This is a genomic window from Thalassobaculum sp. (genome assembly GCF_040219215.1).
GTDB lineage: Bacteria > Pseudomonadota > Alphaproteobacteria > Thalassobaculales > Thalassobaculaceae > Thalassobaculum_A.
This window is the reverse complement of record NZ_JAVJSX010000005.1, coordinates 1-55,142: the sequence shown is the minus strand read 5'-3', so window position 1 is coordinate 55,142 and position 55,142 is coordinate 1. Positions and strand designations below refer to the sequence as shown.

General features: G+C 67.7%; 57 protein-coding genes, 1 tRNA gene and 2 pseudogenes (1 of these 60 running past the window's edge). 32 read left to right on the top strand and 28 right to left on the bottom strand.

Annotated features, from left to right (window positions below; genetic code table 11):
- The 3 genes from RIC54_RS02785 to fabA form a co-directional block, all read right to left on the bottom strand.
- On the bottom strand, window positions 1–418 hold the 5' portion of the coding sequence (locus tag RIC54_RS02785) for an enoyl-ACP reductase FabI (RefSeq protein ID WP_502989710.1). 410 nt of this gene lie to the left of the window's left edge; only the first 418 of its 828 coding nucleotides appear in the window; the start codon lies at window positions 416–418; its stop codon lies beyond the left edge, outside the window.
- A gap of 79 nt (window positions 419–497) precedes the next feature.
- Window positions 498–1,721 carry a beta-ketoacyl-ACP synthase I gene (gene fabB / locus RIC54_RS02780; protein WP_350098133.1) on the bottom strand — a complete coding sequence of 408 codons (1,224 nt, stop codon included), beginning with the start codon at window positions 1,719–1,721 and terminating at the stop codon, window positions 498–500.
- 11 nt (window positions 1,722–1,732) lie between these two features.
- Window positions 1,733–2,269, bottom strand: coding sequence for a bifunctional 3-hydroxydecanoyl-ACP dehydratase/trans-2-decenoyl-ACP isomerase (gene fabA, locus RIC54_RS02775; protein WP_007677952.1), 537 nt, complete (start codon window positions 2,267–2,269; stop codon window positions 1,733–1,735).
- A gap of 256 nt (window positions 2,270–2,525) precedes the next feature.
- Between fabA and irrA the strand changes: the two genes are divergently transcribed.
- A complete protein-coding gene (gene irrA / locus RIC54_RS02770; RefSeq protein ID WP_350098134.1) occupies window positions 2,526–2,942 on the top strand; it encodes an iron response transcriptional regulator IrrA in 417 nt (138 codons plus the stop codon).
- A 21-nt stretch (window positions 2,943–2,963) separates the two neighbouring features.
- Here the strand turns inward: irrA and RIC54_RS02765 are convergent, their stop codons facing one another.
- Window positions 2,964–3,791 carry a sugar phosphate isomerase/epimerase family protein gene (locus RIC54_RS02765; protein ID WP_350098135.1) on the bottom strand — a complete coding sequence of 276 codons (828 nt, stop codon included), beginning with the start codon at window positions 3,789–3,791 and terminating at the stop codon, window positions 2,964–2,966.
- 303 nt (window positions 3,792–4,094) lie between these two features.
- Here RIC54_RS02765 and RIC54_RS02760 point away from each other — a divergent pair, with 303 nt between their 5' ends.
- From RIC54_RS02760 to RIC54_RS02735, 6 genes are all read left to right on the top strand, one after another.
- Window positions 4,095–4,718: a PH domain-containing protein gene (locus RIC54_RS02760; RefSeq protein WP_350098136.1), complete on the top strand. Its 624-nt coding sequence runs from the start codon at window positions 4,095–4,097 to the stop codon at window positions 4,716–4,718.
- Between the two features lie 209 nt (window positions 4,719–4,927).
- Window positions 4,928–5,350: a rubrerythrin family protein gene (locus RIC54_RS02755; RefSeq protein ID WP_007677941.1), complete on the top strand. Its 423-nt coding sequence runs from the start codon at window positions 4,928–4,930 to the stop codon at window positions 5,348–5,350.
- Between the two features lie 120 nt (window positions 5,351–5,470).
- Complete coding sequence (locus RIC54_RS02750; protein ID WP_350098137.1) at window positions 5,471–6,808, top strand: (Fe-S)-binding protein; 1,338 nt, start codon at window positions 5,471–5,473, stop codon at window positions 6,806–6,808.
- A gap of 62 nt (window positions 6,809–6,870) precedes the next feature.
- Window positions 6,871–7,464, top strand: coding sequence for a DUF3501 family protein (locus RIC54_RS02745; protein WP_350098138.1), 594 nt, complete (start codon window positions 6,871–6,873; stop codon window positions 7,462–7,464).
- Window positions 7,465–7,611: 147 nt separating this feature from the next.
- Complete coding sequence (locus RIC54_RS02740; protein ID WP_350098139.1) at window positions 7,612–8,082, top strand: cupin domain-containing protein; 471 nt, start codon at window positions 7,612–7,614, stop codon at window positions 8,080–8,082.
- 74 nt (window positions 8,083–8,156) lie between these two features.
- Complete coding sequence (locus tag RIC54_RS02735; RefSeq protein ID WP_350098140.1) at window positions 8,157–8,573, top strand: copper chaperone PCu(A)C; 417 nt, start codon at window positions 8,157–8,159, stop codon at window positions 8,571–8,573.
- Window positions 8,574–8,585: 12 nt separating this feature from the next.
- Here RIC54_RS02735 and RIC54_RS02730 read toward each other — a convergent pair whose 3' ends face one another.
- Window positions 8,586–9,164 carry a HupE/UreJ family protein gene (locus tag RIC54_RS02730; RefSeq protein WP_350150519.1) on the bottom strand — a complete coding sequence of 193 codons (579 nt, stop codon included), beginning with the start codon at window positions 9,162–9,164 and terminating at the stop codon, window positions 8,586–8,588.
- 94 nt (window positions 9,165–9,258) lie between these two features.
- Window positions 9,259–9,756: an SH3 domain-containing protein gene (locus RIC54_RS02725; protein WP_350150517.1), complete on the bottom strand. Its 498-nt coding sequence runs from the start codon at window positions 9,754–9,756 to the stop codon at window positions 9,259–9,261.
- Window positions 9,757–9,953: 197 nt separating this feature from the next.
- On the opposite strand from RIC54_RS02725, the gene RIC54_RS02720 reads away from it, so the two are divergent.
- Complete coding sequence (locus RIC54_RS02720) at window positions 9,954–10,940, top strand: 2-hydroxyacid dehydrogenase (protein ID WP_350098143.1); 987 nt, start codon at window positions 9,954–9,956, stop codon at window positions 10,938–10,940.
- A gap of 26 nt (window positions 10,941–10,966) precedes the next feature.
- On the top strand, window positions 10,967–11,515 hold the full coding sequence (locus RIC54_RS02715) for a PAS domain-containing protein (RefSeq protein WP_350098144.1): 549 nt from the start codon (window positions 10,967–10,969) through the stop codon (window positions 11,513–11,515).
- Here the strand turns inward: RIC54_RS02715 and ftsY are convergent.
- The 4 genes from ftsY to dapF form a co-directional block, all read right to left on the bottom strand.
- Window positions 11,512–12,462 (bottom strand): signal recognition particle-docking protein FtsY, encoded by a 951-nt coding sequence (ftsY, locus tag RIC54_RS02710; protein WP_350098145.1) that lies wholly within the window; start codon window positions 12,460–12,462, stop codon window positions 11,512–11,514. The genes RIC54_RS02715 and ftsY overlap by 4 nt on opposite strands.
- Before the next feature lie 10 nt (window positions 12,463–12,472).
- Window positions 12,473–13,765, bottom strand: a complete 1,293-nt coding sequence (gene mtaB, locus RIC54_RS02705; protein ID WP_350098146.1) for a tRNA (N(6)-L-threonylcarbamoyladenosine(37)-C(2))-methylthiotransferase MtaB — start codon at window positions 13,763–13,765, stop codon at window positions 12,473–12,475.
- Window positions 13,766–13,828: 63 nt separating this feature from the next.
- Window positions 13,829–14,416, bottom strand: a complete 588-nt coding sequence (locus tag RIC54_RS02700) for a 2'-5' RNA ligase family protein (RefSeq protein ID WP_350098147.1) — start codon at window positions 14,414–14,416, stop codon at window positions 13,829–13,831.
- Complete coding sequence (gene dapF / locus RIC54_RS02695; RefSeq protein WP_350098148.1) at window positions 14,394–15,230, bottom strand: diaminopimelate epimerase; 837 nt, start codon at window positions 15,228–15,230, stop codon at window positions 14,394–14,396. Before dapF ends, RIC54_RS02700 begins: the two co-directional genes overlap by 23 nt.
- An 89-nt stretch (window positions 15,231–15,319) precedes the next feature.
- Between dapF and RIC54_RS02690 the strand changes: the two genes are divergently transcribed.
- Entirely contained in the window at window positions 15,320–16,378 is a 1,059-nt protein-coding gene (locus RIC54_RS02690) for a malate/lactate/ureidoglycolate dehydrogenase (RefSeq protein WP_350150515.1), read from the top strand.
- A gap of 98 nt (window positions 16,379–16,476) precedes the next feature.
- Window positions 16,477–16,809 (top strand): TM2 domain-containing protein, encoded by a 333-nt coding sequence (locus RIC54_RS02685; protein ID WP_350098150.1) that lies wholly within the window; start codon window positions 16,477–16,479, stop codon window positions 16,807–16,809.
- A 10-nt stretch (window positions 16,810–16,819) separates the two neighbouring features.
- On the opposite strand, the gene RIC54_RS02680 is transcribed toward RIC54_RS02685, so the two are convergent.
- Window positions 16,820–17,320, bottom strand: a complete 501-nt coding sequence (locus tag RIC54_RS02680) for a GNAT family N-acetyltransferase (RefSeq protein WP_350098151.1) — start codon at window positions 17,318–17,320, stop codon at window positions 16,820–16,822.
- 188 nt (window positions 17,321–17,508) lie between these two features.
- On the opposite strand from RIC54_RS02680, the gene RIC54_RS02675 reads away from it, so the two are divergent.
- The 6 genes from RIC54_RS02675 (at window position 17,509) to rplS (ending at window position 21,601) form a co-directional block, all read left to right on the top strand.
- A complete protein-coding gene (locus RIC54_RS02675; protein WP_350098152.1) occupies window positions 17,509–17,742 on the top strand; it encodes a hypothetical protein in 234 nt (77 codons plus the stop codon).
- A 67-nt stretch (window positions 17,743–17,809) separates the two neighbouring features.
- Complete coding sequence (gene ffh / locus RIC54_RS02670) at window positions 17,810–19,300, top strand: signal recognition particle protein (protein ID WP_350098153.1); 1,491 nt, start codon at window positions 17,810–17,812, stop codon at window positions 19,298–19,300.
- A gap of 69 nt (window positions 19,301–19,369) precedes the next feature.
- The gene (gene rpsP / locus RIC54_RS02665; protein ID WP_350098154.1) at window positions 19,370–19,771 is read left to right on the top strand and encodes a 30S ribosomal protein S16; all 402 of its coding nucleotides are present in this window, start codon (window positions 19,370–19,372) and stop codon (window positions 19,769–19,771) included.
- 25 nt (window positions 19,772–19,796) lie between these two features.
- The gene (rimM, locus tag RIC54_RS02660; protein WP_350098155.1) at window positions 19,797–20,348 is read left to right on the top strand and encodes a ribosome maturation factor RimM; all 552 of its coding nucleotides are present in this window, start codon (window positions 19,797–19,799) and stop codon (window positions 20,346–20,348) included.
- 6 nt (window positions 20,349–20,354) lie between these two features.
- Window positions 20,355–21,119, top strand: a complete 765-nt coding sequence (gene trmD, locus RIC54_RS02655) for a tRNA (guanosine(37)-N1)-methyltransferase TrmD (protein WP_350098156.1) — start codon at window positions 20,355–20,357, stop codon at window positions 21,117–21,119.
- A complete protein-coding gene (rplS, locus tag RIC54_RS02650; protein ID WP_350098157.1) occupies window positions 21,116–21,601 on the top strand; it encodes a 50S ribosomal protein L19 in 486 nt (161 codons plus the stop codon). The genes trmD and rplS overlap by 4 nt, the downstream gene beginning before the upstream one ends.
- Before the next feature lie 93 nt (window positions 21,602–21,694).
- Here the strand turns inward: rplS and RIC54_RS02645 are convergent, their stop codons facing one another.
- Window positions 21,695–22,135 (bottom strand): GFA family protein, encoded by a 441-nt coding sequence (locus RIC54_RS02645; RefSeq protein WP_350098158.1) that lies wholly within the window; start codon window positions 22,133–22,135, stop codon window positions 21,695–21,697.
- Window positions 22,136–22,219: 84 nt separating this feature from the next.
- Between RIC54_RS02645 and RIC54_RS02640 the strand changes: the two genes are divergently transcribed.
- The 4 genes from RIC54_RS02640 to leuB all read left to right on the top strand — a co-directional run bounded on the left by RIC54_RS02640 (window position 22,220) and on the right by leuB (window position 26,053).
- On the top strand, window positions 22,220–22,591 hold the full coding sequence (locus RIC54_RS02640; RefSeq protein WP_350098159.1) for a winged helix-turn-helix transcriptional regulator: 372 nt from the start codon (window positions 22,220–22,222) through the stop codon (window positions 22,589–22,591).
- A 172-nt stretch (window positions 22,592–22,763) separates the two neighbouring features.
- Entirely contained in the window at window positions 22,764–24,173 is a 1,410-nt protein-coding gene (gene leuC, locus RIC54_RS02635; protein WP_350098160.1) for a 3-isopropylmalate dehydratase large subunit, read from the top strand.
- Window positions 24,174–24,196: 23 nt separating this feature from the next.
- Window positions 24,197–24,802: a 3-isopropylmalate dehydratase small subunit gene (leuD, locus tag RIC54_RS02630; RefSeq protein WP_350098161.1), complete on the top strand. Its 606-nt coding sequence runs from the start codon at window positions 24,197–24,199 to the stop codon at window positions 24,800–24,802.
- A gap of 132 nt (window positions 24,803–24,934) precedes the next feature.
- Complete coding sequence (gene leuB, locus RIC54_RS02625; protein WP_350150512.1) at window positions 24,935–26,053, top strand: 3-isopropylmalate dehydrogenase; 1,119 nt, start codon at window positions 24,935–24,937, stop codon at window positions 26,051–26,053.
- Between the two features lie 33 nt (window positions 26,054–26,086).
- On the opposite strand, the gene RIC54_RS02620 is transcribed toward leuB, so the two are convergent.
- Window positions 26,087–26,674, bottom strand: coding sequence for a PAS domain-containing protein (locus RIC54_RS02620; RefSeq protein ID WP_350098163.1), 588 nt, complete (start codon window positions 26,672–26,674; stop codon window positions 26,087–26,089).
- 108 nt (window positions 26,675–26,782) lie between these two features.
- Here RIC54_RS02620 and RIC54_RS02615 point away from each other — a divergent pair, with 108 nt between their 5' ends.
- Both RIC54_RS02615 and RIC54_RS02610 read left to right on the top strand, forming a co-directional pair.
- On the top strand, window positions 26,783–26,929 hold the full coding sequence (locus tag RIC54_RS02615; RefSeq protein WP_350098164.1) for a hypothetical protein: 147 nt from the start codon (window positions 26,783–26,785) through the stop codon (window positions 26,927–26,929).
- Between the two features lie 94 nt (window positions 26,930–27,023).
- Window positions 27,024–28,049 carry an aspartate-semialdehyde dehydrogenase gene (locus RIC54_RS02610; protein ID WP_350098165.1) on the top strand — a complete coding sequence of 342 codons (1,026 nt, stop codon included), beginning with the start codon at window positions 27,024–27,026 and terminating at the stop codon, window positions 28,047–28,049.
- A gap of 80 nt (window positions 28,050–28,129) precedes the next feature.
- On the opposite strand, the gene RIC54_RS02605 is transcribed toward RIC54_RS02610, so the two are convergent.
- From RIC54_RS02605 to pdxY, 3 genes are read right to left on the bottom strand one after another with little or no spacing between them, the layout of a single operon-like run.
- Entirely contained in the window at window positions 28,130–28,966 is an 837-nt protein-coding gene (locus tag RIC54_RS02605) for a tryptophan 2,3-dioxygenase (RefSeq protein WP_350098166.1), read from the bottom strand.
- Window positions 28,967–28,989: 23 nt separating this feature from the next.
- On the bottom strand, window positions 28,990–29,241 hold the full coding sequence (locus RIC54_RS02600; RefSeq protein ID WP_350150510.1) for a hypothetical protein: 252 nt from the start codon (window positions 29,239–29,241) through the stop codon (window positions 28,990–28,992).
- On the bottom strand, window positions 29,211–29,807 hold the full coding sequence (gene pdxY, locus RIC54_RS02595; protein WP_350150508.1) for a pyridoxal kinase: 597 nt from the start codon (window positions 29,805–29,807) through the stop codon (window positions 29,211–29,213). The genes RIC54_RS02600 and pdxY overlap by 31 nt, the downstream gene beginning before the upstream one ends.
- A 176-nt stretch (window positions 29,808–29,983) precedes the next feature.
- Between pdxY and RIC54_RS02590 the strand changes: the two genes are divergently transcribed.
- Window positions 29,984–30,868 (top strand): HpcH/HpaI aldolase/citrate lyase family protein, encoded by an 885-nt coding sequence (locus RIC54_RS02590; protein WP_350098168.1) that lies wholly within the window; start codon window positions 29,984–29,986, stop codon window positions 30,866–30,868.
- On the opposite strand, the gene RIC54_RS02585 is transcribed toward RIC54_RS02590, so the two are convergent.
- From RIC54_RS02585 to RIC54_RS02570, 4 genes are all read right to left on the bottom strand, one after another.
- The gene (locus RIC54_RS02585; RefSeq protein WP_350098169.1) at window positions 30,865–31,479 is read right to left on the bottom strand and encodes a GNAT family N-acetyltransferase; all 615 of its coding nucleotides are present in this window, start codon (window positions 31,477–31,479) and stop codon (window positions 30,865–30,867) included. The genes RIC54_RS02590 and RIC54_RS02585 overlap by 4 nt on opposite strands.
- Entirely contained in the window at window positions 31,476–31,895 is a 420-nt protein-coding gene (locus RIC54_RS02580; RefSeq protein ID WP_350098170.1) for a ketosteroid isomerase-related protein, read from the bottom strand. Before RIC54_RS02580 ends, RIC54_RS02585 begins: the two co-directional genes overlap by 4 nt.
- Window positions 31,896–31,932: 37 nt before the next feature.
- Complete coding sequence (locus RIC54_RS02575; RefSeq protein WP_350098171.1) at window positions 31,933–32,334, bottom strand: c-type cytochrome; 402 nt, start codon at window positions 32,332–32,334, stop codon at window positions 31,933–31,935.
- 97 nt (window positions 32,335–32,431) lie between these two features.
- A complete protein-coding gene (locus tag RIC54_RS02570) occupies window positions 32,432–32,671 on the bottom strand; it encodes a hypothetical protein (protein WP_350098172.1) in 240 nt (79 codons plus the stop codon).
- 125 nt (window positions 32,672–32,796) lie between these two features.
- Here RIC54_RS02570 and RIC54_RS02565 point away from each other — a divergent pair.
- Window positions 32,797–32,870: transfer RNA gene (locus tag RIC54_RS02565), tRNA-Gly, on the top strand.
- A gap of 23 nt (window positions 32,871–32,893) precedes the next feature.
- Here the strand turns inward: RIC54_RS02565 and RIC54_RS02560 are convergent.
- From RIC54_RS02560 to RIC54_RS02545, 4 genes are all read right to left on the bottom strand, one after another.
- On the bottom strand, window positions 32,894–33,922 hold the full coding sequence (locus RIC54_RS02560) for a nucleotidyltransferase family protein (RefSeq protein WP_350098173.1): 1,029 nt from the start codon (window positions 33,920–33,922) through the stop codon (window positions 32,894–32,896).
- Window positions 33,915–34,187 (bottom strand): PqqD family protein, encoded by a 273-nt coding sequence (locus RIC54_RS02555; protein ID WP_350098174.1) that lies wholly within the window; start codon window positions 34,185–34,187, stop codon window positions 33,915–33,917. Before RIC54_RS02555 ends, RIC54_RS02560 begins: the two co-directional genes overlap by 8 nt.
- Complete coding sequence (locus tag RIC54_RS02550; protein WP_350098175.1) at window positions 34,184–35,017, bottom strand: hypothetical protein; 834 nt, start codon at window positions 35,015–35,017, stop codon at window positions 34,184–34,186. Before RIC54_RS02550 ends, RIC54_RS02555 begins: the two co-directional genes overlap by 4 nt.
- Before the next feature lie 322 nt (window positions 35,018–35,339).
- A complete protein-coding gene (locus RIC54_RS02545) occupies window positions 35,340–35,513 on the bottom strand; it encodes a hypothetical protein (protein WP_350098176.1) in 174 nt (57 codons plus the stop codon).
- Window positions 35,514–35,618: 105 nt separating this feature from the next.
- On the opposite strand from RIC54_RS02545, the gene RIC54_RS02540 reads away from it, so the two are divergent.
- A complete protein-coding gene (locus tag RIC54_RS02540) occupies window positions 35,619–37,082 on the top strand; it encodes a fused MFS/spermidine synthase (protein WP_350098177.1) in 1,464 nt (487 codons plus the stop codon).
- Between the two features lie 22 nt (window positions 37,083–37,104).
- On the opposite strand, the gene RIC54_RS02535 is transcribed toward RIC54_RS02540, so the two are convergent.
- On the bottom strand, window positions 37,105–37,863 hold the full coding sequence (locus RIC54_RS02535) for a protein phosphatase CheZ (RefSeq protein ID WP_350098178.1): 759 nt from the start codon (window positions 37,861–37,863) through the stop codon (window positions 37,105–37,107).
- Between the two features lie 211 nt (window positions 37,864–38,074).
- Here RIC54_RS02535 and RIC54_RS02530 point away from each other — a divergent pair, with 211 nt between their 5' ends.
- The gene (locus tag RIC54_RS02530) at window positions 38,075–39,031 is read left to right on the top strand and encodes a hypothetical protein (RefSeq protein ID WP_350098179.1); all 957 of its coding nucleotides are present in this window, start codon (window positions 38,075–38,077) and stop codon (window positions 39,029–39,031) included.
- A gap of 7 nt (window positions 39,032–39,038) precedes the next feature.
- Here RIC54_RS02530 and RIC54_RS02525 read toward each other — a convergent pair whose 3' ends face one another.
- Window positions 39,039–39,818 carry a methyltransferase domain-containing protein gene (locus RIC54_RS02525; RefSeq protein ID WP_350098180.1) on the bottom strand — a complete coding sequence of 260 codons (780 nt, stop codon included), beginning with the start codon at window positions 39,816–39,818 and terminating at the stop codon, window positions 39,039–39,041.
- Between the two features lie 108 nt (window positions 39,819–39,926).
- Here RIC54_RS02525 and RIC54_RS02520 point away from each other — a divergent pair, with 108 nt between their 5' ends.
- Together RIC54_RS02520 and RIC54_RS02515 are read left to right on the top strand one after the other, a co-directional pair.
- Window positions 39,927–41,366, top strand: a complete 1,440-nt coding sequence (locus RIC54_RS02520; protein WP_350098181.1) for a pentapeptide repeat-containing protein — start codon at window positions 39,927–39,929, stop codon at window positions 41,364–41,366.
- Window positions 41,367–41,369: 3 nt separating this feature from the next.
- On the top strand, window positions 41,370–41,828 hold the full coding sequence (locus RIC54_RS02515; RefSeq protein WP_350098182.1) for an MmcB family DNA repair protein: 459 nt from the start codon (window positions 41,370–41,372) through the stop codon (window positions 41,826–41,828).
- A gap of 365 nt (window positions 41,829–42,193) precedes the next feature.
- Here the strand turns inward: RIC54_RS02515 and rfaE1 are convergent, their stop codons facing one another.
- The gene (gene rfaE1, locus RIC54_RS02510) at window positions 42,194–43,669 is read right to left on the bottom strand and encodes a D-glycero-beta-D-manno-heptose-7-phosphate kinase (protein WP_350150506.1); all 1,476 of its coding nucleotides are present in this window, start codon (window positions 43,667–43,669) and stop codon (window positions 42,194–42,196) included.
- Complete coding sequence (locus tag RIC54_RS02505) at window positions 43,666–44,253, bottom strand: SIS domain-containing protein (RefSeq protein WP_350098184.1); 588 nt, start codon at window positions 44,251–44,253, stop codon at window positions 43,666–43,668. The genes rfaE1 and RIC54_RS02505 overlap by 4 nt, the downstream gene beginning before the upstream one ends.
- A gap of 179 nt (window positions 44,254–44,432) precedes the next feature.
- On the opposite strand from RIC54_RS02505, the gene RIC54_RS02500 reads away from it, so the two are divergent.
- The 3 genes and pseudogenes from RIC54_RS02500 to RIC54_RS02490 all read left to right on the top strand — a co-directional run.
- A complete protein-coding gene (locus RIC54_RS02500; RefSeq protein WP_350150504.1) occupies window positions 44,433–49,145 on the top strand; it encodes a beta strand repeat-containing protein in 4,713 nt (1,570 codons plus the stop codon).
- Window positions 49,058–49,258, top strand: a pseudogene (locus RIC54_RS02495) (calcium-binding protein); the annotation flags it as partial. The gene RIC54_RS02500 and the pseudogene RIC54_RS02495, both read left to right, overlap by 88 nt.
- Before the next feature lie 69 nt (window positions 49,259–49,327).
- Window positions 49,328–55,142 (top strand): annotated as a pseudogene (locus RIC54_RS02490) (hypothetical protein); the annotation flags it as partial.

Sequence of the window (55,142 nt, the reverse complement as noted above, 5' to 3'; positions counted from 1 at the left end):
GCGGCACCACGCGCTGGGCCAGCGCCGTAAACGAGTAGCAGGAGACGTCCAGGGTGCTGCGGAAGTTGCTGCGGCTGGTGTCGCAGTAGCGGCCCTTCAGCTCGTTCTTGTCAGAATAGGCGACTGCGTGGACCGCGAAGTCGATCCGGCCCCAGCGTTCAGCCAGCGCCGCGGCCACCGCGTCCAGGCTGGCCGGGTCCGATACGTCACACTGCATCACCAGATCGGAGCCGACCGACTCGGCGAGCGGTTCCACCCGCCGCTTGATCGCGTCGTTCTGGTAGGTGAACGCCAGTTCGGCACCTTGACCGGCGACCGCGGAGGCGATTCCCCAGGCGATCGACTTCTCGTTGGCGACTCCCAGGATCAGGCCACGCTTGCCGGCCATGATCGGGCGGGGTTGGGCGGTCTCGCTCATTGTCGTCCTTCGTCGGTCGGCCGGGCCCGCCATGCCGCGGGCCCGAAGGGGATTGGCCCGCGCCAGGGCGGCAATCGGGTCAGGCGTCGAAGCGGCGCATGGCCAGGACCGCATTGGTGCCGCCGAAACCGAAGCTGTTCGACAGCGCCAAATTGATCTGCTGCTCGAGAGCCGCACCGCGAACGATCGGCAGATCACCCGCCTCCGGCTCAAGGTTGTCGATGTTGGCTGACGCGGCAATGAACCCATCGCGCATCATCAGCAGCGTGTAGATCGCTTCCTGGACGCCGGTCGCCCCGAGCGAATGCCCGGTCAGCGACTTGGTCGAGCTGATCGCCGGAACCTGATTGCGGCTGCCGAACACCTGGCGGATCGCCTCAAGCTCCTTGAGGTCGCCGACCGGCGTACTGGTGCCGTGGGTGTTGATGTAGTCAACCGGCTCGCTCAGACCCTCCAGCGCCATTTGCATGCAGCGCACGGCGCCTTCGCCCGATGGCTGAACCATGTCGACGCCGTCGGAGGTGGCGCCGTACCCAACGATCTCGCCGTAGATCTTGGCGCCGCGGGCCTGGGCGTGTTCGAGAGACTCGAGCACCACCACGCCGCCGCCGCCGGCGATCACGAAGCCGTCGCGATCGGTGTCATAGGCCCGCGAGGCGCGCTGCGGCGTATCGTTGTACTTGGACGACAACGCCCCCATCGCGTCGAACAGCACCGACATGGTCCAGTGCAGTTCCTCACCGCCGCCGGCGAATACCGTGTCCTGCTTGCCGAGCTGAATCAGCTCCATGGCGTTGCCGATGCAGTGTGCGCTGGTCGAGCACGCCGAGCTGATCGAGTAATTGTGGCCCTTGATTCCGAAGAAGGTCGACAGGCAGGCCGAGTTGGTCGACGACATGGTGCGCGGCACCATGTACGGCCCGACCCGCTTCGGACCCTTTTCGCGCGCCGTATCGAACGCCGTCATCATGTTGGAGGTCGACGGCCCGCCGGACCCCATGATCAGGCCGGTACGCGGGTTGCTGACCTCGCTGGTCTCCAGGCCGGCGTCGGCGATCGCCTCCTGCATGGCGAGGTAGTTGTAGGCCGCCCCGTCACCCATGAAGCGCAGCAACTTGCGATCGATGCGCTCGGCCAGGTCGATATCGACCGCGCCGTGCACATGGCTGCGGAAGCCCATCTCCTTGTATTCCTCGGCGAACACGATCCCGGACCGGCCGGTCTTGAGCGAGGCCGCAACCTGCTCCTTGTCGGTGCCGATGCTGGAGACAATGCCGATCCCGGTGACGACGACGCGACGCAAACCGACCTCCGTCATGCCGCGGCCGTTGCCGGATTGGCGAACAGACCGACGCGAATGTCCTTCGCTTCGAAAACCTTCTCGCCGTCGCATTCGACCCAGCCATCGGCGATGCCGAGATACAGCTTGCGGCTGATGATGCGCTTCAGGTCGAGATGAAACTTGAGCAGTTTGGCGGTCGGCAGAACCTGGCCCATGAACTTGACCTCGCCGACCGACAGCGCGCGCCCGGAACCGGGGCCGCCAAGCCAGCCGAGCGTAAAGCCCAGAAGCTGCCAGAGCGCATCCATGCCGAGGCAGCCCGGCATAACCGGATCATCCTCGAAATGGCACTGGAAGAACCAGAGATCCGGCTTGATGTCGAATTCCGCCTCGACCTCGCCCTTGCCGTTGGCGCCGCCCTCGTCGGAGATCCGGGTGATGCGGTCGAACATCAGCATCGGCGGCAGCGGAAGCCGCGCATTCCCCGGCCCGAACAGCCGGCCGTGCGCGCACTCAAGCAGATCCTTGTAAGAGAAGCTGTTGCTCTTCCGATCGGTCAAGTCGGCCATCCCCCTATTTAACCTCGGCGTCCCGCAAGGTTCCGCGTCGCGCCGCCTGTCGCCGTTTATTCGTGTCGCCCGCCGCCTGAGTCCCAAACCCAGCGGGGTCTCGCTTCCGAGGTAGCCGACCCGGCGGTCGACTTCAAGGGGTGCAGCAAACCATAAGCAGGGGTCCCTTGGAAAGATCCCTGCGTTGCCAGGGCGTTCGCTTCATGTTAGCGATCCAGTGGTTGCCGTACTGCGGCCTGCGACCGACGGGACTGACATGACCGCACGCCCCTACGCCGCCGCCATCGATCGTCTGCGCCGATCGGGGTTGCGCCCGACCCGCCAACGTCTGGCGCTGGCCCGGTTGCTGTTCGACGGCGCCGACCGGCACGTCACCGCCGAGCAGCTGCATTCCGAGGCCGAGGCCGCCGGCGTATCGGTATCGCTCGCCACGATCTACAACACGCTGCACCAGTTCACCGACGGTGGCCTGCTGCGCGAGGTGGTGGTCGAGGCAGGGCGCTCCTACTTCGACACCAACACCGGCGGGCATCACCATTTCTTTGACGCCGGGACCGGCCAGCTGACCGACATTCCCGATGACCGGATCGCCATCGGCGACCTGCCGCCGCCGCCGCCCGGCGCGGAGATCGAGCGCGTCGACCTCGTGATCCGCGTCCGCAGCCGCGGATAGCCCTCTACCGATCCCCGCCGGCTACCGAGCCAGGCCCAGATCGGTCAGGTGCTGTGCGCCGCGCAGGATCTGGCCGTGATCGCGCAGTTCCAGGATCAGCCGGGGTGCCGAGGACAGCTTGGCCACCGCGGCGAAGACCGACGGCCACAGCACGGTGCCGTCGCCCGGTGCCCAGTGCCGATCGGCGTAGCCATCGGCGTCCTGCAAGTGGATGTGGGCCAGCCGGTTGCCGGCGGCGGTGACGTAGCGATCAACCGGCGGCGCCCCGGTCGAGCCGTGGGCGTAGTGGGCATGGCCGGTGTCCAGCGACACCCGCACCGCCGGCGTGCCGAACGATTCGGCCAGGAACACCCGGTCGTGCGGGTCCTTGTCCTCGATGTTCTCGATCACCAGCTCGACACCGATGGTCTCGGCCCGTCGCACAGCGTCGTCCAGGGCGGCGTGGGTGCGGTCGATCACGTCCTGCCGGCCGGTGGGCGTGTTGTCGTAGTTGTTGTGGCCCCAGGTGGTGAACGGGCTGTGCACCACCATCTGGGTAGCACCGAGTTCCTCGCAGACCTCCAGCCCCTGGGCCATCCGTTTCTTCACCACCGCGCGCACATCGGCGTCTTCGGTGGCCAGGGAGAAGCCCCAGAACGGCCCGTGGATGCCGAGTCGCCCGGTGTGGCCGGACAACAGTTCCTTCGCCTCGCGCGCCAGCGGCTTCCAGTCACCGTTCAGGACGTCGACCTTGATGAAGTCCTGCAGTTCCAGGTCCCGCTGGCCGGCCACGATCCAATCACGCATGCCGCGCAGCACCCGGATCGGCATGGCGGCGCCCAGCACCGGCAGGAGAGCGGCCTCGGTCATCGTGGATACCTCTCGGCTGGGGGAATTGGCGCAGCGAGTCGCGGCCAGAATGGAGACGATCGAAGGCTAGCGCGTCCACCCGTCCACGTTCAATCAGGCAGAATGTCCGTTGAGCCGCGCAGGGCAATCTCGTCCAACAGACTATCCGAGATGCATGACGCCTATGTGACGCCGGTTCCGAGGCAGGAGTCAGGCCGAATCCTCAGACGATCGCTGTTGCTAAGATTGCATGCATCCCCGACAGTTGCAGCCATCGGAGGTTGCACTCGGGCCAGGCGGTCCATGTCTGCAGGGGGGACGCGCATGGGCAGATGGGATGGTGGGCAATATCGGACGACGACATCGTCCAGCTATCGATCGACGGTCGACGACGTGTCGTCAGGCGACGCCGCCTTTGACTACCTGAGCTCGATCCTGCAAACGGGCGAGCGGTTGGTGTGGACTGGTCGGCCAAGTGTCCTGGCGTTCGCCCGACGCGGGATCGGAGAGTTCTTTCTCGGAGCCGTCTTCTTTGGTTTTGCCTCGTTCTGGACCCTCGGAGCGAGCAGCGGCAGCTGGCTGTTCGCACTGTTCGGAATCCCGTTTCTTCTAGTCGGCTTTTGGACCTTGATTGCTCCGCTACGCTACACGGTCCGCGCGTGGCGAACCTACTACGCCATCACCGACCAGCGGATGATCATCCTACGAACGGGATTTCGACGGTCGGCCGAGGTGATCATGCCCTCCGATATCACCCGTCTCGAGCGATCCGACTACGGGTCCGACCGTGGGACGGTCACGGTGCGGACCATTCCGCGACTCAGCGGAAACTCGATGCAGACCGGTGCGACCAAGCTGGGCGATGGGTTCTTCGGCGTCTCGAACTTCAAGGCGGCAATGGACGCGATTCACCAGCTGGCTGCATCGCCGAAGGTGCAAGGCCGATGAACCGGCCGGTGATGCTGCCGATCCCGGGGTCCCGGCCCGTGGACCGATGTTCGCTCCCGTTCACCCCGTGTACATTTTAGAATTGTTCAAACCTGGTTGACCCGCCCGGTCTGCGGTTCCTATAAACCGCAAGTGCCTCGATCTCGCCTGTCGAACGGCTGAACGATGCGCGGCCCGTCCGATTTCACAATCATCGAGTGGAGAAAACCATGGCTCAGCTCAAGGGCTCGAAGACCGAAAACAACCTGAAGGACGCCTTCTCCGGAGAGTCGCAGGCCAACCGCCGTTACCTGTACTTCGCCCAGAAGGCCGACGTCGAAGGCTACAACGACGTGGCCGCGGTGTTCCGCTCGACCGCCGAGGGCGAGACCGGTCATGCCCACGGCCATCTGGAGTTCCTGGAAGCCGTCGGCGACCCGGCCACCGGCCTGCCGATCGGCGAGACCTCGGCCAATCTGGCCGCGGCGATCGCCGGCGAAACCCACGAGTACACCGACATGTACCCGGGAATGGCCCGCACCGCCCGCGACGAGGGCTTCGACGAGATCGCCGACTGGTTCGAAACCTTGGCGAAAGCCGAGAAGAGCCACGCCGGCCGGTTCCAGAAGGCCCTGACCTCGCTGGACGCCTGATCGACCGCTCACGGCCCGGCCCCGGCGTCACACGCCGGGGCCGTTTCCGCCGTCGATCCGTGAATGCCCGCCGTCGCCCGGCGGCGATCCCCGTTGCGCCGCACCTAAAGGAGCCGCCCGATGGCCGAAGGCAGCCTCGAAGCCCCGACCCGTCACCCGATCCCCTGGCAGGATCCGGATTTCTACGACGAGGCCAAGCTTGACGAGGAGATGCGGCGGATCTTCGACATCTGCCACGGCTGCCGGCGCTGCTTCAATCTGTGCGACAGCTTCCCGCGCCTGTTCGACCTGATCGACGCCTCGGAGAGCGAAGAGCTCGATACCGTCGACAGCGCTGATTTCAAGCCGGTGGTCGATGCGTGCACGCTGTGCGACCTGTGCTTCATGACCAAGTGCCCGTACGTGCCGCCGCACGAGTTCAACCTGGACTTCCCGCACCTGATGCTGCGCTACCGGGCGGTCGAGCTGAAGAAGGGCGAAGTTCCCTGGACCGCCCGCCAGCTGACCGAGACCGACCGCAACGGCAAACTGGCACGGCCGGTGGCCGGGCTGTGCAATTGGGCCTCAGACAACAACAACCGGCTGACCCGGCCGCTGATGGAGAAGGCGCTGGGCGTGCACCGCGACGCCAAGCTGCCGGCCTACCAGTCGCGCACCCTGACCGACCTAGCCGAGAGCGATGTGCCGGTGATCAACGGCGAAGCCCCGGCGTTCGGGCGCAAGGCGCTGCTGTACGCCACCTGCTTCTCCAACTTCAACAGCCCGTCGATCGGCATCGCCGCCCGCAAGGTGCTGGCCCACAACGGGGTCGAGACCGAGGTGGTCTACCCGTCATGCTGTGGCATGCCGCAGCTGGAGCACGGCGACGTCGCCCGGGTGGCCGAGACCGCGCGCAAGGTTGCGGCCGAGCTTCGACCGAAAATCGATGACGGCTGGACAGTGATCGGGCTTGTGCCGTCCTGCGTGCTGATGCTGAAGTTCGAATGGCCGCTGCTCGTACCCGACGACGACAACGTCAAGGCGTTGTCGGCCGCCACCCGCGACATCGACCAGTACGTCATCGACATCGCCCGCACCGAGGGCCTGGCCGATGGGTTGAAGCCGTTGGACGGCGGCGTGGTGCTGCACATCGCCTGCCACGCCAGGGCCCAGAACATCGGCCAGAAATCGACCGAGCTGTTGAAGCTGATCCCGGATGCCGACCTGAAGGTGATCGAGCGCTGTTCCGGGCACGGCGGCTCGTGGGGCGTGATGAAGGAAAACTTCGAGATCGCCCTGAAGATCGGCAAGCCGGTGGCACGGCAGGCCCGCGAGGCGGGGAAAACCTATCTGGCATCGGGTTGCCCACTCGCGGCCGACCACATCCGGCAGGGCATGGAGCGGGTCGACGGTGAAGCGCCGCTGCCCGAATCCAGCCACCATCCGATCGAGCTGTTCGCCCGGGCCTACGGCCTCTGAGCGGATCCGATCGGAATCACCAGGCGCCCGGCCGCGACGGCGGGGCGGAGGAGAACAGAGGAATGACCGTCATGGCGAAGGAGATCACCCGCGCCGACATCCTGGACATGGCCGAGTACGGCAAGGTCCGGGCGGAGAAGCGGCGCGCCTTGGTCCAGGTGAAGCGCAACCGGCGGGTGCCGCTGGGCCCGCACGCCACGTTCTATTTCGAGAACTACGAGACGATGTGGCAGCAGGTCCACGAGATGCTGTTCATCGAGCGCGGCGGCGAGGAGCAGATCCCCGACGAACTCTCGGCCTACAACCCGTTGATCCCCCAGGGCCGCGAACTGGTCGCCACCTTGATGTTCGAGATCGACAACCCGGTCGTGCGCAAGAACGTCCTGTCGACCCTGGGCGGGGTAGAGGAGACGGTGTTTCTGCGGCTGAGCGGCGAGGAGATCGTCGCGACCTCCGAGGAGGATGTCGATCGGACCACCGCCGACGGCAAGGCGTCGTCGGTCCAGTTCGTCCACTTCCACTTCACCGACGCTCAGGCCGCGAAGTTCGCCGATCCGAAGACCGAGGTCGTGCTCGGCATCAAGCATCCGAACTACAGCCACATGACGGTGCTGAGCGACGACGTCCAGACCGCCCTGGCGCAGGATTTCGACTGACTGAGCGTCCTGGCGGCAGGCATGCCGTTGCCGCCAATTCCTGCGCGCTATCGACACCATAGGTGAACGGCATTTCCGATCCCGGCGCGGTCGCCCGACATTGGCAGCCACGCTGGGAGGGCCCGGCCCTGAAAACGGAGATGAACCATGTCGAACCGCATCCTGGTCGCGCTGGCAGCGACCGCAATCCTCGTTGCCGGCGGCGGAACCGCCATCGCCGGTGAGTGCCCCGCCGGACAGACCCTGACCAAGGCCCGCGATCTGGCGGACGCGCCGGACATCGGCGTCGACCGGCCGATCCTCAGCACCGTCGACCTGACCGGCTGGCGCGGCATGGGCAATTTCATGCTGCGGCTTCGCAAGCTGACCATCGCGCCGCACGGCGTGGTGCCGACGCACGCGCACAACGACCGGCCGTCGATCGTGCACATCGTCGAAGGCGAGATCGTCGAGCACAACGCCTTCTGCGCCGTGCCGATCATCCACAAGCCCGGCGACACCACCCCGGAGTCCGGTGCCGGCCACATCCACTGGTGGGAGAACACCACCGACAAGCCGGTGGTCATCTTCTCGACCGACGTGGTTCCGTTCGAGAAGCAGAAAGAATCCATGATGTGAGGGTCCGTCGGCACCGCCCCGGATCATTCGGGGCGGTGCCGGTCACGCGCACAGCAACGCGACGGGAGGGCGGTATGACCGGTCTGCTGCGATGGACGCTGGTCCTGCTGATCATGCTGCCGACCCATGCCGCCGCGCACTCGGGACACGGTGCGTCGGCGTGGCTCAAATCGGTACGCTGGGACGGCGACAGGCTGGCGGTGGTGGTCGAGATCCTGAACGAAGGCGGCGCCACCCTGACGTTGCGGCACATTAACGGCGCCGGGACACGGACCGTCACCTTCACCCGGCAGCGCAGCCTGTTCGGGATCGCCACCGAGCAGCCGGTTGAGTTCCTGCGGCTCGACCCGAATGAACTGGTCCGGCTCGGCGATGGCCGCTACCGGCTGGCGCTTGGCGGCCTGGACGCCGCTGTCGCGCAGGTCGGGTTGACGCTCGACTTCGGTCCTGACGGAACCGTACCCGTAGCAGTGCCGGTTCCCCTGCGCTGAGCGGAGCGCCGTTCAGATGATCTCATAGGACAGCAGCAGCATGTGGAGCCCGATCCCGGCGCAGCCGGCACCGAGCAGCGCGCGCAGCTGCGGCCGGGCCGCCAGAACGCCGAGGCCCACACCGGCAAGGTGAAGCAGGGCCGACGCGAGCATGAAGCCGGCGACGAAGCCAAGGGGACCGGCCAGGTTCGGAATTTCCTCGCCGTGTGCATGCCCGTGAAAGACAGCGAACACCCCGACCACGGCAATCGCGACCAGGGCCGGCAGCTCAACCGATAGCGCAATGGCGAGGCCGAGCGCCAGGACCGACAGCGCAATCACCCCCTCGACCTGCGGCAACGGGACACCCGCCAGCCCCAGCCCGTTGCCGCCCTCGAGAAACACCACAAACGCGGCAGGCACCGTCCAGACCGCGCGGCCACCGATCTGCACCGACAGCAGGCCAACCGCGACCATTGCCAGCAGATGGTCAAACCCCAGGACAGGGTGCGCGAAGCCGGCGATCAGGCTGCCGAACCCACTGTCCTGTTGCGCGGAGGCGGGGAAAGCCACCAGCAGGACCAACGCAGCCAGGAGTGTCGGACGAACCATCGGTCGCCATCGATCATGCTCGGAGGACCGCGAATGATATCGGGTGCAGTGCCGCCGTCAATCGACCGGCACGCTAGGCGGGATGGCGGCAATCCTACTTGTTCAGCGCCTCGTCGGCGCGAACTCCCCAGATGTGGCTGCGCGGAATCCAGCCATCCATCCCCGCGACGTCGACCTCGCACCAGTCCTGTCGGCAGCCGTCAAGCCACCCGATGACACCGATCTCAAGGCGAGCCACCGTCGGCGCGTTCGGTTCCGGTGTCCGGCGCAGCAGGCGTTCGGCTCCGATCACCAGGACTGCGCGCCGGCCGGACAGCATTTGCTGGTGCACCCAGCCCTCGGTGCCGTCGGGATCACGGATCTTGCGCCAGGTGTCGAACTCGGCGATCACTTCGACCGGCAGGTTCGGACGCTGATAAACCCACTCGATCGGGTATCGCACCCCCGGCCCGGCGCGGACGTTGACCTCCTTTGCCCGCAGCGTCACGTAGCGCGGGATCGGCAGGCCGGTCTCGGTCCCGACCGTGGCCGCGATTGCCGGCCCGGCCATCGTCCAGAGGACGAGAAGGGCTAGAAGGGCTGCGCGCTGCATTGGTCCGGTCACTATCCTCATCGTCGTGTCCGTTATACCGCTATCGATAGCGTTCGTTAAGCAGCATGCCTACAATATGCGCCGAATTGCACGGGGTGCGTGACAGCCGGCTATGGCCCTGCTAACCGAAGGCCGGGGCCGACGCCGGTCATCGAGGCCTCCGTGGACGATGAGAACCGCGGGGCCGGGAGGAACTCATGCCGCAGACAAAGCCGCTGGTAATCGTCACGCGCAAGCTGCCGGACGCTGTCGAGACCCGGATGATGGAGCTGTTCCGGACCCGGTTGAATCTCAGCGACCAGCCGATGACCCGCGACGAACTGGCGGCGGCGATGCGCGAGGCCGACGTGCTGGTGCCCACCGTTACCGACCGGATCGATGCCGGCCTGATCGAGCAGGCCGGGGAACGCCTGAAGCTGATCGCATCGTTCGGCACGGGCGTCGACCACATCGATCTGCGCGCCGCCAAGGCTCGCCACATCACGATCACCAACACCCCCGGCGTCCTGACCGAAGACACCGCGGACATGACCATGGCGCTGATCCTGGCGGTGCCGCGCCGGATCGTCGAAGGCAACGCGCTGATCCAGGCCGGCACCTGGACCGGCTGGGCGCCGACCGGGATGCTCGGCCACCGCATCCACGGCAAGCGGCTCGGCATCGTCGGCATGGGCCGGATCGGATCGGCCGTGGCGCGGCGCGCCCGCGGCTTCGGCCTGTCGGTTCACTACCACAACCGCCACCGCGTCCATCCGGAACTCGAAGCCGAGCTTGAGGCAACCTACTGGGACAACCTGGACCAGATGATCGGTCGGATGGACATCCTGTCGGTAAATTGTCCGCACACCCCGGCGACCTTCCACCTGATCAACCGCCGCCGGCTCGGCCTGATGCAGCCACACGCCTACATCGTCAACACCGCCCGCGGTGAGGTGATCGACGAGACCGCGCTGACCGAGGCGCTGCACGAGAAGCGGATCGCCGGCGCCGGGCTCGACGTCTACGAGCACGAGCCGCAGGTCAATTCCGCGATGCTGTCGCTCGACAACGTGGTGCTGTTGCCGCACATGGGCTCGGCGACCATCGAGGGCCGCCGGGACATGGGCGAACGGGTGATCGTCAACATCCGGACCTTCGCCGACGCCCACACCCCGCCCGACCGGGTCGTAGAGACGATGTTCTGAACGGCAGGAAGCGGAGTGCCGATCCGTTGACTCCACCCGCCACGTTCCGTTCTCCCGAGCAGCTGCTGCCAGACGGCGCGCCGAACGACCTTCGGCGGCTGGTCGCCTACTGGATCGCCAAGGCCGACGGTCGACTGATGCCGAGCTTCGGGGAGTTCGACCCGGTGGACGTGCCCTGGGCGCTGTCCCGGCTGTACGTGGTTCGGGTCATCGACGGCGGGGCGGACTTCATCTACCGCTTGGCCGGCGAGGCGATCAACGAACGCCACGGCCAGACCCTGGCCGGCAAGCGCAGCAGCGACCTGTTCCCGCTGGACGTCACCCGGCAGATCTTCGACCGTTGGCGGCGTATCATCAGCGAGCCCGCCGCCTGCTTCACCGACAGCGAGCATCCGACCAACTCCGGCTGGCGGATCCGCGGACGCCGGGTCGTTCTGCCGCTCGGCACCGGCGAAGGGCTCGCCGATCACGTGCTCGGCATGACGGTCTTCGACTCGCCCAGCGAGGTGCCCTCGGCAATCAACAACGCCGGGCTGTCGGACGTCCGCTGGGTCCAGCTGCGGACGGCGCCCTAACCCTCGATCCCCATCAGCGAGCGGGCGAAGGCGTCCGGCTCGAACGGATGCAGGTCGTCCACGCCTTCGCCGACGCCGACGGCGTGGACCGGCAGGCCCTGGCTCTGGGCCAGGGCGACGACGATACCGCCGCGGGCCGAGCCGTCCAGCTTGGTGACGATCAGGCCGGTGACTTTGACCATTTCGCGGAAGGTCTTGACCTGGGCGTGGGCGTTCTGGCCGACCGTGCCGTCCAGCACCAGCACGGTGGCGTGCGGTGCCTCGGGATCCTGCTTCTTCAGCACCCGGATCACCTTGGCCAGTTCCTCCATCAGCCCGGCCTTGTTCTGCAGCCGGCCGGCGGTGTCGACGATCAGCACGTCGGCGTTGCGCTCCCGGGCCTCGGTCAGGGCGTCGAACGCCAGGGCGGCGGCGTCAGAGCCGTGTGGCCGCTCGATCACCGGGCAGCCGCTGCGCTCGCCCCACACCCGCAACTGCTCGATCGCAGCGGCCCGGAACGTATCGCCGGCAGCCAGCACCACCGATTTGCCGGCGGCGGTCCACTGCCGGGCCAGCTTGCCGATGGTCGTGGTCTTGCCGGACCCGTTGACCCCGACCATCAGCACGACGAACGGCTTGTTGGCGACGTCGCGCGGCTCCAGCGGAACCGCGACCGGAGCCAGGATGGCGGCGATATCGGCAGCGAAGGCGGCGCGCACCTCGTCGCCGGTAACCTCCTTGTCGAACTTCTCGCGGGCCAGGTTGGCCGTGAGCTTCGCCGCGGTCTCGACCCCGAGATCGGCGGTGATCAGCAGGTCTTCGAGTTCCTCCAGCGTGGCCGCATCCAGCCGGCGCTTGACGAACAGGCTGCTGATGCCGTCGGCCATCCGGCGTGACGACTTGGCGAGGCCGTCGCGCAGTCGGGCGAACCAGCCCTTGCGTTCCGGGGACGCCGGCTCGGCACTCATGCACAGATCCTCATGCGGCGGCGCGGATCCGCGGCCGGCCGATCAGCCGCCCGCCCTCGACGCCCAGCAGCGTCACCGGCACCACCGTGCCGGCTTCCACGGCAGGTCCGGCCTCCAGCGCGATCGGAGCGAAGCTCTCACCCCGGCCGGCCCCGTCGACTTCAATCAGCACCCGGTCATCGCGTCCGACCAGCCCGACCGTCCAGGACTCCAGGTTGGCGGCACCGATGTCCCGCAACCGGGCGGCCCGTGCCTTGCGGATGTCGCCGGGCACCTGCGGCATCCGAGCGGCCGGGGTGCCGGGCCGCGGTGAATACGGAAACACGTGCAGGTGCTGGATGCCGAGATCGGCCAGCAACGCCGCGGTGTTCTCGAACATCGCGTCGCTTTCGGTCGGGAAGCCGGCGATTACGTCGGCGCCGAACGCGGTGTCGGGGCGCAGCGCCCGGACCCGCTCGACCAGCCGAACCACGTCGTCGCGCAGGTGCCGGCGCTTCATGCGCTTCAGCACCATGTCGTCGCCGGCCTGCAGCGACAGATGCAGATGCGGCATCAGCCGGGGTTCGTCGGCGATCAGCCGGAACAGGTCGTCGTCGATCTCCACCGGGTCGACCGAGGACAGCCGCAGCCGCTCCAGCTCCGGCACCAGGGCCAGCAGCCGACGCATCATCTGGCCGAGCGAGGGCTGGCCCGGCAGGTCGCCGCCAAAGGAGGTGACGTCGACCCCGGTCAGCACGACCTCGCGGTAGCCGCCGGCCACCAGGGCGCGGACCTGCTCGACAATGGCGCCGATCGGCACCGAGCGGCTGTTGCCGCGGCCGTAGGGAATGATGCAGAAGGTGCAGCGGTGGTCGCAGCCCTGCTGGACCTGGACGAAGGCGCGTGCCCGGCCGTCGAACTCCGAGACCAGATGAGCCGCGGTCTCGCGCACCGCCATGATGTCGGTGACGTGGATCGCCGGGGGTGCAGTGTCGCTCCAGGTGCCGGCCTGCATCTTCTCTTCGTTACCGACCACCCGGGTCACACCGTCGATCGCGGCATAGCGCGCCGGGTCGATCTGCGCGGCGCAGCCGGTGACCACGATCTCCGCACCCGGGTTCTCGCGCGCCAGCCGCCGGATCGACTGGCGGGCCTGGCGCTCGGCCTCGGAGGTAACGGCACAGGTGTTGACCACGATGGTGCCGGACTTGCCGGCCGCCTCCAGGTGCCCGCGGATCACCTCGGACTCGTAGGCGTTCAGCCGACAGCCGAAGGTTTCGACCCGGTTGGCGCCGGGTGCCTGCTGAGGCAATTCGTGGGTCATGGCCGCTAGATGCCCGCGCCGACGGGCGAATGCAAGCCCTTCCCCGGCCGCCGCTGGGTCAGGTCAGCCCCGCAGGGCGATCTCCGCAAGCCGCCGGGCCGGGCCTTTCCGGTCCAGATGGAACAGCTCCACGGTCTCCAGGCGGGCGAGGATCTCCGGCTCCTGGCTGTTCAGATCGTCGGCCAACGCCCGCGCCAGCTTGGCCTCGGCGATCCGCCCGAGGGTGATGTGCGGGATGTAGGGGATGTCCAGGTTCAGGGCGTCGGCGAACGGCCCGGAATACAGCCGGTCGTGCAGCCGGACCAGAGTGGAGAACCCTTCGTCCGGTACCAGATAGATATAGGTGCCGCCGGATTGCGGATCGAGCACCGGCAGCGCGCAGCGAAACGCCAGGGAGAATGCTGCGGTCTCGCCGGCCACCACCGCAAGATGCCCGGTGGCAGTGGTCGCGTCGGTCGACTCCGTCGGAAACACCAGCGTCACGTGTGGACCGATTTCCGGTGCTTCCAACCCGCTGGCGTGCCGGTCGCGCAGCACCCGGACCCAGGCCGCATCGGCCGCCGTCAGCCGTGGCCGGGCCAGTACGCTTAAAGCCATCGTCGTTGCCCGTCCGCCCTTGCGGCCGCCATCAACCGGCCAGGAGCCTGTCATCGAGGGTCCCCGCAAAACTGGTCGCCACCGGCCCTGTCATCTCGACATGGCCATCCGGGCGCCAGAAGATTTCCAGCGGCCCGCCGTCCAGAACGACGGTGGCGCGCCGCTCGGTCAGGCCGCGCCGGGCCGCAGCCACCAACGCCGCGCAGGCGCCGGAGCCGCAGGCCTGGGTGATGCCGGCGCTGCGCTCCCACACCCGCATGCGCAGGCGGTCGCGGGCCAGCACGGACACGAACTCGATGTTGGCCCGCTCGGGAAACACCGGGCTGTGCTCGATGCGCGGGCCGACGGTGCTCAAATCGACCGCCTCGGCGTCCGGCACGAAGAACACGGCGTGCGGGTTGCCCATGTTGACCGCGGTCGCCGGGCTGAACGTGCCCGCCTCGGGCACCGTCACCGACAGAGTATCGGCCTGGGCGGCCAGCGGGATCGCATCCCATTCCAGGTTGGCCGGGCCCATGTCGACCGTCACCCGTCCGTCGCCGGCGTCGGTGCAGACCAGCCGTCCGGCAATCGTCTCGATCGCCACTTCGCTCAGCCCGGTCTCGCCCATAAGCACTGAGGCCACGCAGCGCGTGCCGTTGCCGCAGGCCTGGGCCTCGGTGCCGTCCGGGTTGTGGATCGCCATGTAGGCGGTACCGCCGTTGCGGGCCGGCAGGATCGTCAGGAACTGATCGTATCCCACGCCGCGCCGCCGGTCGCCGACCGCCCGGTACTGGGCCCTGGTCAACGCCGCCGGGTGCACCCGGCCGTCGACCACGACGAAGTCGTTGCCGAGACCGTGCATCTTGGTGAAGGGCAAACCACTCATGACGGCAGATATAGAGAGGGTGTAGGCTTCTGCGCAACCACTCCGAAGACCCACCCGAATAATGCGGCATCCAAGGGAGACACAAACCGATGATCATCGGGCACGAGCGCTTGACCGGCATCGTCACGCGCATGATCCAGGGCGCGGGCAGCGACCGGGCCGAAGCCGAGGCCGTTGCGGCCAATCTGGTCCAGGCCAACCTGATGGGCCATGACAGCCACGGCGTCGGTCTGGCGCCGCGCTACATGAAGCACGCCCGCGCCGGCACCATGAATCTGGGAGTCCGGCCGTCGGTGATTACCGACAACGGTGTCTACCTGCTGCTCGACGGCAACATGGGCTACGGCCAGACCGTGTGCCGGGAGGCCACCGAGATGGCGATCACCCGCGCAAAGGAGAAGGGCGCGGCGATCGTCGGCCTGCGCCGGACCCACCACATGGGGCGGATCGGCGCCTGGGGCGAGATGTGCGCCGAGGCCGGCCTGATCTCGATCCACTACGTCAACACCACCGGCCACCGGCCGTATGTGGCGCCGTACGGCGGGTTCGAGTCCCGGTACTCGACCAACCCGTACTGCACGGCGATCCCGGCGACCGACAAGACTCCAATGATCGTGCTCGACATGGCGACCTCGCGGGTCGCCCAGGGCAAGGTGCGGGTCGCCTACTACGCCGGCAAGAAGACCCCGGCCGACGCCCTGGTCGGGCCGGACGGCCTGCCGACCGACGATCCCAAGGTGATTTTCGAAGAGCCGTACGGCGCAATGCTGAGCTTCGGCCAGCACAAGGGATACGGGCTGGCCATGATCTGCGAGATCCTGGCGGCCGGCCTGACGGGCGGCGGCACCGCCCGCGAGGAGCTGATGGACCAGAACACGATCTGCAACAACATGCTGATGATCGTGATCGACCCGAAGGGCTTCGGCGCCGACATCCCGTTCCGCTCTGAGATCGACCAGCTGGTCGAGCACGTGTCGTCGTCCAAGACGGCGGTCGGCTTCGACAAGGTCCGTTTCCCCGGCGATCCGGAGCGCGAGGCGATGGCCGAGCGCACCGCCAAGGGCATCTGGATCGACGACTACACCTGGGGCGAGATGCGCCAGGCCGGTCTGGAGATCGGCATGACCGAGGCCGACTTCGCCGCCTGATCGACCGCGGGGCCGGCTCCACGGGGCCGGCCCCGGCTCTCCCGTAGGTCGTGCGAATCACGTATCCTGCCGACAGCAACCGATGTGGGGGACTGGCGATGGCCGAGAGCGGTGGAACCAACGGTGGCCGGATGGACGAGGCCGGCCGCCTGATGCGGTTCGAAGCCAACAGGAAGTCGACCCTGATCGCCTACCTGCTGTGGTTCTTCCTGGGGTATTTCGGCGTCCACCGGTTCTATCTCGGCTACGTGACGAGCGGGCTGATCCTGCTGGCCCTGTGGGTGATCGGAACCGTCCTGTCGATCGTCTACATCGGCCTCGTCATCCTGGCCGTTCCGGCGATCTGGTGGGTGGTCGACCTGTTCCTGATCCCCGGCCTGGCGCGCGACAAGAACAACCAGATCATCGCCGAGATCGAGCGCGCTGCCTGACCGCACCCGGCTATTGCGCCACCGCGAACGCCGGATGGAAGGCAACCGATCCGGCCGGAACCCGATCCGTGAACGGCAGGATCACGAAGTACTCGGCCGGCAGCCCGGGTGCCGTCAGTCGTTCATCGCGCCGGAACCCGAATCGACTGTAGTACGCCGGATCGCCGAGCAGCACACATCCGTGCGATCCGAGGCGGCCCAGGCGCTCGAGCCCTTGCGCGATCAAGGCTGATCCGATCCCCTGCCTCTGTCGTGACGGGTCGACCGCCATGGGGCCGAGTGCGTGCCAGCGGGACGGACGGCCATCGATCGCAACCCGCGAGAACGCGATCTGGCCGACGATGGTGCCCGCTTCCTCGGCGACCAGCGTGATAACGGCAGCGCCCTGCTCGCGCAGCGCATCCATGATCCGGGGTTCCGTTCCGTCGCTGTAGGGCTTGCCGGCGAACGCATCGGTAATAAGCCCTTGGACGGCAACGATGTCGTCAGTGGTCTCGTCTCGGATGATCATGTCGAAGCCCGCATTGATAATGCCTATTAAACGGCGAGTTCCAGGCGCTGTGGCCAATTCAGCGGTTCCCGATCCTGGTCGACGGCGACCGCACGGTCCTCGAGGCGAGCATCATCGTCGAGCATCTCGACCTGCACCACCCGGGACCCGTCCGGCTGGTTCCGCAGGATCCGAAGGAGGTCCTGGACGTGCGGATGATGGACCGGGTGTTCGACAACTACGTCTCGACCCCGCTACAGAAGCTCGTGTTCGACAGCATCCGTGACGAAGACAAGCGCGACCCGCACGGCGTAGCGAACGCCCGCCGGATGCTGGACACCGCCTATGGCTGGCTCGACCAGGTGATGGCGAGTCGGCCTTTCCTTGACCCTCCGGGAAGGCGCGCGTATAAGCCGCCTCCTCGGCGAAGCCATGGCTGCTGAGACCTTAACGGGTTCCGTCCGTCCTCGAGGGTTCGAGCACGGGCGCGTTTTCGTTTGGAGCGACGGTGTGTTTGAAGGACTGAGCGAACGACTGGGATCGGTCTTTGACCGGCTGCGCAAGCGCGGGGCGCTGAGCGAGGCCGACGTCACGGCCGCCATGCGCGAAGTGCGCGTCGCCCTGCTCGAGGCCGACGTCGCCCTGCCGGTGGTCAAGACCTTCGTCGACCGGGTGCGCGAGCGCGCCATTGGTCGCGAGGTGCTGCGCTCGGTCACACCGGGCCAGATGGTGGTCAAGATCGTCCACGACGAGCTGGTGGACATGCTCGGCTCCGACAGCCAGGCGATCAGCCTGAACGCGCCGGCCCCGGTGCCGATCCTGATGGTCGGCCTGCAGGGCGGCGGCAAGACCACCACCACCGCCAAGATCGCCAAGCGCCTGCGCGAGCGCGACCGCAAGAAGGTGCTGATGGCGTCGCTCGACGTCACCCGCCCGGCCGCCCGCGAGCAGCTCCGGATTCTCGGCGAGCAGGTCGAGGTCGCCACCCTGCCGATTCTGCAGGGCGAGACCCCGGCGGCGATCGCCAAGCGGGCCATGACCGCCGGCCGCCTGCAGGGCTACGACGTGGTCATCCTGGACACCGCCGGCCGCACCTCGATCGACGAGGGCCTGATGGCCGAGGTGCGCGCGGTGCGCGATGCGGTCAATCCGCACGAGGTACTGCTGGTCGCCGATGCGCTGACCGGCCAGGACGCGGTCACCACCGCCACCAATTTCCACGAGCGGGTCGGGATCACCGGCATCGTGCTGACCCGGGTCGACGGCGACAGCCGCGGCGGTGCGGCGCTGTCGATGCGCGGCGTCACCGGCATGCCAATCAAGATGCTGGGCGTCGGCGAAAAGGTCGACGACATCGAGGACTTCCATCCCGAGCGTCTGGCCGGCCGCATCCTCGGCATGGGCGACGTGGTCAGCCTGGTCGAGAAGGCCGCCGAGACGATCGACGCCGAGGAGGCCCAGAAGACCGCCGAGCGCATGATGCGCGGCAGCTTCACCCTCGACGACATGGCGGCCCAACTGAAGCAGGTCCGCAAGCTTGGCGGGCTCGGCGGCATCATGGGAATGCTGCCCGGGGTCGGAAAGCTGCAGAAGCAGATGGCCGGCGCCAACGTCGACGACAAGATGCTGAAGCGCCAGGAAGCCGTGATCTCCTCGATGACCCGCGAGGAACGGCGCAACCCGAAGATCCTGAACGCCTCGCGCCGCAAGCGCATCGCCGCCGGATCCGGCACCCAGGTGCAGGACGTCAACCGGGTGCTGAAGCAGCACCAGGACATGGCGCGGATGATGAAGCAGGTCGGCAAGATGGGCGGCAAGGGCGCGCTCGCCGGACTGTTCGGCGGTGGCGGCGGCGCAATGCCGGCACCGCCGCAAGGCGGCGGCATGGGCGGTGGCCTGCCCCCGATGCCCGGCGGCGGTATGCCGGGCCTGGGCGGCGGCGGTATGCGCCTGCCCGGCCTGGGTGGACTGCCCCCCGGATTTCCCGGCAAGCGCAAATAGGCGCGCCGGATCACGAACGACGAACCGCATACCCCTATTCACTGTTCAAGAAGCCGAAAGGACTACCCCATGTCTCTCCGCATCCGTCTGGCCCGTGGTGGCGCCAAGAAGCGGCCGTTCTACCGGATCGTCATCGCCGAGGCGACCAGCCCGCGCGACGGCCGCTTCGTCGAGAAGGTCGGCACCTACAACCCGATGCTGCCGCAGGGCCACGCCGACCGCGTCGTGCTGAACGCCGAGCGCATCCAGCATTGGCTGGGCGTCGGCGCCCGTCCGACCGACCGTCTGCACAAGCTGCTCGGCCAGGCCGGCCTGATGGAGCCGTTCAAGTTCGGCGAGCAGCCGAAGAAGTCGGCTCCGGGCAAGAAGCGCGCCGAGCGCGAGGCCGAGGCCGCCGAGAAGGCCAAGCAGGCGGCCGAAGCCGCTGCCGCCAAGGCTGCCGAGCCGGCCGAGGCCGCGGCGGAAGCCTGATAGCGGAACGCGGCGGAGGCCGGCGGTGGTCGATCGGGTCTGTCTGGGGGCGGTTGCCGGCGCGCACGGCGTGCGGGGTCAGGTGAAGGTGAAACCCTTCACCGAGAACCCCGACGACGTGGCGGCGTACGGCCTGGTCGAGGACGAGCGCGGCGACCGCCGGTTCAAGCTGTCGGTCACCGGTCGTCACAAGGACACGGTCATCGTGCGCATCGACGGTGTGTCCGACCGGAATGCCGCCGAAGCGCTGCGCGGCACCCGGTTCTATGTCGCGCGTGCGGCGCTGCCCGAGCCGGAGGAAGGCGCGTTCTACCACGCCGACCTGATCGGCCTGTCGGTGGTGTCGGTCGGTGGCGAGACCTTGGGCCGGGTGACCTCGGTCCACGATTTCGGGGCCGGCGACCTGGTGGAGTACGTGGATGCCAACGGCGGACAGCACATGCTGCCGTTCACCATGGCCACGGTTCCCGAGGTCGACCTGGTCGGCGGACGGCTTGTGGTTGATCCGCCTGAAGAGGCGCCGGACGACGAACCGGAGCCGTCGGCCCGGGATCTGCCCCGGGACGTGGCGGAGTGATCGCCGATGAGCGAGGCGGAGACCAGAGGCGCGCCGTGGCACGCAACGGTGCTGACGCTGTTCCCGGAGATGTTTCCGGGGCCGCTCGGCGTCTCGCTGGCCGGCAAGGCACTGGCCGCCGGGATCTGGACGCTGAAAGCACTGGACATCCGGGAGTTCGCGCGCGATAAGCACCGCTCCGTCGACGACACCCCGTTCGGTGGGGGCGCCGGTATGGTCATGCGACCGGACGTCGTCGATGCGGCACTTGCCTCGATTGAGGACCGGCCCGGACCGCGGATCTATCTCAGTCCGCGTGGCCGTCGGTTCGATCAGGCACGGGCCAAGGCGCTGGCGGCGGAACCGGGAGTGGTCCTGCTGTGCGGGCGCTACGAGGGATTGGATGAACGGGTGATTGCCGCCCGCGGCCTCGAGGAGATGAGCCTCGGGGACTTCGTGCTCTCCGGTGGAGAGCCGGCGGCGATCACGGTCATGGATGCGGCGATCCGCCTGCTGCCGGGAGTGCTCGGCGCGGCGGAGACACTCGCCGAAGAGAGTTTCGAAGAGGGGCTGCTCGAGTACCCCCTCTATACGCAGCCTCGGGAATGGAACGGTATGACCGTCCCCGAGGTGCTGACCAGCGGCCACCATGCCAACGTGAAGGCGTGGCGGCGCCGGGAAGCGGAACGGATTACGCGGGAACGGCGACCCGATCTGTGGGCCCGCCACCGCGCACGACTGGAACGGGCCGTTGCCGCGGCCGACGACGAGGACACGGAGACCACGCCATGAACATCATCGAACAGCTCGAGAGCGAGCAGATGGCCGCTCTGTCGGCCGACCGGACTTTCCCGGATTTCGGCCCCGGTGACACGGTGCGGATCGACGTCAAGGTCGTCGAAGGCACGCGCGAGCGCATCCAGGCGTTCGAAGGCGTCTGCATCGCGCGCCGCAGCGACGGCATGAACTCCTCGTTCACCGTCCGCAAGATCTCCTACGGCGAGGGCGTGGAGCGGGTGTTCCCGCTGTACTCGCCGCGGATCGCCGGCGTCGAGCTTATCCGGCGCGGCAAGGTCCGGCGCGCCAAGCTTTACTATCTGCGCGGCCTGACCGGTAAGTCGGCCCGTATCGCCGAGAAGACCACCGGCGTCGCCGGCAAGGCGGCCGCCAAGGATCGCGCAGCCGCGCTCGAGCAGAAGGCCGTTCGTCAGGCCAACCAGGCCGAGCTGGCAGCTGCCAAGCAGGCCGCCGCCGCGGAGCAGGCCGAGGCCTGAACCGAGGCCGACCTTACGGCTGAATGAATTGCGCCCCCGGGAGTCCGCTTCCGGGGGCGCATTCGTGTGCCTGACCGGCTCCGTGCTTTCCTCTCATGCCGCCGGGATGGCCGCCTTCGGCCCACCCGTCGGCATCTCCGCGAACGCCGGAAGCGCCGGATCGACCGCATCCCAGGACGGGGCGCGGCTGGCGTAGACCGACATGGCTGGCTTGGCGAGTTCCGGATCGTCAAGGCTGGACGCCCGGATGAACACCTTGTCGGGCATCATGCTGTTGGTCGAATAGATGGGCGACCCGCACGCCGGGCAGAAGCCGCGACGAACCAAGTTGCCGCTGTCCGCGGGCCGATCGAAGAAACGCACCTCACCGGTCACCGTGAAGCCGGCTTCCGGCATGACCACGTGGGTGCAGTGGCCGGTTCCGCTGCTCCGTCGGCAGTCCGCGCAATGGCAATGGGCCGTGAGGACCGGCTCGGCCGGACTGTGGTAGCGTACCGACCCGCACAGGCATCCACCGGTCAGTTTCGATGACATTCTATCCTCCCTCGGGATTTGTCGACTGATGGTCGTCACGATACGATCAACACTTGTCAATTGCAATTCACAAGTCAGTACGTCATGAGCTCCGCTGCAAAACGCACCCCCCGTTCCGGCTGCCCGATCGCGACGACCCTGGATATCGTCGGGGATCGCTGGACCCTGGTCATCCTGCGCGACATGCTGAACGGCAAGAAGCGGTTTGCCGAGTTCCTGGCGTCGCCCGAGCGCATCACCACCAATGTCCTGACCGACCGGCTGGCCGGCATGGAGGTCGCCGGTCTGGTAGCGAAGGCGCCCTACCAGGAGCGGCCGGTCCGTTTCGAGTACACCCTGACCCCGATGGGTCGCGGACTGCTGCCGGTGCTCCAGGACATGTGCCGCTGGGCCAATCGGTTCCGGCCTGAAACCTGGGTCCCGCCGGCCAGCTTCATGGAGCCGCCGGACGACTGAATCACCGCCGGGCCGCGTCGGCAACAGCCGACCGATTCCCCGCGCAAAGCCCTCTTGCGCGTTTCGCGGTTTGCGCGGGGGCCGCATCTTTGTAATGTCCCGCGTTCGGAACACACGAAGCACGGCCGCGCCGATCGGGCGCGCGACCGGGTTCAGGAGGGAACACGCAGCCATGGCCAAACCCCGCACCCTGTTCGACAAGATCTGGGACGCTCACCTGGTCGACGTCCAGGAGGACGGGACCTGTCTGGTCTACATCGACCGCCACCTGGTCCACGAGGTCACCAGCCCGCAGGCCTTCGAGGGATTGCGCGCCGCCGGCCGCAAGGTGCGCCGACCGGAACTGACGCTGGCCGTTGCCGACCACAACATTCCGACCACCGACCGCACCAAGGGCATTGCGGACGAGGAGAGCCGGATCCAGGTCGAGACCCTGGAGAGCAACGTCAAGGCGTTCGGCGTCCCCTACTTCCCGGTGATGGATGTCCGCCAGGGCATCGTCCACATCATCGGGCCGGAGCAGGGCTTCACCCTGCCGGGCATGACCATCGTGTGCGGCGACAGCCACACCGCCACCCACGGCGCCTTCGGCTCGCTGGCGTTCGGCATCGGCACCTCCGAGGTCGAGCACGTGCTGGCCACCCAGACCCTGGTGCAGGCCCCCGCCAAGAACATGCGCATCACCGTCGACGGCGAGCTGCCGGTCGGGGTGACGTCGAAGGACGTGGTGCTGGCGATCATCGGCGCGATCGGCACGGCCGGCGGTACCGGGCATGTCGTGGAGTACGCCGGCGAGGCGATCCGCGCCATGTCGATGGAATCCCGCATGACCGTCTGCAACATGACGATCGAGGCCGGCGCCCGTGCCGGCATGATCGCGCCGGACGAGACGACGTTCGAGTACCTGAAGGGCCGCCCGATGGCGCCGAAGGGTGCCGCCTGGGAGGCCGCGGTCAACTACTGGCGGACCCTGCCGTCGGATCCGGGCGCGGTGTACGACAAGGAAGTCACGCTGCGCGCCGCCGATATCGTGCCGCAGGTCACCTGGGGCACCAGCCCGCAGGACGTGCTGCCGGTCACCGGCCGCACTCCCGACCCGGCTGCCGAGAGCGATCCGGCCAAGAAGGCGTCGATCGAGCGGTCGCTGAAATACATGGGCCTGGAGCCGAACACCCCGATCGATCAGGTCAAGGTCGACAAGGTGTTCATCGGTTCCTGCACCAACGGCCGGATCGAAGATCTGCGCGCCGTGGCCGCCATCGCCAAGGGGCGCAAGGTGGCCGACAGCGTCCATGCGATGGTGGTCCCGGGTTCCGGTCTGGTGAAGGAACAGGCCGAGGCGGAAGGCATCGCCGAAATCCTTCGGGCCGCTGGGTTCGACTGGCGCGAGCCGGGCTGCTCGATGTGCCTGGCCATGAACGCCGACAAGCTGGAGCCGGGCGAGCGCTGCGCTTCGACCTCGAACCGCAACTTCGAAGGCCGTCAGGGCCGCGGCGGGCGGACCCATTTGGTCAGCCCCGCGATGGCGGCGGCGGCGGCGATCACCGGCCGGCTGGCCGATGTCCGCGAACTGGCGAACTGAACGACGGGATCGGGAGAAAACGGATGGACAAGTTCAACCAGCTTCGCGGTACCGCCGCACCGCTCGACATGATCAACATCGACACCGATATGATCATTCCGAAGCAGTACCTGAAGACCATCAAGCGCACCGGACTCGGCAAGCACCTGTTCGCCGAGATGCGCTACGACGACAACGGCAACGAGAAGCCGGAGTTCGCGCTCAACAAGCCGCAGTACCGCAACGCCCAGATCCTGGTGGCCGACGATAATTTCGGCTGCGGGTCGAGCCGCGAGCACGCCCCATGGGCGCTGCTCGACTTCGGCATCCGCTGCGTGATCAGCACCAGCTTCGCCGACATCTTCTACAACAACTGCTTCAAGAACGGCATTCTGCCGATCAAGGTGACCAAGCAGCAGTTGCGCGAGTTGATGGACGACGCCGCCAAGGGCTCGAACGCGGTGCTGGAGGTCGACCTGGAGAACCAGACGATCGGCCGGCCGAACGGCGAGAGCGTGTCGTTCGAGATCGATGCGCACCGCAAGCATTGCCTGCTGAACGGGCTCGACGACATCGGCCTCACCATGAAGCGCGAGACCGGGATTTCCGATTTCGAAGAGAAGCGGAAGCGCGATCAGCCCTGGGCCTGACTTGAAGGGCAGCCGGCTGCTCAGCCGACTGCCTGTCCGGTCCACCTTCGACACAACCCATTTGCTACGGCCCGGCGGTTCGGATAAGCAAACGCTCATTCACGGATCAGACTCGGGGGACTAAGGAGCGTCATGGCGTCCAACAAGAAACTGCTCGTACTGCCGGGTGACGGCATCGGCCCCGAGGTGGTGCGTGAAACCCTGCGCGTCGTCGACTGGATGGCGAAGAAGCGGTCCGTCTCGTTCGACGTCCAGGAAGGCCTGGTCGGCGGTGCCGCCTATGACGCCAGCGGCACCCCGCTGACCGACGAGACCATGGCCGATGCGATCGACGCCGACGCCGTGCTGTTCGGCGCGGTCGGCGGCCCGAAATACGACGACCTGCCGTTCGAGAAGAAGCCGGAACGCGGCCTGCTGCGCCTGCGCAAGGAAATGGATCTGTTCGCCAACCTGCGTCCGGCCATGGTGTTCGGATCAATGGCCGACAATTCCTCGCTGAAGAAGGAACTGGTGGCTGGGCTGGACATCATGATCCTGCGCGAGTTGACCGGCGGCGTGTATTTCTGCGAGCCGCGCGGCATCGAGGATCTGCCGGGCGGCGGCAAGCGCGGCTTCGACACCCAGGCCTACACCACACCCGAGATCGAGCGCATCGGCCGGGTCGCCTTCGACCTCGCCCGCAAGCGCCGCGGCAAGGTCACTTCGGTCGAGAAGGCCAATGTGATGATGTCAGGCGTGCTCTGGCGCCAGGTCATGACCGGCCTGCACAAGGCCGAGGGCAAGGGTCTCGAATACGAGAACATGTTCGCCGACAACTGCGCCATGCAGTTGGTCCGCAACCCCAAGCAGTTCGACGTGATCGTCACCGACAACCTGTTCGGCGACATCCTGTCGGATTGCGCGGCGATGCTGACCGGCTCGCTTGGCATGCTGCCGTCGGCCTCGCTGGGTGCGGAGGATCCGACCACCGGCCGCCGCCACGCCCTGTACGAGCCGGTGCACGGCTCGGCTCCGGACATTGCCGGCAAGGGTGCGGCCAATCCGATCGCCGAGTTGCTGTCGTTCGCGATGCTGCTGCGCTACTCGTTCGACATGGGTGAGGACGCCGACCTGATCGAGAAGGCCATCGACAACGTCCTGGCCGGAGGCATTCGCACCGGCGACATCATGCAGGCCGGCATGGCCAAGGTGTCGACCGCCACCATGACCGACAGCATCCTGAAGGAACTCGACAAGCTCGCGTCCGGCTGATCGGCCGGCCACCGGCGCCGGCGTGGCCCGACATCAGATCAGGGACACGCCCGGCGGCGCGGTATGCGCCGATACCGCTTCGAACATGTCCTTGAGTTCGTTGGTGTTCTGCTCGCGGCTGTCGACGATCATCAGCATGTCGATGGTCTCTCCGTCGGCCGCCAGCGGCAGGACGATGCGGGCGTAATAGCGGATCTTGCGCGGGCTCTCGAAGATGACGACGTGCGCGACCGGCTCGCCGCGGTCGACGATCGCGACATAGTCGTCCCATACCAGTCGGCCATATTCCGGTGGTTCCAGCTCACGCGGCGTCAGTCGGGTAAAGTCGAACCAGTGGATGTCGCAGATCCCGGTCCCGACGAGGCGGTAGTGGAAGTCGAGCGGGTCACGGCTGACATCGGCCAGCATGATGCGCGGCAGGAACTGCGGGATCTCGACGGGATCAATGTCGCCGCGGCCCGGGAACCGCCGCCCGCCACGCTTACCGGACCAGTACGCCAGGATGTCCACCAGATCCGGGTATTGGCGAAGTTCGCCCTGCAGACCCAGCTCGACAGATCGTACAAGCACGTCGTCGATCAACTGCGCGCCGTCCTCGTCAGGGTTTTCACCGCGTTGCATGCTGCGTGAGGTCCTTGGACCGTCCATCGCCTCCGTGCCTGCCCCAGTGTGCAACACTTAACCGCCCGATACGAGGAATCTCCATTTTCAGCCGTCGGGAATTGGCGTATGAACGCCATCATGGTCGAGATGGACATCCGTTCCGGGATCCGCACGCACGCCGACGGCGCCACCCGCGCCGCCGCAGCCTCGTCCTGCCTGCGCTGCGGCGCGTTCGCCACCACCACCACGAAGCTCGGCAAAACCACCCTCTAAGGGTCGGGTCCTCCTGTCGAACGCTTGCACGCGGCGCCCGGGGGACCTAAACCCCGCGATGACGCGCGCCGGGCGTGCCACAGGAGTTGAGATCATGGGCTACAAAGTTGCAGTCGTCGGAGCGACCGGGGCGGTGGGACGCGAGATGCTGACCACGCTGGCCGAACGGAACTTCCCCGCCGACGAGATCGTCGCGCTGGCGTCCGGCCGGTCCGCCGGCGGACAGGTATCCTACGGTGACGACCAGGTGCTGACCATCCAGGATCTCTCCAAGTACGATTTCTCGACCACCGACATCGCGCTGTTCTCCGCCGGCGGTGACGTCAGCAAGGAGTACGCGCCGAAGGCCGGCGCCGCCGGCTGCGTGGTCATCGACAACAGCTCGGCGTTCCGCATGGACCCGGACGTGCCGCTGGTCGTGCCCGAGGTCAACCCCGGCGCGCTGGCCCGCTACGACCGCAAGAACATCATCGCCAACCCCAACTGCTCGACCGCCCAGATGGTGGTGGCCCTGAAGCCGCTGCACGACAAGTTCGGCATCGTCCGGGTGGTGGTCTCGACCTACCAGTCAGTTTCCGGCGCCGGCAAGGACGGCATGGACGAGCTGTTCAACCAGACCCGCGCCGTGTTCGTGAACGACCCGATCGAGAAAGAGAACTTCACCAAGCAGATCGCCTTCAACGTGATCCCGCACATCGACGTCTTCATGGACGACGGGTTCACCAAGGAAGAATGGAAGATGACGGTCGAGACCAAGAAGATCCTCGACCCGGACATCGACGTGGTGGCGACCTGCGTCCGGGTGCCGGTGTTCATCGGGCATTCCGAGGCGGTGTTCATCGAGACCAAGAAGCCGATCGATGCCAAGTCGGCGCGCGCCGCGATGCAGGGCTTCCCGGGGCTGGTCATCATCGATCACCGCGCCGACGAAGGCTACGTGACCCCGGTGGAGAGCGCCGGCGAGGACGCGGTCTACATCAGCCGGATCCGCAAGGACCCGACCGTCAAGAACGGCTTGGTGTTCTGGTGCGTGTCGGACAATCTGCGCAAGGGCGCCGCCCTGAACGCCGTGCAGATCGCCGAGGAACTGATCGCCCGCCACCTGAAGAAGGCGGCGTAGAACTCCGGCGATTCTTCCCCACCGTCATCCCGGGCGTCGCTTGCAGCGACCGGGGTGGCGGCAGTGGGGCATGTTTCCAACTACAACTCGGTTCGGCATTCCCACAGGTCGGGGAAGAAGCGGCGGAACACCGCTTGGCGCAGGTAGCCGACGCCGGATGTCCCGCCGGTCCCTTGCTTGAAGCCGATCACCCGCTCCACGGTCGAGGCGTGGTGGTGGCGCCAGATGTCGAGCATGTGCTCCAGGTCGACCAGCTTCTCGGCCAGCTCGTACAGATCCCAGTGCGCCTCGACGTTCCGGTACAGCTGCACCCAGGCGGCACGGACCTCCGCGCTCGGACGATGCTCGACGGTCCAGTCCCGGTCGAGGCATTCCGCCGGAACCGCAAACCCGCGTCGGCCCAGCAGCCGCAGCACCTCGTCGTACAGGCTCGGCTCGGCCAAGGTCGCGTCCAGCCGTTCGGCCACCGCCGGCCGGTCGCGGTGCAGGTCGACCTTCGAACGATCACGGCCGCCCAGCAGGAACTCGAACTCGCGGTACTGCGCGGACTGCAGGCCGGAGCCGCTGCCCAGCCGGTCGCGGAACGTCAGGTAGTCGACCGGGGTCATGGTCGAGAGCACGTCCCAGGCGTGCGACAGCTGCTCGAGTACCCGGCGCATCCGGGTCAGCACTTTCGGAGTCTGGGCGATCCGGTCAGCGGCGATCTGGGAGCGGGCCAGCCGGGTTTCGTGGATCAGCAGCTTCAGCCACAGCTCGTCGGCCTGGTGGATGATCACGAACAGCAGTTCGTCGTGGAGCATGTCGTCGTCGCTGTCGGCAAACGAGTGCTGCAGGCCCAGCAGGGTGTCGAGTTCGAGGAAATCGGCGTAGCTGCGCCGCTTGGCAAGGGTTGCGGGGCGCTTGGTGCCCTTGGCCATAGAGGCTCTCCTATGATCGTCGGTCAGGCTGGCCGGTCGGCATGCACAATGGCGTCCAGGTTCGGGATCAGCGCCAGATCGACGGTTCCGGCGGCCTGCGTAATGGCGGTCGCCACGTCGAGTCCGGCCACGCTGCGGGCCAGCGCCCGCTGCGGATCGCGCCCGTCGAGGTAGTGGGCCAGGAACAGCGCCGAAAACAGATCGCCGGTCCCGAAGAACGCCCGGTCACGGCGCGGCGTGCGGATCACGTGGTTGGCCTCGACCGTGACCAGCACGATCGCCAGATCGTCGCCGTCCGGAATCCCGGTACCGACCACGATGTCCGGCCCCCACTCCAGGATCGCGACCGCGGCGGCCTGGGCGTCCTGCACGCCACCACCCGGTGGCCGGACAACCGCTGAAGTTCGAAGGCGTTCGGGGTGATCGCGTTGGCCCGCGGCACCAGCCGGTCGCGGAGCGCCTTCTCGACGCCCTCGCGAACGAACACCCGGCCGTTGTCGCCGATCACCGGATCGCACACATAGATCAGGTCCGGCTCGACCGCCCGGGCGGCGTCGACCGCGCCGGCGATCGCCTGCGCGCCGGCAGCCTCGCCCAGATAGCCCGAATAGATCCCGGCGCAGCCGCGCCAGCCGGTGTGCTGGCCGATCCCCTTCAGCAGGTCACGGATCTCGGGTTCCGGCCGGACGGTGCCGGTATGATGCCCGTGCCCCGGATGGTTCGAGAACGACACGGTGTCGACCCGCCAGACCGGGTGGCCCAGGCGTTCCAGCGCAGGCACGGCGGCGGCGTTGCCCACGTGTCCGACGGCGACATGCGATGAGACGGCAAGGATCGGCATGGCCGCGACTATAGCCCGGCATGGCGTCGACGCCACTCGGTTCCGCAGCCGATCCACGGCCGGTGATTGAGGCTTGCCCGGAGCAACCGAAAGGCGCATTTCCTCACGCTCGCCCTCTTCCGGAGGCCGCTGCCCGCGAGTAGGCTGCGCCGCCGAAACCCGACCAGGGAACGCCGATGTCCGCCCCGATCCGCCCGCGCCGATCCGCCCTGTACATGCCCGGCTCCAACCCGCGCGCGCTGGAGAAGGCCCGCGACCTGCCGTGCGACGTCATCATCGTGGACCTGGAAGACGCGGTTGCGCCGGATGCCAAGGAAACCGCGCGCGAGATCATCGCCGGCGCGCTGCTGACCGGCGACTACGGCGGCCGCGAACTGGTGCTGCGGGTCAACGGACCGGACACCGCCTGGGGCTACGCCGATCTAGCGTTCGCCGCCGGCCAGCCGTTTGACGCCGTGCTGCTGCCCAAGGTCGAGAGCGCCGACACTGTGCGCCGGGCCGAGGCGGTGCTGGCTGCCCATGGCGCGCCCGAGAGCCTGACCCTCTGGTGCATGATGGAGACGCCGCGCGGCGTGCTGGCCGCCACCGAGATCGCAGCGGCCACCCCGCGCCTGGCCGGCATGGTGATGGGCACTTCCGACCTTGCCAAGGACCTGCACTGCCTGCACACCCCCGACCGGCTGCCGTTCATGACGGCGCTCGGCCTGTGCCTGCTGGCGGCACGCGCCCACGATCTGGCGATCCTCGACGGGGTCTACCTCGACCTGGGCGACGACGAGGGCTTCGCCGCGTCCTGCCGACAGGGCGTGGAGCTCGGATTCGACGGCAAGACCTTGATCCACCCCAAGACCATTGCCGCCGCCAACGAGGCGTTCTCGCCCACCGCCGAGCACCTCGCCTGGGCCCGCAAGATCACCGCCGCCCACGCCGAGGTGGCGGCCCAGGGCAAGGGCGTCCTGCTGGTCGACGGCAAGCTGGTGGAAGCCCTGCACGTCGCCGAGGCCGAGCGGATCCTGGCGCTTGCCGACCAGATCAGCGCGCTGCACGGCGGCGCGGCCTAGCCGTCGCCCAGCTCCGACGCCAGCGGCTTGATCCAGAACTGCATCGGCTTGTCGGTCTTGTGGTCCTGATCGATGTCCTTCCAGGCGAATGTCGTCGTCACCCCGGCCATCCGGGTGTATCCGAAGCGCTGCCAGACCGGATCGAGCGGCACCGCGTCAGCCGGCCTGAGGGGATGATCGTCAGGCCGCACCACGCCGCAGAACGTCAGGTGTTCAAACCGCCCGAGTGATCGGGCGTGCGCCTCGCGCCGCTGGAAGAACCGGCGGTACAGGCCGCGCCCGCGATACGCCGGCAACAGGATGGTTTCCGCTCCGTAGAACAGCCGTTCGGTGGCGTAGCCGCGTTCCTCGAACGGCGCACTGAACGCCGAATGCTCGGCCGACATCGGCAGCCCGGTGGATCCGCCCACCAGCGCATCGCCGTCGAACGCGGCGACCAGCACCGCGCCGTCCGCCGCCGCAAACTTGGCAAGGTACCAGGCCTCATACTCCCGACTGCCGTCGTACAGGTACGGCCAGTCCCGGAACACGGCGATGCGCAGGTCGGCCAGCGGTTCCAGCAGCCGCTCGAGCGCCGGCCCCTGCGTCAGCACCTCGAGCCGGAGCGTCATGCGCCCCCGCCGACCTGCGCGATCCAGTCCGGCAGGTTGTAGTAGGTGGTGACCCGGGCGATCCGGCCGTCGCGGATGTCGAAGAACGCGCCCGCCGGCAACCGATAGGTCTGGCCGTTGGCGGGCGGCAGGCCGGCGTCGGTGGCGAGATACGCGCCGTTGACCATGAACTCGGCAGCCGCCCGGCTGCCATCCTCGGTCGCCAGGATCACCAAACCGTCCAGGCGCTCGCGGTAGCAGCGCGCCATGTGGGCGCAGAAATCCCGGAACGCAGCGACGCCGGTGCGGCGGGCGCCCTGATTCACGTCATGCGCCACGTCGTCGGCAAGGCAGGCCGCCATGCCCTCGACATCGCCACGGTTGAACGCGTCGTAGTAGCGCCCAATCAATGCCTCGGTGGCCGAGCGTGGGTCCATGGCATCCTCCGGTGCATGCGTACGGCTGGCGATCAGCCTACTCGCCGTTGGCTGCTTTCAGATAGGCGATGACGTCCGCGCGGTCCTGGGCATCCTTCAGCCCGGCGAACGCCATCTTGGTGCCTTTGACCACCCCCTTGGGATCGGCCAGATAGGCGTCGAGGGTCGCGTCGTCCCAGACCTTGCCATCGGCTCCGAACGCCTTCATCGCGTCGGAGAACTTGAATCCCTCGGTGGTTCCGGCGGTGCGGCCGGCGATTCCCGCCAGGCTCGGCCCGATACGGTGCTTGTCGACCTGAACGGTGTGGCAGGCAACGCATTTGCGGAACACCTTCTTGCCGGCGGCCGAGTCGCCATCGGCGTGCGCGGTTCCGGACATCACCAGCGCCGCCAGGGCGAAGCAGGCCAGAACCGGTGCGTTCCATCGGGCTGTCGTCATCAGGTCATCCTTCCGAAGCGAGGCGTGTCGGTCGTCCGGTAAACGGGAGCGGCGATCATGACTGCCGATGCGTCCGATGGACATGCGACCAGCCGTCTCAATAGCCGCGCGACAGCAGGCTGTTCATCATGTGGGTAACGATCAGGGCGCGCGGCTCGACCGGGCGCCACTCCGCGTTCTTGCCGCCTGCATCGGCCTGCCACGCCGCCAGCTCTTCGCACGCCTGGGCGAGCGTCATCACCCGACGCAGCACCTTGGCGGCCAGCAGCGAGGCCTGCCAGTCGACGTCCGGATGGATGGGTTGAGGTTCGGCCGGGACGGCCGGTTGATCGCTCACGGTCGCTTCCTCGACGTTGTCGGGGTCCGCCAGGGGGGTGATAGCACGAGCGACGGATTGACGCGATTGGTGGTGCGCTCGGCACTGGCAATCCTGGATCGTCTTGAGTAGAGTGCGCGGCCGTTGCGGGCGTAGTTCAATGGTAGAACAACAGCCTTCCAAGCTGTTTATGCCGGTTCGATCCCGGTCGCCCGCTCCACTCCCCTTCTCCGCCAGTACGCATCATGTCTGCCGTTCCGGTCCCACGGTGTCGGCTCCAGGCGGCATGCCTGACCGCGGCCGCAGCAATCCTGCAATCCGGAACCACCAGAGCCGGACAATGGTGCCGGGTGCGTAGCACCACGCCAGTTCGCGGCAGGCTTTGGTCCACCGGCTTGGCTCGACCAGATGAAGGTGGCCGAGCGCGCGCGACAACCGGATCGCCGGCCTGAATGCCGGGTCGATCCCGGCCGGAAGACGTTCCGCCGGCACCCCTATCCGGAGGAGCGCTCCGAGGGCGGTGGCGCGCGCCGGACCGAGACCGGCCGCGTCGACAATCCGGTCGACCAGCGGCCAATCAACCGTTTCCTGCAATGCCAACCGGCCAAGATCCAGCAAGTGCCGTACCGAGTAAGGGCCGAATCGTTCCTTGGCCAAATTCGACAGCGCGGCAATGGCGGCATGATGCGATGCAAGCCCGGAGCACGCGGTATCGGCCGCGTCGAACACCGCGTCGGTGCCGAGCGCGGACGACAGCGGAAACGCGTCGAGCGCGGTGTGGATATCGACGGACACCAAGCCGTCGGACGAAACCATCGGGTGGAAGCTGACATCCGAGGTGACACCAAGCGCCCCCTGGGTCGACGGCACGGCCTGGAAACCCATTGCGCCCAGTTCCTGGACCAGCGCTTGGACCTCTGCCGGCCGCACAAGCAGGTCCAGGTCGCCGAGGATTCGCTTCCAGGGCGGGTCGTAGAGCCTGGCGGACCCATACCCCTTGATCGGCAGGATTCGCAGCCCACGCGCCTTCAGGTTGTTGATTGTCGCGGCCTGGCGCGCCAGTGACAGGCGGCGGAAGGCCGCCTCTGCGGCCTCAGACGTGTCTTCGGGAACGGCTTCCTCGACCGGCAACCGCGCCAGGCTCCAGCCCAACCAGACGGCCAGCCTCTGCACCGCGGCTTCGGCCGCAATCCGGTCCAGTTCCCCCGGCAGACCGAGCGCCCGCCGCCAGTAGGCGACGAAGGGACCGTCCCCCCGGTTCGGACTATCCATCGTCGGTCGCCACCATGTCGTCGGCCGCCAGTGCCGCCAGCGCCCGATCAAGATCGGCGGTCAGGCGCTCGGCCGGCTCGTCCGGGTACGCCAAGGCGAAGATGTCGATCAGGTCGTCGCGGCTGGCGGGTTCGGCAAGCGCGCGCCACAGCGCGGTGGCAGTCGGGTTCAGATGCAGGATCGCGTCACGGTCCTGCCGGACCAGGAACGCCTCGCCGTCAAGCTCGGTCGCCCGTGCCTCCGGGTGGCGCCGCCACCGGGTCATGCAGCGCCCGCGCCGGACCCGGCGATCAGACACTCGGCGGCAGCCGCCGCGTTCGGCGCCTCCAGGCGCTGGACCGGGACGGACCGAACCAACCGTGCCACCGCCTCAAGCAATGCCGCCGCCGAACCGGCGTGGCGGCCGCACAGCGGCAGCAGTTGCGCCACCGCCTCGGCGGCGCCAAGGCCGACAAGGCGCGACACCTGCACCGCCGGGTCACGGCGCAACAACACGATACGGACGACCGCCGCCGTGGTGCCGGCGTCGCGGTCGATCGACGGATCCCAAGTCAGGACATCTGCGCCGCCACCGTGTCCGGCTCGGGTACCGGCCGCCAGCCGGCGGGCACTCTCGCTGAAGTCATCGGGCAGCGGCGTGCGAACCTTGCGTGCCAGACCGAGCGCGGTGGCGGACGGCGGGTCGGCCGCGATACCCAGGATCAGCCGGTCATCGCCGAGCAGGGGAATGCCGGACGCCGCAAGATGCAGCGCCATCGAGCTCTTCCCGGCATGGCTCGCGCCGGCGAACACCACCGCCCGGTCGGCAAGCAGGGCGGCGCCGGCGTTCAGGACCAGTGCGCCGGGCATTGCCTCGACGCGCGCCGCGATGGCTCCGGCCAATACCCAGTGCGCGGCCTCCCAGGCATCGTCCGCAAGTTGGTCGACACCAAGTCCGCGAACCCGCAACCGGCCGCACGCCGGCTCTACGGACAGTCCATCGTAACTGGGGCAGACGGCCCAACCCGGCGCCGCCAGCGCGAGCGCCTCAGCGACACCGACGGGTGCCGGACTACGGAGCGGAATGGCGTCGACGGCCCGTTGAGACGCCGTCAAAGAGCCGCTCAGCAATTCGCGGGATTCTTGGCGCAGGAGGGTCCCATAGCCCAGGCATGGCGATCGATCGACAGGATCGTCGGGGCCACGTAGGCAGCGCCTGCTGCCAGACCGAGACGAATCAATGCCCGACGGCGGGTTGTTGACGAAGCCGCTTCAACCGCCTCGGGAATCACCGCCGCCTGTGGTCGTGCCTCAAGGTCCATGCCGCCCATCCGAAAAACAATCCAGCGCCGTCACCGAATGCCGGTCCAGCACGCTACTATGAACCCATTTCCGTCACCCGAACAGCGGTCCGATGCGGGGCGGCGCGAGGCTTCGATTAGCAGCCCTTGGGATTCTTGGCGCAGGACGGCCCCATCGCCCAGGCGCTGCGGTCGATGGACAGAATGGTAGGGGCGATGTAGGCCGCACCCGCTGCAAGTCCCAGCCGAATCAACGCCCTTCGGCGCTCGGCCGAAGAAGGCGCCTCCGGCTTCTCCGTCTCCATAATCATCCGTTGTCGATCATCCATTCTCACCGCCAATTCCGTGTGATAATTCAATACTTTAATTTAACGCGAATACCGTTAGTTTCAACCGGTCATCGTCGGGAGCCGCGAATGCGCCACGCCATTGCCATGGTGATCGTCTCGGCCGGGTCCATGGTCGTGGAGATCGTCGCCGCGCGCATGCTGGCACCGCTGGTCGGCATGACCGTGTTCAGTTGGACGGCGGTGATCGCCACCGTGCTGGCCGGTCTCAGCATCGGTCACTGGATCGGCGGGCGCTTGGCCGACTGCGAGCCGGGCCGGGCACGACGCCGGGTGTTCGCCCTCCTCATCGCGACCGCCGCCACGACTCCCGCACCGATCCTGCTGGTCGGCCCGGTGCACGCGGCGGCCGAGGCACTCGGCATCGGCTGGATGGCGGCAACGGTTGCGATCGCCGGAACCTGCTTTCTGTTGCCCAGCCTGCTGGCCGGCGCCGTCACACCGATCCTGACCGCCATCGCCGTCGCCGAGGCGCCCGGCCATCCGGGGGTAGTGATCGGCCGGATGTTCGCCCTGGGTGCCGCCGGCGCCATCGTCGGCACCGGGATCGCCGGCTTTGTTCTGCTGCAATGGGTCGGCTCGATCGGCTCGCTAGGATTGGTGGCCGGGGCGGAAATCCTTGTCGCCGGCCTGTACCTGCGCGGCCTAGCCGCCCCGGTCATCGGGATTGCCGCCCAGATGGTCATCCTGGCGGGAGCCGGACTGGCCCTGGCTGCCCCGCGTTACTGCACCGTCGAGAGCCGCTACTTCTGCCTGGGCGAGGTGAATACCACCGACTGGGCCGGCTTCCCGAGCCGTGGCCTTTTCATGGACGGCTGGATACAGAGCGTGGAGCCGCTCGACGGCTCGCAGCGCCTCGCCATCAACCCGCACGCCTTTCTCGACGCCTGGGCCGAGCGCCGTCACCCGCCGGGCACCGACTGGACCGCGTTCTTCATCGGCGGCGGCGGCTATTCGCTGCCGATGCGGTGGGTCGAACGCTGGCCGCGGATGGTGTCCACGGTCGCCGAGATCGACCCCGCCGTTACCGAGTTCGCCGAGACGATCGGCTTCCGTCGGGATCACGACCGCATTCGCATCCACGACGACGACGCCCGCTCGGTCCTGCGTCGAACGGCTGACCGGTATGATCTGGTTTTCTCCGATGCCTATTCCGGTCACACGATGCCGGCCCATCTGGTCAGCGTGGAGTTCCACCGGCAGGTCCGCGCCCACCTGACCGAGAGCGGAGCCTACGCCATCAACGCGCACGACTGGGCGCAGAGTCCGCGCTTCCTTGCAGCCCTCGTCCGCACCTTGGAGCAGGTGTTCCCGAACGTTGCGGTCTGGGTATCATCCCAGGCGGAGACCCGCCGGGGCGGCCGCTCGACATTTGTGGTGCTGGCCTCGCGCGACCCAATCGACCGGTCACCGATCAACGAGTTGGAGCCAGGCAGCCGTACCTGGGCCGTGATGGACGCTGTGCCTGGAAGCGGGTCGGCACCACTGCTGAGCGACGACTATGCGCCGGTGGACCGATTGACCCTACGCTGAACGGCCGCAAGCGGCGGTCGCGTCAGTCGAACAGGGCGTCGATGTCGTCCTGGCTGAGCCCCTTCCCGCCAAGAGCCGGTCCGTTCAGCAGTTCGGCTTCTTCGTGCACCTCTTCCTCGCTGCGCTCTTCATCCGGCAGCGGCAGGTCACGGAACGCCTCGAGGCCCCAGATATCGATCATCGCCAGGATACGGCTTTCGATGAAGCGCAGGGTGCGGACGACCTGGGTGACCCGCTGGCCGGTGATGTCCTGGAAGGAACACGCCTCGATAATGGCGATCAGGCGTTCGGAGGCATAGTCGATGTGCGGCGACACCTCGCCATCTTCCACCGTCAAGGCCGTGATCTTCTTCAAAGCGGACTCGATGTCGTCAACCGCCGTCATGATCTCGTTGGTCGACTTCTCGGTCGTCGCGGTGATCGCCTCAAGCTGATGCGAGGCGACCTCCATCTGGTCGGTTCCGGCTTCCGGATGCTTGATCGCGGCGATCTCCGCCTTGGCCCGACCGATGCTGCGGACCATCTGCGCGATCTCGATCCGCACGTCGCGCTTCATCGCATCGTCGTCACTGAGCTGATCCCTCTCGGCCAGCACGTCGATGCCCGACCCGTTCAGCCGATCGGTGACGGTCTCGCGCAACTCGGCCATCTCGGCCCGCAGCGCCCGCAACTCATCCATGATTTCGCTGGTCGGCAGCGGTACGCTCGAAACAGCCGCAGCCGCGCCGATCTGCTGACCGCGACGTTCGACTGAAAACACCTTGGCGGGCGCGTGTACCATCTGGGTCTCCCCACCCTTCAACATTCCCTGGGTGGCGTGATCCTGATCCAGAGCTGTTAAATTTGCGTTAAGCGTCAATGGCACGGCGCATCCGGCTCGACAACCCACACAGGATCCGCCGGTCCGGGCGGGCGATTGCAGTGTTAGCAAGTTGTTAATCGCTTTCCGTCATCGTCTATGCTTGCGTTACGGGTACTCGATCGAGGACGTTATGAACTCTACCGCACAGGACGAACGTTCCCGGCTCGACCCGAGCACGCATTTCATTTTTCAGCACCGCATCTTCAAGCTGCCCGATGCTCGGTTCGAGGTGTCCGGCCGCGACCGCGCGCCGGTCCTGCGGGTCAAGCTGGGCGAACTGGACGCCGTCATTCCGATCGATGATGTCTCGACCGAGTTCGGGATCAAGCCGGACGCCCAGGACGGCAAGCTGCTCGTCCAGGTAGCACAGGGCTTGCGCTTCGTCCGGGATATCCGCCCAGGGGACTCGATTCCGTCCGAGTTGCTGGACGGCACCGCCAGCTGGCGGGTCGAGGACCACCACCGCGAGATCGCCAAGAACCGCCTGATGATGCAGGTAGCGACCTGGCTGGGAGGTTCTGAATCGGTGGTCCTGGATTTGCGCGAACTGCGCCGGATGTCGGTCGACAGTTCTATCCAGGACAAGGTCCGCGAGGGCATTACCCGGATCGCCGGCACGCTCGGGCTCGGCGCCAACCGGCGCGACGAAGTCCTGGACATGATCGACCGGTTCGCGCGCGAGCTCTGCTACATCGAAGCACTGCGGGACCGCTACAATCTCGCTGGCGGCATCGGCGACAAGCTGGGCCGGGTCGCGAAACTGTACCGCGACGAGAAACAGTTCCACGAGGAAGTCAGGCGAGCCCAGATCCTGTTCCGGCCGGCGGTCAGCGGTTTCACCGGCCTGTTCGAGCAGGTCGACGCCCAGACCAGCGAGATCATCGCGGTGCTCAAAGGATACGATTCAATGGTCAAGTTCGTGCGCGAGATGCGCGACGAACTTCATCAGCGCCTGATCATCTGGGACACCATCATTCCGGCCTGGGACATCAACCTGGAGCGTCGGCACGACGACATCCGAGAGGCCGTCCGCGCGACGTACCGCTTTGTCGCGTTTCACTTCCCGCAAACCCACGACTGGCTGTAAGCGTCGTTCAAGCGCCCGGTTGAGCGCGGCGCGCGACCAGAAACAGCCGCCGGAACGGGAATGCGGTCCGTCCGTCGGGCCCCGGCGGATAGGCGGCCGCCACCCGAGCCCGGTAGGCGGCTTCGAAGCCCGATCGATCCGGCTCCTCCAGCGCATCCAGAAACGGCCTCAGCCAGGTACCCTTGGTCCACTCCGCGACCGGGTTCTCGCCGTCCAGGATCTGCAGATACTCGGTCTCCCAGATGTCGAGGGAACTCGCCAGCGGGGCCAGACGCGCGGCATAAACCCCCGGCGCGTCGACCGGCGGCGGCGCCAGCATCGGCACGATCCGGTCGGCCCAGGGACCGTCCCGGGCAGCGTCCGCGACCGCCGTGTGCGAGGGCGCACCGAAATTGCGTGGCATCTGGACCGCCAGCCAGCCGCCCGGCGCCACCTGCCTGAACAGATGCGGGAACAGGCTGTCGTGATCGCCCAGCCAATGCAGCGCCGCGTTCGAATACAGGACGTCTACCGCCGGATCGGCAGCCCAGGTGGCCACGTCGGCCGCCACGAACGACAAGGCCGGGTGCTCTTCCCGCGCCCGTGCCAGCATGGTCTCCGACGCATCGACTCCGCCCACCGTCGCCGCGGGCCAGCGCTGCGCCAGGATTGCGGTTACATTGCCGGTGCCGCACCCCAGGTCGACGACCCGCCGGGGTGTCGCGGCGTCGATTCGCGCCAGGAGATCGAGCGCCGGGCGCAGGCGGTGATCGGCAAACTTCAGGTATTGAGCGGGGTCCCAGGCCATTGGCGCACTCGGCAGTGTTCGGGGCATCATCGTCCAGGGTAGGATGCGGGAACCCGCCGGCGTTTGACAGGTTGAAGTCCGGAAGGGTGCGGATCGATCGGACGGGCGATGAACGACCGGCGCGATGATGCCAGCAAGCCTGGAACGAGCGTCTCCAAGAGCAGCATTCCGCGGGCCATTGCGGACCACGCGTCCGGGCATGAGTTTCCGCGCGATGACCGTCCGACCGCCATGCGCCTGCGCAAGCTGTCGCAGCGCGACGTCGATGAGGCGGTGCAGCGCCATGCGTTGTTCGCCAAGGGCCGCACCGGTGGCGGGCGAGCCAGCTTCGCCGGTTGCGATCTCGGCTACCTCGATTTCAAGTCGACCGAGCTGTCCGGCGCCGATTTCTCCGGGGCGCGGCTGGCCCACGCCGACCTGCGCTCGGCCATACTGGTATCGGCCAATCTGTTCGCCTGCGACCTGCGGCATACCGATTTCCGGTTTGCCGATCTGAGCCGCGCCGATCTGCGCGGCGCCTGCCTGCGCGGCTCCAACCTGTCCGACGCCAAGCTCATGGAGGCCGACCTGCGCGACGGCGTGCTGCTCAAGCCCGATGCGCGCGGCAATCTGGTGGCATCCGGCTTCGATACCGCATCCGCCGACATCGCAACGGCGACCGCGATCCGCGCCGACATGTCGAACGCCAAGATGTCGAACGCCTTCGTGGTGCAGACCGACCTCACCGACTCGGTGCTGCGCAATGTCCGGCTGTTCCGCGCGGATCTGAGCCACGCCAACCTCACCGGCTCGAACCTCGAAGGCGCCGACCTGACCGAGGCCAACCTGACCGGCGCGATCCTCAACGGCGCGGTGCTGTACAACGCCATCTTCTCGGGAACCACGCTGACCGACGCCGATCTGGCGGGCGCCGCGTTCTCCAACTTCGACCGCGAGGCCCCGCATTTCGCCGGCGCGCGCCTGCCCAAGGTACTCGACGCGCTCGGCAAGGAAATGCGAACCATGCTGATCGCCCACGACATCTGGATCCGGTCGTCCGGACGCGAGGGCAAGCGGGCGGACCTGACACGGCGCGACGCCAGCGGCCAATCCCTGTCCAGCGTCAACCTGTCGGCTTCGAACATGGAGTTCGTCGTCCTGGTCGGCTGCGACCTGTCGCGCATGGACCTGCTGATGGCCAATATGTCGTTCAGCGACCTGCGCGACGCCGACCTCACCTACGCCGACATGCGCGGCATCACCCTGCGCCGGGCCAACCTGACCGGCGCCAACCTGGTCGGCGCCCAGCTCTCGCCGATCAACATCATCGGCTCGAACGTCCAGCGCTGGGGAGCCCATCTGGAGCACGCCCGGCTTGCCCGGACGAAGCTGCGGGGCGTCGACATGTCCCATGCCTCGCTGCAGCACGCCGATCTGAGCGGGGCCGATCTGCGGGACACGAACCTGACCGGCGCCAACCTTCAGGACGCCGACCTGACCGACGCGGACATGCGGGGCGCCAACCTGAACGACGCCGACCTGCGTGGCGTCACCGGACACCACTCCTGATCGATGAGCGGCGCGGCCGACGGCGGCGACTCCGTCCCCGAGATCACCCGTGCCGTGACCCGCGGCGCAGCCCGGCTGTTCGAGGATCTCGGCTGCGCCGTGGTAACCGAGCTGACGCTGGCCAACGGCCGGCGCGCCGATGTCGCGGCCCTGGCCGCGGATGGCCGCATCACGATGGTCGAGGTCAAGTCGGGGGTGCCTGACTTCCGCTCCGACGCCAAGTGGTCGGAGTACCTGGAGTTCTGCGACTCCCTCTACTTCGCGGTCGCGCCGACGTTCCCACTCGACCTGCTACCGGACGCCGCCACCTGCGGCGTGATCGTTGCCGATGCCTGGGAAGCGACGATCCTGCGGCCGGCACCGGTCCAGCTGCTGGCCGCCGCGCGCCGGCGGGCCATGACCATCCGGATCGCCCGGGTGGCGGCGTTGCGGCTGCGCGCGTTTACGGATCCACGCTTGTAATGCTGCATGTGCGAATGAATCAATCTGACTGCCGATTCATAATTGACTTATTCGAGATCAATAATTGTATACATGCCATATTAAACTGATTTTGGAATTAATATGCTGCCATCAGGGTCGATAGAAGCAGCGCGCATCACTGCCTATGTTGCATTGCGAAGGTGAGCGGATCACCCGCTACCGCAGAACGCAGAGGCAGACATGAGCCTGACCAACCTGACCAAGACCGCAATTGCCTACAGCGTGGGTTTTGCGATGATCGCCATCGTCGCGGTGAACGGCGCGATGAAGTACGCCGTTCTCTGACAACCGGCACCACCCGGCGGCGCTCCATGCTGAGCGTCGGCCGGGGTGCCGGAACGTTCCTATCGACCCGTGGTCGCCCGGGCAATGGTGGCCGTCGTGCTGTGGCCGTCTTCCAGAACGGCAAGCATGACCCGGCCGCCGTGAGCGCGGACCACGTCGGCACCCACCACCTCTTTGTTGGCGTAATCTGCGCCCTTGACCAGCAGGTCCGGCCGTAGCGCCTCGATGACGTCAATCGGCGTGTCCTCGCCGAAGATCACCACCAGATCGACCGAAGCCAGCGAGCCGAGCACCAGCGCGCGTGAGGCGTCGTTCTGGATCGGCCGGCCTTCGCCTTTCAGGCGGCGTACCGACGCGTCGCTGTTGATCCCGACAATGAGCCGGTCGCACTGCGCCTTGGACTGACGCAGCAGCGAGATGTGGCCAGGGTGCAACAGGTCGAAGCATCCGTTGGTGAATCCGACGGTCAGCCCCTTGCCGCGCCACGCCGAGACGTGGGTAAGGGCGTCCTCCAGCGTTACCGTCTTGGCTTCGCCGGTCTCCAGTTCCCGGGCCCGGAACACCGCCGCCAGTTCGGCGGAGCTCGCCGTGGCCGTGCCGATCTTGCCGACCACGATGCCGGCAGCCGCATTGGCCAGCCGGCACGCACTCTCCAGATCGATGCCAGCCGCCAGCGCCGCCGCTACCGTCGCCACCACCGTGTCGCCGGCACCGGATACGTCGTAGACCTCGCGCGCCGTCGCCGGCAGGTGCAGCGGGCTGGCCAGGGCCTCCGACCGCAGCAGGGTCATGCCGTCCTGGCTGCGTGTCACCAGCACCGCCTCGATGCCGGTACGCTCGATCAGCGCCGCTGCCGCCGCCACCACTTCGGAATCGGACCCGGTCGGCAGGCCGGTCGCCTCGGTCAACTCGCGCCGGTTCGGCGTCACCAGGGTGGCGCCACCGTAGCGTCCGTAGTCGTTGCCCTTGGGATCGACGATCACCGGAATCGCGCTCGGCCGCGCCGCCGCGATCATCCGCCGGACCACCCGCTCGGTCAGCACGCCCTTGCCGTAGTCCGACAGCACCAGCGCCTGCGCCTGCCCCAGGTCGGCCTCGGCCCGCGCGATGATCTCCTCTTCCAGAACGGTCGCCACCGCATGGGCACGCTCCCGGTCGGCGCGCAGCATCTGCTGCCCGCCCGCGATGTAGCGGGTCTTGATGGTCGTCGGCCGGTCGTCCTCCTCGTGGAGATGGCTTTCGATATCGTCGTCGGCGCGCAGCAACCCCTTGATCTCGCGCGCCGCCTCGTCGCGTCCGAGCAACGCCACCAGGCATACCGATGCCGCCTGGGCCCGCAGGTTGCGGACCACGTTCCCAACGCCGCCGAGCATGGCCTGCTCGCGCTCGATCCGCAGCACCGGCACCGGGGCCTCCGGCGAGATGCGCTCGACCGCGCCATAGACGAAGCGATCAAGCATCACGTCGCCGACGGCAAGCACCCGAACGTCGGCAAGCCGCCCAACCAGTTCCGCCAATTGCGAGTCGGGAATCACGACGGATCCACAAGGCCAAGTTCAACTTCGACCGCCCCGCACAGCATCTGCCCGAGCAGGATATGCATCTCCTGGATGCGTGCTGCGGTCTTGGACGGGACGATCAGCATCAGGTCGGACACCTCGCCCAGCCTGCCGCCATCACCGCCGCCGAACGCGACGGTCTGCAGCCCGGCGGCCCGCGCGGTTCGCAGTCCCTCGATGACGTTCGGCGACCGGCCGGAGGTCGACAGGCCAATAGCCACGTCGCCCGCCCTGCCCAGCGCCTCGATCTGGCGCGAGAACAGACGCTCGAACCCAAGGTCGTTGCCGATCGCCGTCAATACGCCACCGTCGGTGGTCAGGCCGAGCGCTGCGATCGCGGCACGGTCGCGTTTGTAGCGGACGGCGAACTCGGTCGCGATGTTGTGAGCGTCGGCAGCGCTGCCGCCGTTCCCGAACAATAGAATCTTGCCGCCTGCCTGCACGGCCTGTGTCACCATGGCAACCAGTTGGGCAAACGGCTGCGACAGCGCCGCTCGGGTAGCAGCCGTCACGGCGGCGTGTTCGGCAAACTCGGCGTCGAAAAAGCGGTCGATATCCATCGGCGGATCCGGAGCGGTGGGGCCGTACCCGACCGTGTACCCCCTGCGCCGGACCCTGCCAAGAGCCACGCAAGGCACCCGCATCGCGAGATTCATAAAAATTTAAGGAAAATACTTTTCTATCTTCCCAGGGAGGTACTCGTGGAATATACTTATGTCTGGGAAGAGTGGGGACCAAAATGGCCACCATAAGCGGCACAAACGCCGATGAGACACTCTCGGGCGGCGCTGGCGATGACACAATCGACGGCGGTAACGGCGCAGACGTATTGTATGGCGGAGCCGGAAACGACCTCGTCGACGGCAGCGCCGGCAACGCCGGATCGTACAACCAGCCCATCGGCAACGACACCCTGATCGGCGGTACCGGCAACGACACGTTGCGCGGCGGCGGCGGTGACGACGTGTACGTGTTCAACGCCGGTGACGGCCACGACACCATCCGCGACTACTACATACAGCACTACAGAAGCCCGCTCGGTAAGGTATTTAGTCCGGTCGAGGTCGACGGCGGCGTCGACACCCTGCAGTTCGGAACCGGAATAACCGCCGACGACACTTGGTTCATGCTCGACGGCGACTCCCTGGTCATCGGGCTGCGCGACGGAACCTCCGACCTCTACGATCTGTCCGATCAGATCCGCTGGGAGTCGTTGAGCAACCCGTTCCGGCGCTTCGAGTCGATCGCTTTCGACGACGGCACCAGCTTCACCTTCAACGAGGTCCTGTCCAACCTCGAGGGGTCCGCCGGAGCGGACACCGTCTCCTGGACCTATTCGAGCCTCGGCATCTCGGCCGGCGCTGGTAACGATACCGTAACGTCCGGCGGTTTCGCGGATACGTTGTCCGGCGGGATCGGGGACGATCTGATTCGCGCGGGCGGTGGCGACGACATGGTGGTCGGCGGTGACGGCCGCGACGTGCTGTCGGGCGGCGCCGGCAGGGATACCCTGAGCGGCGGCACCGGAGCCGACACCATTGACGGCGGAAACGGCGACGACCTGCTGCTCGGCGGCGCCGGTGACGACGATCTGCGCGGCTCGGGCGGCCTGGCCGGGACGATCAACGAGGAAGCCGGCAACGACACGTTGTCCGGCGGTACCGGCAATGACCTGCTGCGCGGCGGTGGCGGCAACGACACCTACGTATTCCATCGCGGCGACGGCCAGGACACCGTCCTCGACGAATACAACTACACTTATCAGACTCCGCTCGGGACCATCGAGCCGATTGCCCTGGTAAACGGCGGCGTCGACAAGCTGGTGCTCGGACCGGGGATCACCGCCGCCGACCTGTGGATCGACTTGGTCGGCGACGACCTGATCATCGGTCTTCGCGAGGGCGACACCGAACTCCAGAACCTGTCGGACCGGATCACCGTTCAGAACTGGCGCAGCGTCGACCGGCGCCTGGAGTCCATCGAGTTCTCCGACGGGTCGTCCCTGAACGTGCCGCAGATGATGGCACGCATCGATGGCACGGCCGGCGACGACACGTTTAGCTTTGGGGAGACCGCCGTCGGCATGAAGGCCGCCGACGGCAACGACGTCATCACCACCGGCGGGTTCGCCGACACGCTGTCGGGCGGCGACGGCAACGACACGATCAACAGTGGGGAAGGCGCGGACCTCGTATCCGGCGGCAACGGTAGCGACCGGATCAACGCCGGCCACGGCGCGGACACCGTATACGGTGGCACCGGCGACGACACCATCGACGGCGGGGCCGGAGCGGACCTGCTGTCCGGTGGCGCGGGCAACGATATCCTGCTCGGCAGTGGCGGCCAGAAGAATACCGGACTCAATGAATCGGCGGCCGAAGACACCTTGGTCGGTGGCGCCGGCGACGACACGCTGTACGGCGGTGGCGGCAACGATCTCTATCGCTTCTCGCGGGGCGATGGATCGGACTTCATCCGCGACGAATTCTGGCAGACCACGCAAAGCCCGCTCGGCCACATCTTCAGTCCGGTCCTGTTGAACGGCGGTGCCAACGACACCTTGCAGTTCGACGGCGGGTTATCGCTGGACGACGCCACGTTCTGGTTCGACGGCGGCGACCTTGAGGTGGTGCTGCCGAACGGCGAGGCCCTGCCGTGGGAGGCGATCGCCGATCGCGTCCGCATGGACGAGTGGACCGACACGCTCCGCAAGATCGAGAACATCAAGTTCGGGGACGTGACCGTCGACGCCGACTCCTTGTCGTCGATCGCCAACTCGGTGACCGGTGGCGACGACTTGATCGGCTGGTCCGCGGCCGGCCTGCGGATCGATGCCGGCGCCGGCGCTGATACGATTCTGGGCAGCGGGTACCGCGACTATATTCTCGGCGGCACCGGCGCCGACTCGCTGGTCGGCAATGGCGGCGACGACACGCTGCAGGGCGATTCCGGGAACGATGCGCTGTATGGCGGGGCCGGCGACGACGTGCTGGACGGCGGCGCGGGGGCGGACACGCTCTACGGTGGCGAAGGCAACGACCTGTTCGTCATCCGGGTAGAGAACGGTACCGCACCGGACTTCGTCGGCGATGTGTTCGCTGATTTCGGCGCGGGCGACGGCATTCGACTGGACGGCGCCAACATCAGCGCCTCTGCGATAACCCTGACGGTTGCCGAGGATGGGCTGACCACGTCGGTCGGCATCGATCTGAACGGCGATGGCGTCCCCGATGTTTCGTTCTCGATCGATGGCGCCTACCACAGCGTCATTCCGACGGTTACGACAGCCGGCGGCGTCACCTACACCGATATTGCGTTCTCCGAAGACGGCGATGGCAGCGGACCAACCCCGTTCAACGACACTTTGACGGGTACGTCTGGCGACGACACGATTGATGCCCTTGCGGGCGACGACGTTGTGTTCGGCGGCCTTGGCAACGACGTGCTGGTCGGCAGCGAGGGCAACGACGCGCTGTCCGGCAGCTACGGCAACGACACGCTGAGCGGCGGAACCGGCGACGACACGCTGTTCGGCAGCCTGGACGACGACCAGATCTCCGGTGGCGACGGCAACGACCTGCTGATCGGCGGGGGCGGCAACGACACCCTGTCCGGTGGTGCGGGCGACGACACGCTGCTGGCCGACGATGGCGACGACGTCGCCAACGGCGGCGACGGCAACGACCTGGCGCTGGGTGCTGCGGGCAATGACGAGTTGATCGGCGGTGCCGGCGACGACACGCTGGACGGCGCCGGTGGCAACGACACGCTGTCGGGCGGAGCGGGCGACGACATCCTGGGCGGTGTCGACGGTGATGATTCGGTTCTCGGCGGCGCCGGGAACGACCTGCTGGGTGGTTATGTCGGCGACGACACGCTGCGCGGCGAGGCGGGCAGCGACACGCTGACCGGCGGTGACGGCAACGACCTGCTGGATGGCGGGGCCGATGCCGATATCCTGTACGGCGGCGCGGGCAACGACACGCTGAGCGGCGGTGGCGCAAACGACACGCTGAGCGGTGGCGAAGGCGACGACGCGGTCAGCGGTGGCGACGGCGATGACGTGATCTTCGCCGGCGGCGGCGCCGACACGATCGCCGGTGGTGCCGGCACCGACGTGTACCAGGTGACCCAGTTCCACCAGCTCGACGGCGACGTCTACAGCGACTACGAGGCTGGCGAGAAGATCCGGATCGAGGGGGTCGACGCGTCGGTTGCGAGCGTGACGCTGAGCGAGGCCGATGGCGTGACCACGGTTGCGCTGGACGTCGATGGCGACGGCACGTCGGACGTGTCGTTCCAGGTCGTCGGCAGCTTCCCGGGGGCCGCCCTCACCAACGTCGACGGCGTCGCCGAACTCATCCTCGGCGATGCGTCCCTGAACGGCCCGACCGAGTTCGCCGACACCCTGACCGGCACGACCGGTGACGACACGATATCCGCCCTGGCCGGCGACGACCTGGTGTCGGCGCTCGAAGGCGACGATCTGGTGTCCGGCATGGCCGGCAATGACACGCTGTCCGGTGGTGCCGGCAACGACACGCTCGACGGCGGCGCTGACAACGACGTGCTGGTGGGCGGCGACGGCGACGATGCGCTGGTTGGCGGCGCTGGTACGGACGTTCTGGCTGGCGGCGCTGGCAACGACGCGCTGAACGGTGGCGACGGCGACGACACGCTGACCGGTGGCGATGGCGCCGACGTTCTGCAGGGCGGCGACGGCAGCGATGTGCTGGCCGGCGGCGCAGGCACCGACACGCTATATGGCGGCGCCGGCAACGACACGTTCGCGGCCGCGACCCTGGCCGAACTCGACGGCGATACCCTGGCCGACTACGCCGAGGGCGATGTCATCCAGATCGACACTCCGCTCGGCGAGAACGCCGGCGTCACCGTCTCGGTGAGCGATGGCGTGACCACGGTCAGCGTCGACAGCGACGGCGACGGCAACCCGGACGCGACATTTACGGTCAGCGGTACGTTCCGCGGCGCAGGCGTCACGACCGTCGACGGCGTGACCCAGATCGCGTTGACCGAGGCTGGTGGAACCGCGACCGAGTTCGCCGACACCCTGACCGGCACGGAAAACGGCGACACGATCTCGGCCCTGGCCGGCGACGACCTGGTGTCGGGGCTGACGGGCGACGATCTGGTGTCCGGCATGGCCGGAAATGACACCCTGTCGGGTGGCGGCGGCAACGATACGCTCGATGGCGGCGACGACGATGACGTGCTGGTCGGCGGTGCCGGCGAGGACGTGCTGTCCGGCGGTGCCGGGAACGACGCGCTCGCCGGCGGCGACGGCAACGATGTCCTGGGCGGTGCGACGGTAATGACACGCTGTCCGGTGGTGCCGGCAACGACCTGCTGGGCGGTGGGGCCGGTGCGGACGCCCTGTCCGGCGGCGACGGCGACGACACACTCGACGGTGGCGACGGCGATGACGCGCTGAATGGCGGCGCGGGTTCGGACGTCCTGTCTGGCGGCGCCGGCAACGACACGCTGTCCGGTGGAAGCGGCAACGATCTCCTGGACGGCGGTGCCGGTGCGGATGTCCTGGCAGGCGGCGACGGCGACGACACGCTGCTCGGCGGTGACGGCAACGACGTTCTGCAGGGCGGCGACGGTGGCGACGTGCTGGCCGGCGGTTCGGGCGCCGACACGCTGTACGGCGGGGCCGGCAACGACACGTTCGCGGCGGCGACCCTGGCCGAACTCGACGGCGATACCCTGGCGGACTATGCCGAGGGCGATGTCATCCAGATCGGCACGCCGCTCGGCGAGAATGCGGACGTCAGCGTCTCGGTAACCAATGGCGTGACCACCGTCAGCATCGACAGCGACGGCGACGGCAACCCGGACGCGACCTTCACGATCGACGGCACGTTCCGCGGCATCGACTTCACCACGGTCGATGGCGTCACCCAGATCGCGCTGACCGAGGCGGGCGGGACCGCAACCGAGTTCGCCGACACCCTGACCGGTACCGAGAACGGCGATACGATCTCGGCCCTGGCCGGCGACGATCTGGTGTCGGCGCTCACCGGCGACGATCTGGTGTCCGGCATGGCCGGCAACGACACCCTGTCGGGTGGCGGCGGCAACGACACGCTTGATGGCGGCGACGACGACGATGTCCTGGTCGGCGGCGACGGTTCGGACGCGCTGTCGGGCGGTACCGGGAACGACGCGCTCGATGGCGGCGACGGCGACGACACGCTGGTCGGCGGCGCCGGCGCGGACGTCCTCTCGGGCGGTGCCGGCAACGACGCGCTGAACGGTGGCGACGGCAACGACACGCTGGTTGGCGGCGAGGGCACCGACGTTCTGCAGGGCGGCGACGGTTCGGATGTCCTGGCGGGCGGTTCGGGCGCCGACACGCTGTATGGCGGGGCCGGCAACGATACGTTCTCCGCAGCGACCCTGGACGAGCTGAACGGCGATACCCTGGCCGACTACGCCGAGGGCGACGTCATCCAGATCGGCACGCCGTTGGGTGAGAACGCCAACGTTTCCGTCTCTGTGACCGAGGGCGTCACCACGGTCAGCATCGACAGCGACGGTGACGGCAACCCGGACGCGACCTTCACGATCGACGGCACATTCCGCGGCATCGACTTCACCACGGTCGATGGCGTCACCCAGATCGCGCTGACCGAGGCCGCGAACCCGACCGAGTTCGCCGATACCCTGACCGGCACCGAGAACGCCGACACGATCTCGGCCCTGGCCGGTGATGACCTGGTGTCGGGCCTGGCCGGTGACGACGTGATGTCCGGCATGGCCGGCAACGACACCCTGTCGGGTGGGGTCGGCAACGATACGCTCGACGGCGGCGCTGGTAACGACGTGCTGGTGGGCGGCGACGGGGCGGATTCCCTGGTCGGCGGGGCCGGCAACGACAACCTCCAGGGCGGCGCCGGTTCCGACACCCTCGAAGGGGGCGCGGGCCGCGACACGCTGAACGGCGGCGAGGGTGGCGACCTGTACCGCTGGAACGCCGACTCGAACAGCCCGATCGTCCACTACCAGGTCGGCGATCCGGAGAATCACAACTACGAGGGCAGCAACTGGCAGTCGGCGGAGACGCTCGCGTCGTCCGACCCGGGTCACTCGCAACACGACAACTACCATGACGACGGCCAAACCGGCGTCGACACCCTGAGCGGCACCTCTGAGAACGACAACATCGCCCTGCACTTCGGCGGCGAGCGGTTGCGCGGCATCGAGGTGATCGACGGCGGCGCGGGCGATGACGTCATCGACCTCGCCAGCCACGTCTACAGCTACGGCGATGCCACGCTGATCGGTGGCGAAGGCAACGACGCGCTGTGGGGCAATATCGGTAACGATCTGCTCGACGGCGGCACCGGCAACGACTGGCTGGCCGGCAATTCCGGCGACGACACCCTGAAGGGCGGCGCAGGCGATGACCGGCTTGAGGGCTTCAGCGACAACGACGTGCTGTCCGGCGGCGCCGGCAGCGACTCCCTGTCCGGCGGAACCGGCAACGACCTGCTGTCCGGCGGCATCGGCGACGACACCCTCGTGGGTGGTGCCGGAGCCGACACGCTGCTGGGCGGCGACGGAGCCGATGAGTTCCGTGCGGCATCGGTCGCCGACCTGGACGGCGACTCGATCGCCGACTACCAGCAGGGCGAGACCATCCGGATCGGTGGCCTGGATTCCGAGGTCGCCGCAGTCACCGTCGTAACGGCCGACGGCGTCTCGACGGTCTCGATCGACGCCAACGGCGACGGCTCCGCCGAAGCGACCTTCACGGTCGCCGGCACCTTCACGGCCGGCATGTTGAGCGATGGCGGCGACGGATCGGTCCTGCTGACCCTCGACACCGTGCCGCCGTTGCAGCTGGAGGCGATGGGCACCGCCGACCTCGATGGCGACGGCGACCTGGAGCAGATCTGGCGGATCGTCAACCCGACCGATGGCGACATCACCGCCACCCTGGACCTGCTCGGCGTGACCGACAGCCAGGAAGGTAACGTGGTTGCCACCCCGGGCGGGACCTATGTCTGGACCGAGGCCGACTCCGGCACGCTGGAAGTCAGCTGGACCGGCCCCGACGGTGCGCGGGCCGTGTCCACCACCGCCAACCCGAACGCCGCCGACCTGGCGGCGCTGGAAGCGGACGGCTTCGTCAATCCGTTCGCCCAGCCGTTCGGGGCGACCGAATACGACGACACGCTGGTCGGTACCGGCGGTGACGACACGATCTCCGCCCTCGCCGGCGACGACCTGGTCTCGGCCAAGGACGGCAACGACGTGGTGTCCGGCATGGCCGGCAACGACACCCTTCTCGGCCAGGATGGCGACGACTCGCTGATCGGCGGCGAGGGTGACGACTCGCTCTATGGCGCCAGCGGCGCCGACGTCCTGTCCGGCGGCATGGGCAACGACACCCTGCGCGGCGGCATCGGCGCCGACACGCTGTCCGGCGGCGAAGGCGACGACTCGATCCGCGGCGATGCGGGCGCCGACCTGATGGTGGGCGGCGACGGCAACGACACCCTGATCGGCGGCGGCGATGCCGATACGCTGTCCGGCGGTGCCGGCGACGACCGCCTGCAGGGCGGACGCGAAGACGACCAGTTGCTCGGCGGCAGCGGCGACGACACCCTGATCGGCGGCGGCGGTACCGATCTGCTGTCCGGCGGCGAAGGCAACGACTCGATCCGCGGCGGCGGCGACGCCGATACCATCTACGGCGGGACCGGCGACGACACGCTGGTCGGTGCCAGCGGCGCGGACGTTCTGAGCGGCGGCCTCGGCAACGACGTCCTGAATGGCGGCGGCGACGCGGACACCCTGTCCGGCGGTGATGGCGATGACACCCTGAAGGGTGGCGGTGGCGTCGATCTGCTGTACGGCGGAGCGGGCAACGACGTCCTGGTCGGGCATCGTGACGCCGATACCCTGTCGGGGGGTGCGGGCGACGACACGCTGCGCGGCGGTGGCGGCAACGACATCCTGCTGGGCGCCGAGGGCAACGATTCGCTGGCCGGTGGTGCCGATGCCGATACGCTGTCCGGCGGTGTCGGCGACGACACCCTGCGCGGCAACGGCGGTGCCGATCTTCTGTCCGGCGGTGAAGGCAACGATCTGCTGCAGGGCGGACGCGACAGCGACACGCTGTATGGCGGGACCGGCGACGACACCCTGATCGGCGGCGGTGGCGGCGACATCCTGTCGGGTGGCGACGGCAACGACTCGATCCGCGGCGGCACCGGCGACGACCTGCTGGTCGGCGCCGAAGGCAACGACACACTGATAGGCATTGCCGGCGACAACACCCTGTACGGTGGCGCCGGCGACGATCTGCTGAAGGGTGGCCGTGGTGGCGACACACTGTCCGGCGGAGCGGGCGACGACACGCTGGTCGGCGGCGGCGGCAACGACATCCTGCTGGGCGCCGAGGGCAACGACTCGCTGGCCGGCGGTGCGGATGCCGACACGCTGTCCGGCGGTATTGGCGACGACACCCTGCGCGGCAACGGCGGCGCCGATCTTCTGTCAGGTGGCCTGGGCAATGACCTGCTGCAGGGCGGACGCGACAGCGACACGCTGTATGGTGGGGCCGGCGACGACACCCTGATCGGCGGCGACGGCGGCGACATCCTGTCGGGCGGCGACGGCAACGACTCGATCCGCGGCGGCACCGGCGACGACCTGATCGTCGGCGCGGACGGAAACGACACCCTGATCGGCGGTGGCGGCAACGACACCGTGTACGGCGGGGCCGGCGACGACCTGCTGCGGGGCGGCCGCGATGCCGACATCCTGTCCGGCGGAGTGGGCGACGACACCCTCATCGGCGGCGGTGGCAACGACGTCCTGTACGGCGCCGAGGGCAACGACTCTCTGGCCGGTGGCGCGGATGCCGACACCCTGTCCGGCGGTGCCGGCGACGACACCCTGGTCGGCAACCACGGCACCGACGTGCTGTCCGGTGGTGCCGGCAATGACCTGCTGAAGGGCGGCCGGGATTCCGACACGCTGTACGGCGGCACCGGCGATGACACACTGCTCGGCAACGGCGGCGACGACCTGCTGTCCGGCGGCGACGGCGACGACTCGATCCGCGGCGGAAACGGTGCCGACACCCTGGTGGGTGGCGACGGCAACGACACGCTGATCGGTGTTGCCGGCAGCGACGAGCTGAGCGGCGGCGCCGGTAACGACCTGCTGAAGGGCGGCCGCGATGCCGATGTTCTTTCCGGCGGTGCCGGCGATGACACGCTGATCGGTGGCGGCGGCAACGACACGCTCGATGGCGGCGACGGCGACGACTCGCTCCGTGGCGCGGGCGACGATGACGCGCTGTATGGCGGCAGCGGTGACGACACCCTGGTTGGCCGTACCGGTGCCGACGTGCTGTCCGGCGGTGCCGGCAACGACGTGCTGTCCGGTGGTGCCGGTGCCGATACCCTGGCGGGTGGCGCCGGAGTGGACCGGTTCGAAGGCTCGCTCGCCCACCTCAACGGCGACCGCATCACCGATTACGAGGATGGCGAGGCGATCCACGTCACTTCGCTGAACATCAACCGCGCCCAGGTGACCCTCACCACCGCGGACGGCGTGACCACGGTCGCGATCGACAACAACGGCGACGGCACCGCCGACTCGACCTTCCAGGTCGACGGCACCTACACCTCGGCGACCATTACCGCCGGCGAGGGCCGCTCGGCCGACATCACCCTGTCGTCGGCGCCGGTGGTCCAGCCGCTGGTCCTGACCGCCATGGGCACCGCCGACCTCGACGGCGACGGCGACCTTGAGCAGATCTGGAAGCTGGTGAACCCGACCGGCGAAGCCGTCGAGGCGACCGCCGACCTGCAGGGAATCGACGATCCGCAGGATGGCCCGATCTCGGTGCCGCCGGGCGAGAGCTACTTCTGGAGCGAAGCGGGCGACGGCACCATGGTGGTGACCTACAGCCTGAGCGGCGCGCCGGCCGATGTCACGGCCGTGGCCAGCGGCGACCCGGCGGACGTTCCTGCCCTGGAGGCTGCCGGCTTCGTCAATCCGTTCGCCGGCACGTCGCAGTCGGGCACCGAAGGCGACGACACCATCACCGGCGGTCTCGGCAACGACACAATCTCGGGCCTGGGCGGCAACGACGAACTGTCGGGCGGCGACGGCGACGACACGCTCGACGGTGGTACCGGCGATGACACCCTGGTTGGTGGTGCCGGCAACGACGTCCTGTCGGGCGGCGACGGCAACGACGCGCTGTATGGCGGCGCGGGCGACACCATGGTCGGCGGAACCGGCAACGATACGGTCTACGTCGACTCGCTCGATGACCTGGACGGCATGACCTTCGAAGGCGTCGAGACCCTGGTGGTCAACGGCATCACCCCGCCGGCCGCCGGTTCCAACCTGCTGATCAACGGCGATTTCGAGACCACCGGCCCGCTGAACACCAACT

Bases quoted from the DNA above. Each gene is read 5' to 3' on its own strand.
- RIC54_RS02535 (WP_350098178.1), bottom strand. From the start codon at position 37,863: ATGGTACACGCGCCCGCCAAGGTGTTTTCAGTCGAACGTCGCGGTCAG.
- RIC54_RS02750 (WP_350098137.1), top strand. From the start codon at position 5,471: ATGGCCGAAGGCAGCCTCGAAGCCCCGACCCGTCACCCGATCCCCTGG.
- RIC54_RS02590 (WP_350098168.1), top strand. From the start codon at position 29,984: ATGTCCGCCCCGATCCGCCCGCGCCGATCCGCCCTGTACATGCCCGGC.
- RIC54_RS02580 (WP_350098170.1), bottom strand. From the start codon at position 31,895: ATGGACCCACGCTCGGCCACCGAGGCATTGATTGGGCGCTACTACGAC.
- RIC54_RS02545 (WP_350098176.1), bottom strand. From the start codon at position 35,513: ATGATTATGGAGACGGAGAAGCCGGAGGCGCCTTCTTCGGCCGAGCGC.
- RIC54_RS02530 (WP_350098179.1), top strand. From the start codon at position 38,075: ATGAACTCTACCGCACAGGACGAACGTTCCCGGCTCGACCCGAGCACG.
- RIC54_RS02515 (WP_350098182.1), top strand. From the start codon at position 41,370: ATGAGCGGCGCGGCCGACGGCGGCGACTCCGTCCCCGAGATCACCCGT.
- RIC54_RS02700 (WP_350098147.1), bottom strand. From the start codon at position 14,416: ATGACAGGCTCCTGGCCGGTTGATGGCGGCCGCAAGGGCGGACGGGCA.
- RIC54_RS02525 (WP_350098180.1), bottom strand. From the start codon at position 39,818: ATGGCCTGGGACCCCGCTCAATACCTGAAGTTTGCCGATCACCGCCTG.
- RIC54_RS02760 (WP_350098136.1), top strand. From the start codon at position 4,095: ATGGGCAGATGGGATGGTGGGCAATATCGGACGACGACATCGTCCAGC.
- RIC54_RS02500 (WP_350150504.1), top strand. From the start codon at position 44,433: ATGGCCACCATAAGCGGCACAAACGCCGATGAGACACTCTCGGGCGGC.
- RIC54_RS02740 (WP_350098139.1), top strand. From the start codon at position 7,612: ATGTCGAACCGCATCCTGGTCGCGCTGGCAGCGACCGCAATCCTCGTT.
- RIC54_RS02540 (WP_350098177.1), top strand. From the start codon at position 35,619: ATGCGCCACGCCATTGCCATGGTGATCGTCTCGGCCGGGTCCATGGTC.
- leuC (WP_350098160.1), top strand. From the start codon at position 22,764: ATGGCCAAACCCCGCACCCTGTTCGACAAGATCTGGGACGCTCACCTG.
- RIC54_RS02680 (WP_350098151.1), bottom strand. From the start codon at position 17,320: ATGATCATCCGAGACGAGACCACTGACGACATCGTTGCCGTCCAAGGG.
- RIC54_RS02640 (WP_350098159.1), top strand. From the start codon at position 22,220: ATGAGCTCCGCTGCAAAACGCACCCCCCGTTCCGGCTGCCCGATCGCG.
- RIC54_RS02720 (WP_350098143.1), top strand. From the start codon at position 9,954: ATGCCGCAGACAAAGCCGCTGGTAATCGTCACGCGCAAGCTGCCGGAC.
- rpsP (WP_350098154.1), top strand. From the start codon at position 19,370: ATGTCTCTCCGCATCCGTCTGGCCCGTGGTGGCGCCAAGAAGCGGCCG.
- RIC54_RS02560 (WP_350098173.1), bottom strand. From the start codon at position 33,922: ATGGATAGTCCGAACCGGGGGGACGGTCCCTTCGTCGCCTACTGGCGG.
- RIC54_RS02605 (WP_350098166.1), bottom strand. From the start codon at position 28,966: ATGGCCAAGGGCACCAAGCGCCCCGCAACCCTTGCCAAGCGGCGCAGC.
- RIC54_RS02685 (WP_350098150.1), top strand. From the start codon at position 16,477: ATGGCCGAGAGCGGTGGAACCAACGGTGGCCGGATGGACGAGGCCGGC.
- RIC54_RS02620 (WP_350098163.1), bottom strand. From the start codon at position 26,674: ATGCAACGCGGTGAAAACCCTGACGAGGACGGCGCGCAGTTGATCGAC.
- rplS (WP_350098157.1), top strand. From the start codon at position 21,116: ATGAACATCATCGAACAGCTCGAGAGCGAGCAGATGGCCGCTCTGTCG.
- ftsY (WP_350098145.1), bottom strand. From the start codon at position 12,462: ATGAGTGCCGAGCCGGCGTCCCCGGAACGCAAGGGCTGGTTCGCCCGA.
- RIC54_RS02610 (WP_350098165.1), top strand. From the start codon at position 27,024: ATGGGCTACAAAGTTGCAGTCGTCGGAGCGACCGGGGCGGTGGGACGC.
- RIC54_RS02755 (WP_007677941.1), top strand. From the start codon at position 4,928: ATGGCTCAGCTCAAGGGCTCGAAGACCGAAAACAACCTGAAGGACGCC.
- leuB (WP_350150512.1), top strand. From the start codon at position 24,935: ATGGCGTCCAACAAGAAACTGCTCGTACTGCCGGGTGACGGCATCGGC.
- RIC54_RS02690 (WP_350150515.1), top strand. From the start codon at position 15,320: ATGATCATCGGGCACGAGCGCTTGACCGGCATCGTCACGCGCATGATC.
- leuD (WP_350098161.1), top strand. From the start codon at position 24,197: ATGGACAAGTTCAACCAGCTTCGCGGTACCGCCGCACCGCTCGACATG.
- RIC54_RS02725 (WP_350150517.1), bottom strand. From the start codon at position 9,756: ATGCAGCGCGCAGCCCTTCTAGCCCTTCTCGTCCTCTGGACGATGGCC.
- RIC54_RS02585 (WP_350098169.1), bottom strand. From the start codon at position 31,479: ATGACGCTCCGGCTCGAGGTGCTGACGCAGGGGCCGGCGCTCGAGCGG.
- RIC54_RS02645 (WP_350098158.1), bottom strand. From the start codon at position 22,135: ATGTCATCGAAACTGACCGGTGGATGCCTGTGCGGGTCGGTACGCTAC.
- RIC54_RS02730 (WP_350150519.1), bottom strand. From the start codon at position 9,164: ATGGTTCGTCCGACACTCCTGGCTGCGTTGGTCCTGCTGGTGGCTTTC.
- RIC54_RS02745 (WP_350098138.1), top strand. From the start codon at position 6,871: ATGACCGTCATGGCGAAGGAGATCACCCGCGCCGACATCCTGGACATG.
- fabA (WP_007677952.1), bottom strand. From the start codon at position 2,269: ATGGCCGACTTGACCGATCGGAAGAGCAACAGCTTCTCTTACAAGGAT.
- RIC54_RS02555 (WP_350098174.1), bottom strand. From the start codon at position 34,187: ATGACCCGGTGGCGGCGCCACCCGGAGGCACGGGCGACCGAGCTTGAC.
- RIC54_RS02765 (WP_350098135.1), bottom strand. From the start codon at position 3,791: ATGACCGAGGCCGCTCTCCTGCCGGTGCTGGGCGCCGCCATGCCGATC.
- RIC54_RS02520 (WP_350098181.1), top strand. From the start codon at position 39,927: ATGAACGACCGGCGCGATGATGCCAGCAAGCCTGGAACGAGCGTCTCC.
- trmD (WP_350098156.1), top strand. From the start codon at position 20,355: ATGAGCGAGGCGGAGACCAGAGGCGCGCCGTGGCACGCAACGGTGCTG.
- RIC54_RS02505 (WP_350098184.1), bottom strand. From the start codon at position 44,253: ATGGATATCGACCGCTTTTTCGACGCCGAGTTTGCCGAACACGCCGCC.
- irrA (WP_350098134.1), top strand. From the start codon at position 2,526: ATGACCGCACGCCCCTACGCCGCCGCCATCGATCGTCTGCGCCGATCG.
- mtaB (WP_350098146.1), bottom strand. From the start codon at position 13,765: ATGACCCACGAATTGCCTCAGCAGGCACCCGGCGCCAACCGGGTCGAA.
- dapF (WP_350098148.1), bottom strand. From the start codon at position 15,230: ATGAGTGGTTTGCCCTTCACCAAGATGCACGGTCTCGGCAACGACTTC.
- RIC54_RS02575 (WP_350098171.1), bottom strand. From the start codon at position 32,334: ATGACGACAGCCCGATGGAACGCACCGGTTCTGGCCTGCTTCGCCCTG.
- pdxY (WP_350150508.1), bottom strand. From the start codon at position 29,807: ATGCCGATCCTTGCCGTCTCATCGCATGTCGCCGTCGGACACGTGGGC.
- RIC54_RS02735 (WP_350098140.1), top strand. From the start codon at position 8,157: ATGACCGGTCTGCTGCGATGGACGCTGGTCCTGCTGATCATGCTGCCG.
- RIC54_RS02615 (WP_350098164.1), top strand. From the start codon at position 26,783: ATGAACGCCATCATGGTCGAGATGGACATCCGTTCCGGGATCCGCACG.